Source organism: Corynebacterium hylobatis (assembly GCF_003955685.1).
Taxonomy (GTDB): Bacteria; Actinomycetota; Actinomycetes; order Mycobacteriales; family Mycobacteriaceae; genus Corynebacterium; species Corynebacterium hylobatis.
Window position 1 is genome coordinate 1 of the sequence record NZ_RXHJ01000017.1, and the last position, 56,125, is coordinate 56,125.

The following is a 56,125-nucleotide window of genomic DNA, read 5'->3' on the forward strand; positions in this document are numbered from 1 at the left end:
CATCGCTTTCCTGTTCGATGATGACGCTAGACCATGGCCGGGACATGGGGGTGAACTCCGGGGTCAACCGTGACTAAAGGTCCAGTTCAGGGGATATTTATTTAATGAAAATGGGCACCATTTCCATTTACCAGGAAACGGTACCCACGAGGCAGGAGCGAGATTCTAGAGGGTCTCTACGACCTCTTCGAAGCCGAGGCGCGGCAGGCGGTCGAACCAGGCGCCCTCCTCGGCAGGCTTGCCCATGTTGATGGCGACGAGCACTCGGTGGCGACCGTCCGGGAAGAACTCCTTGGACAGGGCCGCAGCGTCCATGCCGGTCATCGGGCCGGCGGCGAGACCTGCGGCGCGGATGCCGATGATGGCGTAGCCGATCTGCAGGCCGGCGTTGAGTTCGGCAGTACTGACACGACCGGCCTCGTCCTCAGCGAAGATGTCGCGGGCACCCTCGAAGTGCGGGAAGACCTTCGGCAGCTCGTCGTGGAAGTCGATGTCCGCGGCGAGCAGGGCGACGGCCGGGGCCTGCTCGGCCTTCTTGCGGTTACCCTCTGCCAGGTGGGGAAGCAGGCGGGCCTTGGCCTCATCGGAACGCACTACGACGACGCGCAGCGGCTGGATGTTCATCGAGGTCGGCGCCCACTTGACCAGGTCGAAGATCGCGTTGATCTGCTCGTCCGTGACCGGCTCGTCAGTGAAGGCGTTGGCGGTGCGGGCCTCCCGGAACAGAATGTTCTGGGCTTCCTCGTTGATGACGAGGGGGTTCTTGTTGTCAGTGTCAGTCATACCCAGTAGAACTCCCTGGCCAGCTGTTTCATTCCCCAGCTTAGGGTGACCTTGGTCACGGGTTGTAATCCAGTCGTTCCCGCTCCGCGGCGATGATGGCCTCGGCCAGCTGCCCTTCGGTGATGTCGACGGCGTCATGGACCTGAGCGGATTCGCTGGGGCGGGCGAAGGCGTCGAAAAGCTGGGCCTTGCCGACGAGCATCTCCAGCATGCGTTCATCGACGGTGTCGTCGCCGATGAGGCGGTGGACCAGAACTGTGGAGGTCTGTCCCATGCGGTGGGCGCGGGCGATAGCCTGGGCCTCAACGGAGGGCTTGACCTGGGGCTCCACGATGATGACCACGCTGGCGGACTGGATGTTCAGCCCGGTGCCTCCGGCGGTGATCTGTGCGAGCAGGACGGAACCGGCGGGGGCGGTGGAGAGGGCGTCGATAAGCTCCTGGCGCGCGGCCGGGTTCACGGCGCCGGAGAGACAACCGACGACGCGCTCACCCAGGTCGGCGGCAAGCACGTCGAGGACGTCGAGGAAATAGGTGAAGATGAGCACCTTGCGGCCGGACTCCTCCGCCTCCGCCACGATCTCCCGGATGCGTTCGAGTTTGGCGGGCACGACGTCCGGGGTGGTCATGGCGGCGCGGCGCATGGCCATGAAACTGCCCTGCCGCACCGCCCCGGCGTAGTGCCGCTCATCGGCCGGGCTGAGGTCGATCCAGTCGAGCTGCTCGAGCTTCTCCGGTAGTTCATCGAGCACATCGACCTGATTGCGCCGCAGGTAGGCGGGGGCGATGCGAACCCGGAAATCCACGGCGGCCATGCCCGACATACCGGCGCTGATCAGGTCGGGGGTGACGAAGCTGATCAAGGTGGCGAAGTCCTCCACCCGGTTCTCCAGCGGGGTGCCGGTGAGCAGGACAGCGTGGGAGGCAGTGTCGATGAGCGCGCGGACAGCGATGGTGCGGCCGGCGGCAGGGTTCTTGATCATGTGCGCCTCGTCCACAACGACCAGGTCCGGAATGGGGATCTGCATCGTGCGGGCCCCGTCGTAGGTGAGTACGCAGATCCCACCGGTGTCGGACCAGGCGGCGACCGCCTCCTCCTTCTCCGGACCGTGGGCCCGGTAGACGGGCAGGTCGGTGAAGCGGCGGGACTCACGTACCCAGTTGGTGATCACGGAGGCCGGGCACACCACGAGAGCGTGTCGACGCCCCTCCGCCGCCAGGTGGGCGGCGACCGCCAGCGCCTGGACCGTCTTGCCCAGGCCCATCTCATCACCGAGGACCACCTTCTCCTGCACCAGGGAGAAACGGGCCCCGAAGGACTGGTAACCGCGCAGGTGGAGCTCGGTGAGGTGGGTGCGGTCGAGACGCAGTGAACGGATGCGCTCGAGGGTGTCGGCCGCGAGGTCCTCACCGCCCTCAACCTCCAGGTCCAGCAGGGTGGCCAGTAACCCCTGGTAGTGGGCGGGCCGGGAGAGGTAGTCCGCCCAGGTCTGCTCGCCGACGCTGACGGGGCGGGCGGGTTCGAGGATCTCCCGGTGCGCATCCGCCCAGGCGATGTCGTCGGTGAACTGCCGCCAGTCGGCTGTCTCCGCGGTGAGCGCCACGTCCCAGATCCCACCGCCCGCGGGGACCTCGGCGGAATACTGCAGGATCCGTCGTCGACGGGCCCGCTGGAGCTCGTCGAGGGTGTTGATCCGGTCGAACTGGGCCAGCACCCGGACCAGTGCCGTCGCGGCAGCGGTGGCGGTGTCGCCGATGCCGGTGGAGTGGGTGGCCACGGCCTCGCGACGCAACGTCTCCGCCGCGGCCCTGAGCCGCCGGGCGGTCTGCACCCCGATGCCGCGCACCTGGGTGAGACGCCCCACGGGGAGATCGAGCACATCGGCGACGGTGGCCACCCCGATGGTCTCCAGGCCGGCGAATCGCAGGCGTTGACTTGTGGCGGTGCGCAGGGCGTCGACGGGCAGCTGGCGCAGCAGGATGCGGGCGCGCTCATCGGTCAGGGCGGTGAGCAGGCGCTCGGCCCCGGCACGCAGCGCGGGTTCCGAGTGCGGGTCGTGCTGCAACACCCGGGCACGGCTCAGGACCCGGGACTGCTGGTCGGCGTCGTGGCGGGTGAAGTGCAGTCCCCGGTGCCCCACAGCCTGTTCGAAGCCGGCGCGGGCGGCGGCGATGAAGTGGTCGGGTGTTCCGTGGACCCCGGGCTGCAGGTACACTCCCCTGGCCTGTGTCTGCTGCGCAGCCTGCACCACGTCGACGACCTCCGGCTCAGACAGCCGGCCCTGCAGCTGCCCCGCAGCCTGCCTGGCCTGAGCCAGCCCCGTCCCACCGAAGATGCGGCGCAGCAGACCCGGCGCGGCGTGACGGGCCTTCTCCCGCAACGCGGGGAGCTCAGCCGTGGCAGCCACCCAGCGGCGCAGCTGCTCCCTGGCGCCCGGCAACCGCTCGAGTTCAGCGTAGGCGTAGAGGTCGGCCGGCCAGTCGACGGCACCGGGTGGGATAAGCCAACCGATACCTTCGGGGAGCTCGACGGTGCCGCGGGTGGAGGGGGTAAGTGCGGGGGCGTCGATAAGCGGGGTGAGGGAACGGGCGCGGTCAATCACACCGTCTGCCCGGCTGAGCAGAGCGGCGAGCTCCGCCCGGGTGAACTCGGCCATGTCGGCCATTGTCTCACCAGGAGGAAACTACCGGTCGTCGGCACCCAGTTCGCGCAGTCGACGAGGCCAGATGCCCTGCTTACCCGGTGAGAGGATTCCCTTGGGATCCAGGGCGTCCTTGATGCGCTCATTGAAGTCCAGCTGGATGTGGTTGTTGTAGCCGAACAGGGAGGCGACCAGATCCATATAGTCAACGTGCGCACGGTATTCCGCGTAACCGAGTTCACCCAGTTCGGCGATGAGTTGCCGGCAGGTCTCGTAGGCCTGGGGGGCAGATTCATCCTCGAGGTTGAAGATGATCACGGCGACATGGATGGCATGACGCTGGTGGATCAGGAAGGTCGAGGTGTAGTCCAGCCCGATGCCTTCGACACGTTGCTTGACCAGGTCGCGAATGCGGGCTCCGTCCCGCCCTGTCAGGGGCACGAGGGAGGAGAAGGTCATGTGCCCACCGCGCTCTGCACCGATGAAGTCGGTGGCCTTGAGCATACTCATGTCCGGGACGCAGGCCTGGACCTTCATGTTCTGGTCGAACTCCTCCACCGGCAGATCATTTCCCGGGTGCTTCTGCCCGACGATACGCACCCCCTCCACGGCCTCGAGGGTCTGTTTGACGATCTTGAACTGCTCATCCACCACGGATTCCGCCCCGTAGAGGGCGAAGCGCATGCTCCAGGCGCCGACACCCAGCCGGTCGCGGGCGTAGGCCTCCGCCGCCTCCTGTGGGACGGGACCCTCACCATCGTAGATCTCGTTGCGGTCGTGACCGCCGGAGAAACTGAGCGCCCCCAACGCATTGAACATGGACGGGATATTCATGATCGTACGGTTGAGCATGAGGGGACGGAGGGCCTCCAGGAACGGCTCCACCAGATCATCGCTGTCCAGCATGGCGAAGCACGGCATGTAGATCTCCGGCTCCGGGAAGCAGTGGTAACCCATCCGGGTCACGATCCCGTAGTTGGACTGCATGAAGATGCCGTCGGCGGTCGGGCCGTAGCCGCGGGGTGAGAGGTGCCAGGTCCGGTTGTTCTCCATGGCGCCCATACCGGTGCGCATGATCTCGCCGTCCGCCAGGACGACCTCCATGCCACAGACAGCACCGGCGTGGTCGCCGTAGACCGAGTAGCCGATACCGTGGTCCATAGCGTTGCCCACCACGCTGCCCCAGCCGATGTCGGGCACATCCGCCCAGAGACGGGAACGGCGTGCACGCAACTCTTCGTAGAGCTGGTTGTAGGAGACACCGGGCTCCACCACCACGTAACCGAGTTCATCGTTGACCTCGACGACCTTGTTCATCCGGCGCAGGTTGACCACCACGGAGCCGGGTAGGCGGGGAGCAGAACCACCGTAACCGAGGTTGCGGCCCTGGGAAGTGGTCCACAGGGGGACCTCGTACTCGTTGGCGATTCGGACGATGTCCTGCACCTGCTCGGTGTTGGTCGGCTGGAGAACCACCGGCGGAATGAGCTCGACCCACTCATCGGGTGAGAAAGGATCGCCGAACTCTCGGGCAGCGTCTCCGGTGAGCACGCCTTCCTCTCCGAGGACCTTCCGGAACTTCACTACGGCAGCATCAAGCCTCTCTGGGGTGAGGCCGAAATCCTCGGCGGTGTAGGAGCGCTTGGAAGCAGCCGATGAACCTGCAGTTACCATGATCGGGCACCTTTCTGTGATCATTTCCCGCCTGACCCGGCGGCCGTGCCGCCCGGACGGGGAGTGAACGTGTCCACCCAAACTAGGTGGAGAAGGTGGGTGCGGGCGATCCAATTTCGGCCGAATATATTGCAGTTCAGGCCATCCCGGGGTGAGATGGGAGACGTCGCCGGGACCGGTAGCTCGACGGTGATTGCCCGGTGTGCCGGGAGAATACCCGTGAGAAATTTGCCGGAGTGCCGAAACCGGATTCCACCGCGATCTGGCTCAGCGACAGCTCCGTCCCGGCGAGCAGTTGACGGGCGCAACTGACACGGGCGGCACTGATGCATGCCCCCACAGAGGCATCGTGGCGCTGGAACAGCCTGGAGAGGTGCCGGGTGGACAGGTTCACGGCCTCAGCGACGTCCTTGACCATCAACCCGTCCTCCGCGAAGTGTTCGGAGATGAAGCTCATCGCAGCACTGAATATGGCGGTGTCCGACTGCCCCCGGAGCAGCGAATCGATCCGCAGCCGCAACCCGTGGAGCGCTGTCTCAGCACTAGGGACTCCCTCGGCGACCATGCGGAACAGCTCCCGGTGCGGGAGGCCACCCGGCGTGCGCAGCTCTCTGCCGAACTTCATCACCGACTGATCGGTCGGGAAAAAGTCCTGGTGGACACAGGAACGGGGCAGTTCCAGCATCAGGATGGCGGTGTCGCGGGGAAACGAGAAGACATACTGCTCATCTGGAGCAAAGAGCACAGTCTCCCCGGGGCCTGCCAGGTGGATCACCGACGATGAGTAGTAGGACGCCTGCCCTTCGATCACGAGGGAAGCATAGTAATGGGAGTGGCTCGCCCCGGGCATGGTCAAGCTGCGGTCGAGCACGTGGTCATGAACCTGAAAACCGTGGACCCGGAACTCATCATGCTCCAGCTCGGTATGGGTGGCCACCAGGCCGGCCTTGTTGAAGACACGGTAGTCGGATTCTCCCAGGGCGCCGCCGAGATGCTCCTGCCAGGCCCTGGCCCGGTCCCGGGGCGCAAAGTGCTCGGTGGAGAAATGACGGTGTCTGGTCATGGCGGTCCTGCTCCCTCTCCAGAATGTCTTCGGGCCATGTCGGCCATTGTCTCACTAGGCTGGGCTGTGTGAATGAGCAGACCTCCCCCAACCGGGCGATTCCTTTCCTGGCGGCATTCAACGACATCGAGGATTTCCTCCGCGATCTGTTGAACGCGAAGAAGTCGGATAATTTCCGCTGGATGGTTGATCTGGCGGCGCGCAAGCATCTGCTCTCGGATGAGCATGCGGATGATCTCAAGGAGTTCGCGGAGCTGCGCAACGCGATCAGCCACGGTCTGTACACGGAGGACATGCGGCCGATTGCGGAACCGCTTCCGGAGACGGTCGCGGAGATTGAGCGGATCCGGGATCTGCTGCGTAACCCTCCCACGGCACTTGGCGTGCTGGGGCACCATGACGTGCACACCTTCTCGCCCGGGGATGACATCCGGGAGGCGCTGCAGATCATCCGCCGGACGCGGATCTCCCAGTTCCCCATCTACGAGGGTGGCCGGTTTGTGGCGTTGCTGACCACGAACACGATTGCGCGGTGGGTGGCGGCGGACCTGGACGACAACGACCATCTCGATGCCCGCTCCGTCGCCGAGGTCCTCGACTGGGCGGAGGAGAACGACCGGGCGGTGTTCCTGGCCAAGGATGTGCTGGCGCAGGAGGCGATCGACGCGCTGACCACGCCGCGGAAGGACGGTTCGCTGCCGCGGGCGGTGGTCCTCACGGAGGAGGGGCGCAAGGATCAGCGCCCCATCCGCGTGATCGGCGGTTCGGACCTCGCGGAGCTTCTCGACGCCGTGGACAACTGACCCGCTTGACCTGATGTTGACATGTCACATATGGTGGGTTCAACAACTTCCAGTCAGGAGATAACACACCATGCAGTTCGGCATCTTCACCATCGGCGACGTCACCACGGACCCGACCAACGGCACCACCCCCACCGAAGGTGAGCGCATCCACGCCATGACGCAGATGGCGCTCAAGGCCGAGGAGGTGGGCCTGGATGTCTTCGCCACCGGCGAGCACCACAACCCCCCTTTCGTCCCCTCCTCCCCCACCACGCACCTGGCCTACATCGCCGCGAAGACTGAGAAGCTGCAGCTGTCCACCGCCACGACGCTGATCACCACCAATGATCCACTCAAGATCGCCGAGGACTACGCCTTCCTCCAGCACCTGTCCGGCGGCCGCGTCGACCTGATGATGGGCCGCGGCAACACCGGGCCGGTCTACCCCTGGTTCGGCAAGGACATCCGCCAGGGCATCCCTCTGGCCATCGAGAACTATCACCTCCTGCGCCGCCTGTGGCGCGAGCCGGTGGTCAACTGGCAGGGCCAGTTCCGCACCCCGCTGCAGGGATACACCTCCACCCCGGCCCCGCTCGATGACGTCCCGCCGTTCGTCTGGCACGGCTCCATCCGCTCCGTGCAGATCGCCGAGCAGGCCGCCTTCTACGGTGACGGCTTCTTCCACAACAACATCTTCTGGAACAAGGAGCACACCGCGAAGATGGTGGACATCTACCGCCGCCGCTTCGAGTCATACGGACACGGCCGTGCCGACCAGGCCATCGTCGGCCTCGGCGGGCAGGTCTTCATCGGTGAGACCGAGCAGGCCGCCAAGGATTTCTTCCGCCCCTACTTTGACAATGCCCCGGTCTACGGCCACGGCCCCTCCCTGGAGGAGTTCACGGACATGACCCCGCTGACGGTGGGTACCGTCGAGCAGGTCATCGAGCGCACCATGGAGTTCGCCGACTGGGTCGGTGACTACCAGCGCCAGCTCTTCCTCATGGACCACGCCGGCCTGCCCCTGGAGGTCGTCCTCGAGCAGATCGAGATCCTGGGTACCCAGGTCGTGCCCGAGGTCCGCCGCCGCATGGAGGCCCGTCGCCCGGAGCACGTGCCCTCCAACCCGCCGACCCACGCCACACTCAAGGACAACCCGGAAGCCCCGCACTTCCAGGTCCGCCCGGGTGAGGAGAAGTAGATGCGCACCCTGACCGTCATCACCGCCGGACTGTCCAACCCGTCGAGCACCCGGCAGGTCGCGGACCAGATCGCCGCCGCCGCGAACGCCGCCGTCACCGCCCGTGGTGAGTCACTGACCATCGAGGTCATCGAACTGCGCGAGCTGGTCAACGACCTCGGCCGCGCCCTGACCACCGGCATGTCCTCGGAAGCACTCGATGAGGCGAAGGAGCAGGTCTCCGGCTCCGACGGGCTCATCGTGGTCACCCCGGTGTTCAAGGCCAGCTACTCGGGCCTGTTCAAGACCTTCTTCGACGTCCTCGACCAGGATGCCCTCAACGGTATGCCCACGATCATCGCGGCCACCGCCGGTACCGCCCGCCATTCCCTCGTCCTCGACCACGCGCTGCGCCCCCTCCTGAGCTTCATGCGTGCCTTTGTGGTGCCCACCGGAGTCTTCGCCGCGACCGACGACTTCGGTTCCGAGGAAGGTGCGGCCCTGGCGGACCGCATCGCCCGCGCCACAGGTGAGCTCGCCGATCAGATGGTCGCCTCCGCCAGCGTCGGCGGCCTCGGCGGGGTTACCTCCGCCGGTCAGGGCAGCCGCCGCCGCACGGGCGTGGACCCGGTGGAGAACCTCGTGCCCTTCACGGATCTGCTGCGCGGCCACGACGGGGACTGACCATGATGCATCTCGACGCCGAGTTCCTCGCCCCCACAACGCTCATCGACTCCGATGACCGCGACATCATCGCGCTGGCCGCGGCGTTGGCCGGGGATAACCCGGCGGAGACGGTGCGCAACATCTTCGTCTACGTCCGCGACCGCATCACCCATCCCGCCGACACCGGGGGCACGCACCTGGCGGTCTCCGCCTCGGACACGCTGCACTCGCGGGAGGGTGTCTGCTACGCCCAGGCCCATCTGCTCGTCGCCCTGTACCGGGCCGCGGGCATCCCGGCGGCCCTGCGCTATCAGCGGCTGGAGGACGGGGTGCTCCACGGGGTGGCCACGGTGTGGGCGCCGGACATCTCCGAGGTCGGGGGTTTCCTGCTCGTCGACCCCCGCTACCGCGAGAATGACCCCCGCCACAGCGGTGACTTCTGGCGCACCCGCGCCCTGCAGGCCCCCTTCGAACGCAATCTGCCCACCATCCACACGGACGTGGCGCCTGGGGTGGCCGCCGCGATGCGGAAAGCGACCGACGCGCAGGAGTTCCTGCGCTCCGGTCTGCCCCGCGGCTGATCAGCCGCGGAAGGCCTCGTCCAGCACCTCGACGCGGCCGCGCTGCGCGGCCAGGTAGGCGTCGACCTCTGCTTGTCGACGCTCCTCCGACCAGCCCAGCAATGGAGCGATGAGCGTGGCGACCTGCTCGACAACCGGGGCATCGACAAGCCCGAGGGTACCCACCGTCAGGCGGCGGTCCAGCACATCTGCCAGGGTGCGGGCGGATTCCTCGGTGACGGCGTAGACGGCCTGGGCGGCGATGTCAGCCGAACCGCCCAGCCGGGCCGTGAGAGTGCGGTCCCCTGCGACGAGCGCGAGGACCTTCTCGTGGGCAGTGCCGTAGAGGCGCGCCAGATGCACTCGGGTGTCGCGCGGCAGGCCGGCCTCCGGGACCCTGGCCGCGGCCGCGCTGAAAGCGGCGGCGACGGTGTCGTAATCACCGAAGGAGGTCGACAGGTCGAGATGACGGGAATCGAAGACACGGGTCGGCGGCAGATGCTGCGCACTGGCCTCGATGACCGTGTCCATGACCTTCTCCCCCATCTTGCGGCCCGTCGTCCACTTGCCGCCGGAGACGGTGAACAGGCCGGGCAGGCCGTTGGGGCCGTGATCGCGGATGTCGAAACGCCGGGAGGAGGTGTAGGTGTCGTTGCCGTCGTCGATGAGCGGACGCACACCGACGATGGTGTCCTGCACGTCCGCACGCACCAGCGGACGGACCGAGACGGAATCAAGGGTCTCGCGTAGCAGGTTGATGTCCGCCACCGTCGTCTCCGTCGACTCAGCCGGGGTATCCGTCGGCCCGACCAGGGTGCGGCCCTCCCAGGGGTTGACCACGATGTGGCGGCCGTTGCGGCCCCGGACATAGACCGCGTCCCGGTTGCCCAGGTCCCGGGTGAACAGGTGCACACCCTTGGCCTGCTTGACCCGCACGCCGGCGTCCTCGGCGAGATCACCCAGCACTTCAGCAACCCAGGGGCCGGCGGCGTTGACGGTGACCGTCGCCTCGATCTTCTCGGTCATCCCGGTGATACCGTCGCGCACCTGTATGCCGCGGATCCGCTCGCCCGGGCGACCCAGCAGACCGGTGACCTCGGCGTGGTTGACGGCCGTGCCGCCGTCGGCGACGAAGGTGTTGAGGATGGCCAGCAGGAGCCGCTCCGGGTGGATGTTGAGGGTGTCGTCGTGCCGCCACGCCCCCACCAGCCCCTCCGGGTCAAGCCAGGGGACCTGATTCAGCAGTTTCTTCTTCCCGATCCACCGGAAACGGGGCGAGCGGACATCCTTGGGCATGCCGATGTTGCGCCCCAGCGCCATCGCCTCGTAGAGGGCCACGCCGGCACCGAGGACCGGGGCCGGCGGGCTGGACCAGTCATAGGCGGTGAGCAGGAAACTACGCGGCTGCACCAGGTGCGGGGCCGCCAGACCCAGGTAGTGGCGCTCCGAGACGGATTCCGCCACCACCCCGAAGTCGTACTGCTCCAGGTAGCGCAGGCCACCGTGGATCGCCTTCGTGGTGGCGGCGGAGGTGCCGGAGCCGTAGTCCTCGCGCTCCACCAGGAGGGTGCGCAGACCGCGGCCGGCCGCATGGCGGGCAACCTGGACGCCGGTGATGCCGCCCCCGATGACGGCGACATCATATTTCCTGCGCAGCGGGGCACCGAGGACCCGCTCGTCGAAAACACTCACCCCCAGACCACCTGGTCGAAGGACGAGATCTCCGGGTGCTCCCCCACACCGCGGTCGTAGTGCTGGTCGCCTTCGCGGCGCACACCGACCGTGGCCCAGCCGTCCTCGCGGGCTCCGTCGAGCTCCTCGACGAGGTCGGAGAAGAACAGCAGTTTGTCGGCCGGCACGCCGATGGCCTCGCGAATGGTCGCGTAGGAGGAGGCCAGCTTCTTCGGTCCGGCGTTCTCGGTGTCGAAGTGCCCGGTGAACATCGGCAGCAGGTCGCCCTCCGGGGAGTTGCCGAACCAGGCGGTCTGGGCGTTGACGGAACCGGAGGAGAAGATCTTCAGGTCGATGCCCTCCTCATGCCAGCGGCGGATCGCCGGGATGGAGTCGTCGAAGAAATGCGAGGTCAGATCCCCACGGTTGAATCCGTCGGCCCAGATCAGTCCCTGCAGGGTCTTCAGCGGGGTGCGCTTCTCATCGTTGTCCAGCCACTCCTCGAGCTGGTCGACGAGCGTGTCCACGTTCACGTGCGCCCCCATCTCACCTTCCTGCATGATCTGGGCACTTGCGCGGGCGACGTCCGGATGGTCGCTGTGCTCACGCAGCCAGCTGCCGAAACGCTCACGGGAATAGGGGTAGAGGGTGTCGTGGACGAACCAGGTCGAGGAGGTGGTGCCCTCGATATCCAGGACGATGACGTCGGGGCGGGGCAGGATGACGGTGGGGAGATTATTCACGGGCGTGTCTACTTTCCGCCGCGGCTGGCGGCCAGGTCATCGTGGGTGGGGAAGGACGCGGAGATGGGGTCGCCGGTGAAGTCACCGACCCAGCCCTCCCCGTCGTGGAAGAAGCGGATGGCACAGAACTGCGGGTCAGAGATGCCCATGTCGAACCAGTGGGTCGCGCCCTCCGGCACGGACACCAGGTCCCCGCGCTCGCAGAAGATGGCGGAGACGGTGTCACCGATGCGGAGGTAGAAGGTACCCGTGCCCTCGACGAAGAAGCGGACCTCGTCGTCGTCGTGGGTGTGCTCGTCGAGGAATTTCTCCCGGGCGCCGCGCGCCATCCCGGCGAAGTCCGGCTGGCCGGTGTTCTTCAGGCGGGCGACGTCGACGGTGGTGAAGTTCTCCTCCGCGCTGATGCGGGCGACTTCTTCGGCGTAGGCGGCCAGCACGGCCTCCTGGTCGGCGTCGTCGGGCAGCTCACGGGTGGGCCACTGGTCGTAGCGGACATCGACTTCCGCGAGACGGGCGCGGATGGCCTCCGGATCCTCGCTGCGGAAGGTCTCGGTGGACGGGTCGTCGGTGTTCCACGTGACGAGCAGGGTCATGGTTTCTCTCCTAGTTGTCGTTGAGTTCGCGCAGGGATCGCACGGCGGCGAAGACCTCCTGCATGGGACGTGCCAGCAGGTCACGGCGGATGGCGGCGGCCTTCCGGTAGATCCCGTGGATGGCCGGGTCCGGGTGGTGGGACACTCCCCCGGCGTTCCACTCCGCCAGCTGTGCGGCCAGGCCCGGGGAGGTGCCCAGACCCTGATTGACCAGGGCGGCGTTGGCGAGCACGGGGCCGTCGACGCGGTGGGGTCGCCGCCATGGGATACCGGTGACGTCTGCCTTGATCTGGTTCCAGATGCCACTGGCCGCGCCACCGCCGGTGACCAGCACTTCGCGCAGTTCCACCCCGGCGCGCTGGGCGACGCCGAGGGTGGCTGCGTATTCGTAGGCGACGGCCTCCAGTGCGGAGCGCCACAGCCGGGCGGTGTCGGTGCCGGAGTCCATGCCCAGCCAGGAGCCGGAGGCGTCAGGGCTGTCCGGGTTGCCGCCGGCCAGGTACGGCAGGAAGAGCACGCCGTCGGAGCCGGGGGCGACACCGGCGGCGAGTTCGTCGAATTCGCGGTAGACGGAGTCGTCGCCGTCGAGACGCGCGATCTGGTCGCGGAACCAGCGCAGGGACAGTCCGCCGGCACGGATATAACCCCAGTAGAAGGACTGGCCCGGGATGGTGCCCAGGCTGTAGAGCATGCCCGGCATGGCGGTGACCTCCGGGACGATGCCGTCGACGCCGACGGTGAGGATGCTGGTGGTGCCTGCGGAGTCGGTGGACTGGCCGACCTCCACCATGCCGGAGGCGAGGTTGGACTGCATGACGTCACCGGCACCGGCGATGACCGGTGTGCCCGCGGGCAGGCCCGTGACTGCCGACGCCGCCGCGGTCACCTCCCCTACGACCGCGTCGGAGGGCACGATGCGCGGCAGGATGTCCATGGGCAGGCCGAAGGCGGCGAACTGCCCGGGTGAGAAGGCGCGGGTGTTCTCGTCCCAGCCGACCATCCAGCCGGAGGCGTGGGTCGGGTCGGTGAACATCTCCTCCTGGCGCAGGCCGGCCAGGCGGGCGGCGACGTAGGGGGCGACGGAGACGGAACGGGCGACGCGTGCCCAGATGTCGGGCTGGTTGTCGCGGATCCACTGCAGCTGGAAGGGCGCGGCGTAGGCGTCGAGGGTGGAGGTGCCGGACTCGGTGAGCCACAGCGGCTCCAGTTCCTCGGTTGCCCGGATGGCATGCCCCTGGGCGCGGGTGTCCAGGCTGGTGATCAGCGGGTGGAGGATGGTGCCCTCGGTGTCGAGAAGCACCTGGCCGACGAGGATGCCGGACAGGGCGATGCCGGCGACGTCCGAGCGGCTGATGCCGGCGGCGACGGCCTCGTCGAGGGCCGTGGCGATGGCGGTGAAGGCCGCGTCGACGAGGTGCTCAGGGTCCATCTCCGCGAGGCCGGGCCCGCGGTAGTTGATGGTGTGGGGGATGTAGGCGCGCCCCACCTGAACTCCGTCGGTGGTGTATACCCCGGCCTTGGTGCCCTGGGTGCCCACGTCGACTCCGATGGTGACGGCCATTCCGCACTCCTGAAATCACTTGGTCTATCGAGGATAGACCGGCTGGTCCATCCGCGTGGGGAGTACCTTAACAAAGCGACCTGGCGGCCCGATAATCAGGAGAGCCGCGCCACGACGTCGGCCAGCGCCACGTCCTCCTGGGTGTGGGCGGCCAGATCCTTGACCGCCACGGTACCGGCGGCCAGCTCGTTATCGCCGAGGACCAGGGCGTAACGGGCGTTGGCCCGGTCCGCACCCTTCATCGCGCCCTTGAGACCCCGGTCGCCGTAGGCCATGTCCGCGGACACACCGGCGGCACGCAGGTCGTTGATGAGCACGGCCATGGCCTTCTTCGCCTCCGCACCCAGGGCGACGCCGTAGACATCGACGCGGCGGCCGACGTCCTCGAGCGTGATGCCCTCGGCCTCCAGGGCGAGGACAGTGCGGTCGACACCGAGGCCGTAGCCGATACCCGAGAGATCCTGGCCACCGAGCTGGGCCATGAGCCCGTCGTAGCGGCCGCCGCCGCCGATGCCGGACTGGGCGCCCAGACCGTCATGGACGAACTCGAAGCAGGTCTTGGTGTAGTAGTCCAGGCCGCGGACCATGCGCGGGTTGATCACGTACGGCACGGACATGTCGTCGAGCAGGCCGGTGACCGTCTCGAAGTGCTCGCGCGCCGGGGTGGACAGGTGGTCGAGCATGAGGGGCGCGTCGGCGGTCATCTCCTGGACCTCCGGGCGCTTGTCGTCGAGCACGCGCAGCGGGTTGATCTCCGCGCGGTGGCGGGTCTCCTCGTCCAGCGGCAGTTGGAACAGGAACTCCTGCAGCTTCTCCCGGTAGGCGGGGCGGCAGGTGTCATCGCCCAGGCTCGTCAGCTCAAGGCGGAAACCGCTCAGGCCGAGGGCCCGGAAGGAGCGGTCGGCCAGGGCGACGATCTCGGCGTCGAGTGCCGGGTCGTCGACACCGATGGCCTCCACGCCGACCTGCTGGAGCTGGCGGTAGCGGCCGGCCTGGGGGCGTTCATAGCGGAAGAAGGGGCCGGCGTAGTTGAGCTTGACCGGCAGCTGGCCGCGGTCGAGGTTGTGCTCGATGACCGCGCGCATGACGCCGGCGGTGCCCTCGGGGCGCAGGGTGACGGAGCGGTCACCGCGGTCGGCGAAGGTGTACATCTCCTTGCTCACCACATCGGTGGACTCCCCCACGCCGCGGGCGAAGAGGGTGGTGTCCTCGAAGATGGGCAGCTCGATGTGCTGGAAACCGGCCAGGTGGGCCTGGTGGATGAAGGTGTCGCGGACCTTCAGGAAAACCGGGGAGACCGGCGGGATGTAGTCCGGGACCCCCTTGGGTGCGGACAGGGCGGCAAACTTGGCTGGTTTCTTCTCACTCACGGCTATCTACAGTACTCACATACCCAGCTGGAGCAGGAACGGGTTGCCCGCGCGCTCCGCCCGCATGGAGGTGGTGGCCCCGTGGCCGGGGAACAGCTGCAGCGAATCATCAAGCTCCCAGACCGGCCCCCGCAGGGTGGTGTCCATGAGGGCGGGGTCGGAACCCTCGAAGTCGGTGCGCCCGATCGACCCCTGAAAGAGCACGTCCCCGGTGAAGCAGAACTGCTCATGGACCAGCAGACAGCTGCCCGGGGAATGCCCCGGGGCGTGTCTGACCTGGAACGTCACACCGGCGAGCACCAGCTCCTGCCCGTCGACCAGGTCGCGGCGGTCGGTGACGGGGGTGATGTTCGCGGCGTCGAAAAGCACCTGGGACTGCCGGGACACGCCGTCCTTCCCCGCGAGCATGAAGGCGTCGTCCGGGTGGATGTGGACGGGCACGTTGTACTGACGGGCCAGGGTGCCGGCGTCGCGGGTGTGGTCGATGTGGCCGTGGGTGAGCACGACGGCGACCAGTTCGGAACCGGTCGCCCCGAGTGTCTGCTCGACCTGTTTGTGCGCGTGCATACCGGGATCCACGACGAAGGCCTCCCCCTCGTGGGAGAGGACGTAGGTGTTCGTGTTGTAGGGGCCGGCGGCGAATCCGTGGAGCTGCATGCCGGGCAGTCTAGCGCCCGGCCGGCTGGTACTCGTGCACGGTGTAGCTGACCTGGGCACTCCCGGCCTCATCGGCAAGCTGGACATAGGGCAGATGACAGTCATCGGCGAGCATCCAGCCGGTGGCGTGGTTCCCGGTGCGGACGGGGGTGCCGAGGGCGTCCGCGAGCTGCGCGGTGAGCGGCTCCCCTTCCGCCGCGGTGAAGGTGATCAGATGGGCGCCGTCGCCGCAGCCGGGCTGGCCGGCGGGGAACCAGTTGCCCCCGGGCCCCAGGATCAGCTGCGCCGGGCTGCCCTGCCAGACGGTGAGCTCGCCTTCCCAGCTGCGGATGTGCTCGAACCCGCCCCAGGTGTCGGAGGCCGCCGGGACTTCGGTGCCGTTGATGCTGTTCATCGCGGCCCGCTCAAGGGGCTGCGTGACCGGTTCCGGAGTCGGAGCGACCACAGCCGTCTCCTCGGCCGCCACGACAGCACCGGCATCATCCCGGGCACCGAGGCTCACCGCGGCGACCAGGCCGGCGATGGCTGTCGCGATGATGGTCAGCAGCGCGATAAGGGTGGTCCCCTCCGAGCGGGTCATGAACTCTCCTGGTGGTCCGGCGCAACGGTGAACCCGTCCATCATGGCAGAGAGACAGGTGGGCGTCGAAAAGCCCCGGACATCAGTCCGGGGCTGGTGGCGGGAATGTTACTGCAGGGCGTTGACGGCGGCGTCGTAATCCGGCTCGGTGGTGATCTCGTCGACGAGCTGGGTGTAGATGACCTTGCCGTTCTCATCCGCCACGATGACGGCGCGGGCCAGCAGACCCTGGAGCGGGGAGCCCTGGAGGGTCAGGCCGAAATCCTCACCGAAGGTGGAGCGGAAGGCGGAACCGGCGGTCAGGTTCTCGATGCCCTCGGAGGAGCAGAAACGGCCGTGGGCGAAGGGCAGATCCTTGGAGATACCCAGGACGACGGTGTTGTCCAGGGAGGTCGCCCGCTTGTTGAACTCACGGACGGAGGCCGCGCAGACACCGGTGTCCAGCGAGGGGAAGATGTTGAGCACGACGCGCCTGCCGGCGAAATCCGCCGGGGTGACCTCCGCGAGATCAGTGCCGACGAGGGTGAAGTCCGGGAGCTGGTCGCCGACGGCGGGGAGCTCACCTGCGGTGGTGGTGGGTTCGTTCTGGAAAGTTACGTTTGCCATGCCCCCACACTAGAGATGATCACCACACCGTGCCACGCGCACACACCGGGCACTACACTGACTGTCCGACATGCCCACCGACCACAGGAAGAGCCCGCTGTGACCGACAACAGGAAACGTGGCGAGGAAGCCCTCGTCAAGCTTGACCGCGAAATCAAGTCCCGCGACCGCGCCGAGAAGTCCCGTCCCGCGAAGGTCGGTGCGGCCGCAGCCGCGGCCATCCTGGTGATCGTCGGTGGCATCTGGTTCCTCACCACCCGCGACTCCGACGAGGAGATCACCGCCTCCGAGGAGACCACCACCAGCACCGAGGCCCCGAGCATGGAACCGCTGTCCATGACCCGTGCAATGGCCCTCCCGGAGACCGTCACCTGCGAGTACAGCGAGACCGGTGAGGCCTCCCGCGAGATCTCCACCCCTGCCACCGAGGACATCCCCACCACCGGCACCGTCAACATCACCCTGAACACCAACCAGGGCCCGGTCGGCATGGAGCTCGACCGCACCGTCGCACCCTGCACCGTCAACGCCGTCGAACACTTCGCCGACGAGGGCTTCTACGACGACACAGTCTGCCACCGCCTGACCACCTCCGGCATCTTCGTCCTGCAGTGCGGTGACCCCTCCGGCACCGGCGCCGGCGGCCCGGGCTTCCAGTTCGCCAACGAGTACCCCACCGACGAGCTTGACGAGCCCGCCACCTCCCCGGTGATCTACCCCCGCGGCTCCATCGCCATGGCCAACGCTGGCCCGGACACCAACGGCTCACAGTTCTTCCTCAACTACGCGGACTCCCCGCTGGCCCCGGACTACACCTACTTCGGTCAGATCTCTGAGGAGGGCCTGAGCACGCTCGATGAGATCGCTGAGACCGGTGTGGAGGGTGGGGCCGCCGACGGTGCCCCTGCCGAAGAGGTTCGCATCGAAACCGTTTCGGTCGACTAACAACAGGTCGGACAGTGTTCTTCCTGTTATAAAACGGTTGCATACTTGATATGGACGTTATATAGTGTGTCCAGTTCACAATCGCTCCCACCCACAAGAACAGGTAACTTCATGAAGCTCTTCTCCCGTAAGGCTCTTGCTGCAGTTGCAACCACCGTCGCCCTGACCACCGCCGGTGTCTCTGCTCCCGCCAACGCTGTCTCCAGCGCTCCGACGATCACCATCCTCGCTGAGGACAGCGCCCCCGCGGACAGCACCCCCGCCCCCTCCCTGGGCGGTTCCTCCGGAGCTGACGCAGCGGGCGGCGAGGAGAAGAAGGGCTCCAGCAGCGAGGATGCAGCGAAGGGCGAGGACAAGGGCTCCAGCGAGAATCCGAAGGACATCAAGGACTGGCTCGGAGTGGCCGGCACTGTCATCAGCCTGCTGGCAACCGTCTTCAGCTTCGTCCAGAAGCTGAACGCCTAAACCTTACCTGTTCAGGCAGTTCGCCGGGCCGTCTCCCCTACGGGGAGGCGGCCCGTATTTTATTGGCACTGACCGTGAGGACGCGGTCTCAGGGCCAGAGTGTGTGCCAAGTGCAACAGACCACCCCCGCAAGGATGAGCGGCTGCGGAGGTTGCGTCGGCAGTGAATCAGGCGGTCACGCGGTAGACGTCGAAGACCCCCTCGGTGTTGCGCAGCGTGGTGAGCAACTGCCCCAGCTGCTTGGTGTCGGAGACCGAGAAGGTCATCCGGATCATGGCGATGTGGTCGTCGGAGGAGTTCGAGTTCAACGACATCACCGACAGCTTCTGCTCGCTGAACACACGGGTGATCTCAAAGAGCAGCCCCTGCCGGTCCAGCGCCTCCACCTGGAGCGTCGCGGCGAAGGCCCCGCCGGTGACCCCGTCCTGGGCCCACGCGACGTGGATGAGCCGCTCCGGCTCCTGGCGCAGCTTCCCGGCGTTGGTGCAGTCGGTGCGGTGTACCGACACTCCCCCGCCGCGGGTGACGAAGCCGAAGATCTCATCACCCGGCACCGGCTGACAGCACTTGGCCATCTTCGCCATGACGTCGGGACTGCCCTCGACGAGCACCCCGGTCCCGGCCTCCGAATCCGAGGCGCGTGCCTTGGAGTTGATGATCTCGGAGAAGGGGGTGCGCGCGGCCAGGGCGTCGACGGCGTCGTCCTGGTCGCCGAAGATCGCCATGAGCTGGTTGGCCACGTGCTGGGCGGAGACGCTGCCCGCACCGATCGCGGTGTAGAGGGCATCGACGTCCGGGTAGTGCAGCTGCGTGGCCACCGTCTTCATCGACTGGGCGGTGAAGAGCCGGTGCATGGGCAGGCCGCCCCGCTGGACCTCCGCAGCGAGCGCGTCGCGGCCGGCCTCGAGGTGCTCCTCGCGGCGTTCCTTGGCGAACCACTGGCGGATCTTCGCCTTGGCCCGCGGGGAGACGACGAAGTCCTGCCAGTCCCGCGAGGGCCCGGCGTTCTGATCCTTGGAGGTGAAGACCTCCACCCGGTCACCGGACTTCAGGGAGGATTCCAGGGCGACGAGCTTGCCGTTGACCTTCGCCCCGATGCAGCGGTGGCCGACCTCCGTGTGCACGGCGTAGGCGAAGTCCACCGGGGTGGACTCAGCCGGCAGGTTGACCACGTCCCCCTTGGGGGTGAACACGAAGATCTGCTTGGCGGTGAGGTCGTAGCGCAGGGAGTCGAGGAACTCGTTGGGGTCCGCGGCCTCCTTCTGCCAGTCGAGCAGCTGTCGCATCCACGCCATCTGGTCGACTTCCTCACGGTCGCCCTTGTGGGAGCCCTTCGTCTCCTTGTAGCGCCAGTGCGCGGCCACACCGAACTCGGCGTTGAAGTGCATCTCGTGGGTGCGTACCTGCACCTCCAGCGGTCGGCCCTGGAGCGCCATCACGGTGGTGTGCAGTGACTGGTAGACGCCGAAGCGCGGGGACGAGATGTAGTCCTTGAACCGGCCCGGCAGCGCCGAATAGAGGGAGTGGACGACGCCGATGGCGGCATAGCAGTTGTTGACGTTGTCGACCAGGATGCGGATGCCCACGAGGTCGAAGATCTCGTCGAAATCCCGGCCGCGGACGATCATCTTCTGATAGATCGACCAGTAGTGCTTCGGCCGGCCCATCACCTCGGCCTCGATGTGGTTCTCCCGCAGCGCGGAGGTGACCTGCTCGCTGATCTCCTTCAGCGCCCGGTCACGCGACGGTGCCCGGTCAGCGACGAGGCGGACTATCTCATCGTATTTCTTCGGGTAGAGGATGGCGAAGGAGAGGTCCTCCAGCTCCCATTTGACGCTGGCCATGCCGAGGCGGTGGGCCAGCGGGGCGATGACCTCCAGGGTCTGCCGCGCCTTCTTGGCCTGTTTCTCCGGCGGCAGGAAACGCATCGTGCGCATGTTGTGCAGGCGGTCGGCGACCTTGATCACCAGGACGCGGGGGTCCTGGGCCATGGCGACGATCATCTTGCGGATCGTCTCCGCCTCTGCGGCGGCACCGAGGGCCACCTTGTCCAGCTTGGTCACCCCGTCGACGAGGCGGGCGACCTCGGCCCCGAAGTCCTCGGTGAGATCCTCGAGGGAGTAGTCGGTGTCCTCCACCGTGTCGTGCAGCAGCGCCGCGACGAGGGTGGTGGTGTCCATGCCGATCTCCGCGGCAATGGTGGCCACGGCCAGGGGGTGGGTGATGTAGGGATCGCCGGATTTCCGGAAGACCCCCTCGTGGAGCCGCTCGGCGGTCTCATAGGCGCGGGAGAGTACCTCGGCGTCGGCACGCGGGTGGATCTGCCGGTGGATGGACAGCAGCGGGTCGAGCACCGGGTTCGTCTTCGCACGGGCGCCGGTCAGGCTCCGGGCCAGACGGGCGGACATGCTCCGCACGCCGACATTGGAGCGGGGACGGGAACGGTCGGTCATTCGTTGATCACCACCAGCGGGAGGTCTGAGAGCCGGTCCCGGCCGCCGAGTTCCGGCACCTCCAGGACGACGACGTTGCCGACGACCTGGCCGCCGGCATGTTCAATGAGTCTGCGGGCGGCGACCAGGGTGCCGCCGGTGGCGAGCACGTCGTCGACAAGCACCACCTTCACTCCGTGCACATCCTGCCCGTCAGCGGGGATCTCCAGCGCGGCGGCACCGTACTCCAGGGAGTACTCCTCCGTGACCACCGGGGGCGGCAGCTTGCCCTTCTTGCGGATCGCCAGGATCCCCAGGCCGAGGTTGTAGGCCACCGCCGAACCGAGGAGGAAACCGCGGGCATCCAGTCCGCCGATCATCTCCGCGCCAAGGCGGCGGCAGGCATCGGAGAGCTCGTCGACGACGACCTGGAACGCATCCGCATCGGCCAGCACCGGCGTGAGATCCTCGAAGAGAACCCCCTCCTCCGGCCAGTCCCGCACGTAGCGGATCTTGTCGGCGAGCGCCTCCCTGGCGCTGCCGTACCTGGTGATGCGCTTCTGCGTCTCGTTAAGCACCGTTGTCCTCGCTTAGCCATCGGTCCATGTTCCAGCCGATCCCGGCCAGTCCCGTGTACACCACCACGTTACCCACTGTGCGGTCGATCACGAACCACCGGGGCTGGGCCGACAGGGGAATGGCAGGCACCTCCTCCCACAGCTGATTCTCCGCCTCCCGGAGGTAGCCGACATCCACCGCCCGGGCCGAGGCCGCACCGTACTCCGCCAGCGGATCCACCGCCATGAGCACGGCATCAAGACCGCCCTCGCGCACCACCGTCCCACCCCACCGGCCGGTGGTCGTCCGCGACAGATCCGCCAGGGTGGACGACTCCGCGGAAACATCCACCACCGTGATGCCGGCCTCCCCGCAGGACTGGGCGACCGCCTCAACCATCGCCGCCTTCCGCTCGTCGGGACCCAGGTAACCGATACGCACAGTGGCGCCAGCCAGAGCCCGGGCCCGCCCGATGTCGGCCGGCAGCTGTGGGTCCCCCACCTCCGCGAGCTGGGGCGCCATCGGGTCGTTGTGCGGCAGGGTGTGCAGCACCACCGGCGGGACCTCCACCCCGCTGATGCGCGAGGACACCGCCGCCACCGCCTGCTGGTCCACACAACCCGCGAAGGCACGCCTGGCCTCCGGGGTGGCGAAGAGCCCTGCGTCGGCGAGCACGAGAGTGTCGGTGAGGCTGCCCACCCGGCTCTCCACATCCAGGGTATTGGTCGGCTCATCCCGGTTGACCCAGGTGGGATTGGTGCTGTGGATGTCCGCGACCCGCACGGCATCCGTATCGACCAGGTGATGTGCGTCGGTCCCCCGCGGCCACACCACAATGGTGTCCAGATGCGGGGCGTCACCGTAGTAGTGCTCATTGGGCACGAGCACGACCTCGCCGTCCTCCCCCACCCGGTCGATGACGAAGGGGCCGGACGTGACCTGCAGCTCCGGGTCGAAGGTGGCCAGGTCAAAACCGCCACGCCAGACGGGCGCGACCTCCGCGAGGGTCTCCAGATCATCGGCCTGCAGAGCTGTGTGGAGTTCCTCCGTGCTCAGGCCGACCCGCGCCGCAATCGCATGCGCCGGCAGCGTCGAACCGGGCCCGAAGAGCTGGCGCCACCGTCCCCCGCCGTCCTCGTCGAAGACGACCGTGAAACGCTTCTGCCCCGGCTCACACTCCAACCGCAGGACGGACCGGGTCTGCGGCAGGTGGGAGCCGAAGAGCCCCTCATGCACCCCGGCCTTGTAGCTGAGCAGGAAATCCGTGCAGGTGACGGGCACTCCGTCCGAGTATTTCGCCCCATCGGCGATGGTGTAGATGACCTGCCGGTTCGCGCCGGGCAGCACCTGGGTGCTCATCAGGTCGGTGTTGGGGATCATCTGGCCGGCAGGCCCCGGCACGAAGACCGCCGGGTAGAGCCGGCCTGACAACGCCTCAGTGTTGGAGGAGGCCCCCACCTCACTCCCGGCGTTCGTGGTCAGCAGAGCGGTGTCCACGAGATAGCCGAAATGGTCCGTGGTGGCCAGTTCCGCGCCGCTGTCCCCGCCTCCCCCACCGGAGCCCGGGGAGCAGGCCACCAGCATCACCGAGGTGAGTGCGGCGACTGCCGCCGCCCTGGCGCGGCGCCTGCCCCTGAACCATTGTCCCGCCACGTCAAACCTACTTTCCGGCCCCCACATCCACCACAGGATGTGCTGCGACCAGTATAGGGGGCGGACAGTTCAGGAGAGAATCACCGGCGGTCGGGGCGCCAGCTGGCGCCGGTGGCAGGTGCCTCCGCCGGGCCGGTGACGGTGCGCGGGGTCTCGGCGGGGGTGGTGGCGGCGTCGACAAGCTCTTCCCCGTTGTCCTCGCCGGCGCGGTAGGCGGCGACCTCCGCGTTGTGCTTCTTCGTGTCCTTGCGGCGGTTGACCAGGGTGACCAGCAGCGGGGTGGCCAGGAACAGCGAGGAGAAGATGCCCTCGATGACGCCGATGAGCTGGATCAGCGCCAGGTCCTTGAGGGTGCCCACGCCCATCAGCCACACGGCGACGATCATGAGCGCGATGATCGGCAGCGCAGCGATCACCGACGTGGAGATGGAACGCATGACCGTCTGGTTGACCGCCAGGTTCGCCTCCTCTGCGTAGGTGGCACGCCTGGAACCGAGATATCCCTCGGTGTTCTCGCGGACCTTGTCGAAGACGATGACGGTGTCGTAGATGGAGAAGGACAGCACCGTCAGCAGACCGATCACCGAAGCCGGGGAGACCTCCAGGCCGAAGAGTGCGTAGATGCCGGCGATGAGGACACCGTCGACGACGATCGAGAGCATCGCCGCGGCAGCCATCTCCCGCTCCAGGCGGAAGGCGATGTAGAGGAAGACCAGGGCGAGGAATACTCCCAGGGCGATGAGCATGCGCTGGGTGATCGTCGAGCCCCAGGACTCGGAGACCGTGGAGTCACCGATCGCATCCGGCGAGGGGGTGCCCGAGGCGTCCAGCGGCTGGAACTCCTCGTAGATGGCCTCACGGGCGGAGTCGACCTGCGCGGTGGTCAGACGCTCCGAGTTGATCTCCAGGGTGCGGGAATCGCCGGCACCGACGATCTGGGTGATCTCCGGGGTGATGCCGGTGGCCTCGATGAAGGTCTCCTCGACCTCCTCGACGACCAGCTCAGCGGCCGGCATGTTCAGCTTGGTGCCGCCCTCGAAATCGATGCTGAGGTCGAAACCACGGATGCCGATGGCAGCAATGGAGATCACCATCAGGGCCGCGGTGATCCAGTACCACAGGCGGGAACGGCCGATGAAGTCGACGCCGCCCTCACCGGTGTACAGGCGTTGGAACACACTGTTCGAGCTCATCTACTTCTCCTCCGTGCTTGCGGTGGTTGCTTCTCGACGTTCCGCTGCCCCGGCCGCCGCGGCCTGTGCGATACGTCGTTCCTCTGCCCGGTTGGCCTCCGCCAACTCGAAGACCTTGCCCATGCCGTTGACCGCGGGCCTGGCGAAGAACGGCCTGCGCGCGGCCAGCAGCATCAGCGGGGCGGTGACCAGGAAGGTGACCAGCAGGTCGAAGACGGTGGTCAGACCCAGGGTGAACGCGAAGCCCTTGACCTCACCCACGGCGAGGAAGTAGATCACCACCGCACCGATGAGGGTGACCATGTTGCCGGTGACGATGGTGCGCTTCGCCCGGTCCCAACCGTGCTGGGCCGCCGAGCGGAAGGTCCGGCCCTCACGTACCTCATCCTTGACGCGCTCGTAGAAGACGACGAAGGAGTCCGCGGTGGTGCCGATACCGATGATCAGACCCGCCACGCCCGACAGGTCCAGCGAGTAACCGATCCAGCGGCCCAGCAGGATCAGCGAGCCGTAGACCAGTATGCCGGCGGTGGCCAGGGTGATCAGGGAGATGAAGCCGAAGAGGCGGTAGTAGGCGAACACGAAGATCGCCACCAGGATGATGCCCACGACACCGGCGATGAGACCCGCCTGCAGCGAGGCGACACCGAGGGAGGCGGGGACGGACTGGGCGGTGCCGCCCGGCTCGCCGTCCTCGCCGGCGAAGGACAGCGGCAGTGCACCGTAGCGCAGGTTGTTGGCCAGGTCCTGGGCCTCCTGCTGGGTGAAGTCACCCGTGATGGAGGTCGCCGAACCGAAGGGGGTCGCTGACTGGATCACCGGTGCGGAGATGACCTGCGAGTCCAGGGTGATGGCGATCTGACGCTGCAGGTACTCGGTGGTCAGGTTCGTCCAGGTCTGGGAACCGGAGTTCTGGCCGTCCGTCTTGAAGGCGAAGCTGATCTCCATCTGGCTGGTCTGCGGGTTGAGACCACCGGTGATCGCCCGGTCGGTGTCGATCTCGTTGCCTGTCAGGCGGGGTCCGTCCTCCTCGGTGACACCAGCCAGCAGCGGTGCCGGATCAAGGAGGTAGACCTGACCGGTGCCCGGTTCGCAGGCCACCAGTGGCAGGGCCGGGTCATCCGTGCCTGAGAGCGGGTCAACCGCTTCAGGCTCGCAGCGCATGAGGGAGCTGGCCGCCGCCTGGACCGTCGGGTCGGTGGACTGACGGTCCACGAGCAGCATCTCGGTGACCTGCTGGCGGCGTTCAGTCGCCTCCAGCGAGTTCGCCGGCTCCGGCAGCGGCTGCGCCGTGAGCTCCGGGGCCTCGACCGGCTCCGTGCCCTCCGGCAGGTTGGTGTTGATCGCGTTGACGACCGTGGACACCGCACCCTCGGCCTGCTCCGGGGTGATCACCCCGAACTCGACCCAGCGGTCCGCCATGGCACCGAGCTCACCGGGCAGGGCGGCGACGTCGGGGCCGGCGGGCACGGCCACGGGGCGGAACAGCAGCTGGGAGGTCTGGCCGACGGCGCGGGCCTGCGAGGTGTCCTCGCCCGGCACCGTGATGACCAGGGTGTTGCCGTCAGTGACCACGCTGGCGCCGCTGACCCCCATGCCGTTGACACGGTTCTCCAGGATGACGCGTGCCTGGGCCAGCTGATCCGCGGTGGGTTCCTCGCCCTGCGGGACCAGCGTCACGCGGGTGCCGCCCTGGAGGTCAATACCCAGCTTGGGGGTCGCCTGACGGTCGCCGGTGAAGAACACCAGTGCGTAGACCACCGCGAGAATCAGGACGAATAACGCCAGTGCACGCTTCGGCCAGGCCCGCTGGGACCCTGACCGTTCGCGTCGGGATGTGACGGACAATGAGGTGACTCCTCTGGATAAAAAAGCGCCACCGGTCACCCGGTGACGACTGCCGTCCGTGTCCCCCTGAGGGAAGCTTCACGACGGCCAACGGTCTGAATGACGCACTTCTCCGCCCCTGTTCCGGCGGAGACTGCACGAACGACCATGCTACGGCATGGTTTGCGCTGATTCAGCACAGGGCATGTGAGTTCGGCCATGCCCGGACCATCGGACTACCGGTTCTCCGGGCGGCCCTCATCATTGTCCGGGAAGTTCTCCGGGTGCTCGGTCGGGTACTCCGGGTGCTGGTAGCCCTGGGTCCCGGCCGTACCGGTGGAGGCATCGTAGGTGGACTGGTAGCCGGAGGCGCCGAGAGCACCGGGAGCTGCGGAGGGCTCGGCCTGGCGCAGCACGGCGATGCGGTCCATCACCACGACCATGCCCGGGGCCAGCTCGATGTCCAGCTCAGTGTCGCGGACACCCACGATGGTGCCGTGGATACCGGAGACGGTGACCACGCGGTCGCCCATCTTGAGGGCGGCCTGCATGCCCTGCACCTCAGCCTGGCGCTTGCGCTGGGAGCGCATCATGAATACGGAGGGCAGGATGAATACCGCGAGAATGAGGAGAAGGAGAAGAAGGTCCATGGTGGGCCAGTCTGCCAGATTACGGCACCGGCCCACCAGCGGGCAGGCTCACAGCTGCCCGAGAGCACCTTCCGGTGGTTCCAGGCCGAGGTGGCGCCAGGCGGCGGCGGTGGCCACCCGGCCCCGGCCGGTGCGGGCCACCAGTCCGGCACGGACCAGGTAGGGCTCGCAGACCTCCTCGACGGTGGCGGGCTCCTCGCCCACCGCGACAGCCAGGGTGTTCACCCCTACGGGCCCACCGCCGTGGCCGCGCACGAGGGCGGAGAGCACGGCGCGGTCGAGCCGGTCAAGGCCGAGCTCGTCAACGTCGAAGACCTGCAGGGCACCCTGCGCGGCGGCGAGGTCGATGTGGCCGTCGGCGTTGACCTCCGCGAAGTCCCGGACCCGGCGCAGCAGCCGGTTGGCGATACGCGGTGTCCCCCGCGAACGGGAGGCGATCTCCACGCCGGCATCCGGGTCCATCGTCACGTCGAGGATCCGGGCGGCACGGGTGACCACACGGGTGAGGTCCTCGACGTCATAGAACTCCATCTGGGCGGTGAAACCGAAACGGTCACGCAGCGGCCCGGTGAGCATGCCGGAGCGGGTGGTCGCCCCCACCAGGGTGAACGGCGGAAGTTCCAGCGGGATGGAGGTGGCTCCGGGGCCCTTGCCCACGATGACGTCGATCCGGAAGTCCTCCATGGCCATGTAGAGCATCTCCTCCGCGGGGCGGGCGATGCGGTGGATCTCGTCGATGAACAGGACGTCTCCCTCCGTGAGGTTGGAGAGCATGGCCGCCAGATCCCCTGCCCGTTCCAGCGCCGGACCGGAGGTCATGCGCAGGTTGGTGTTGAGCTCCTGCGCGATGATCATCGCCATCGTTGTCTTGCCCAACCCGGGCGGGCCCGAGAGCAGGACGTGGTCCGGGGTCACACCGCGGTTCTTCGCGCCGGTGAGCACGAGCGAGAGCTGGTCGCGGACCTTGGGCTGGCCGATGAACTCGTCCAGGCTGCGGGGGCGCAGCGTGGTCTCGGTGTCCTGCTCACCGGCCAGCACCTGCGTGTCGACGTCGCGTTCCTCCGGCAGCGCAAATTCCGTGCGTTCCATGTCACCCATGACCCACCTACTTCCGGCCGAGCTGGGTCAGGGCCGCGCGCAGGGCGGCGGCGGTGTCCAGGGCGGGGTTCTCCGCCAGCACGCCCTCCACGACCGGCTGGGCGACCCGGTCGGTGAAACCCAGTCCCAGGAGGGCCTCGGTCACCTGCTCGACGACGGCCTCAGCGGCGGTGGGCAGCTGGGGCGCGGGGGCATTCTCGTCCTCCGGCGCCGCGAAAGCGGCGACCTTGTCCTTGAGTTCGAGGATGAGCCTCTCGGCCATCCGTTTGCCCACGCCCGGGATGCGCTGCAGGGCCTTGGCATCCTCCCCGGCGATGGCCTGGGACAGCTCCCCGGCGTTGAAGACGGACAGGCAGGCCACCGCCAGGCGCGGCCCCAGACCGGTGACCGTCTGCAGCAGGTGGAACATGCCGCGGTCCTCATCAGAGCTGAAACCATGGAGGATGTGGGCGTCCTCCCGCACGATGAGGCTGGTCAGGATCAGTGTCTCCTCGCCGCGCCGTAGCGTGGCCAGTGTGGCGGGGGTGGCCTCGACGCGGTAGCCCACGCCGGCGCACTCGATGACGGCATGGTCCAGTCCGATGCCGATGACTGTGCCACGCAGGGAGGCGATCATGATGTGGCTCCTTCGGAGTTGAGCAGGGCGGCGGTACGTGCCAGCAGCGGAGCACGCCAGCAGTGGCACACCGCCAGCGCCAGGGCATCGGCGGCGTCCGCCGGTTTCGGTGGTTCGGCCAGTCCCAGGATCCGGGTGATCATGGTGGTCATCTGTTTCTTGTCGGCCCGACCATTGCCGGAGATGGCCTTCTTGACCTCAGAGGGTGTGTACATGTGCACCGGGATCCCCCGTTCCGCGGCCGCCAGGACAAGCACCCCGGAGGCGTGGGCGGTGTGGATGACCGTGGACACGTTGCCACGCTCGAAGACCCGCTCGACAGCGACAACATCGGGACGGTAATCGTCCATCCACTGGTTGACCCCGGCGGACAGGCGTTTGAGCCGTTCGGGCAGCTCCGCGGTCGCCGGGGTACGTACGATGCCGACGGCGACCGGCAGCACCGACCGCCCCCGACCGGCCTGCACCACGGAGAGACCACACCGGGTCAGTCCCGGGTCAATGCCCATCACGCGCAGTCCTGCAAGACTCAAACCGCCGCCCGTACCTTTCTGTGTGACTTCACCCCCAACTTATAGCACACATGTCCGAAAAGTGGACTCAGGCGTCCAGCGCGGCGATGACCTCATCGGACAGGTCCATGTTGGTGTACACGTCCTGAACATCATCGGAGTCCTCGAGGGCGTCGATGAGCTTGATCATCTTCTTCGCGCCCTCAAGGTCCAGCGGGACCTCGACGGAGGCACGGAAGTCCTGGTCGGAGTCGTCGACCTCGATGCCGGCCTCCTCCAGCGCGGTCTTGACGGCCGGGATGTCGGTGGGTGCACAGACGATCTCGAATTTCTCACCCAGGTCGTTGACTTCCTCGGCGCCGGCGTCAAGCACTGCCATGAGGACGTCATCCTCGGTGAGCTCACCCTTGTCCACCAGGACGATGCCGGTGCGGGTGAACAGGTAGGCGACGGAACCGGACTCGCCCAGGTTGCCGCCGTTCTTGGTCATGGCGGTGCGCACCTCGGTGGCGGCACGGTTGCGGTTGTCCGTCAGGCACTCGATGAGGACAGCCACACCGTTGGGGCCGTAACCCTCGTAGGTGATGTTCTCCCAGTTCGCGCCGCCGCCCTCTTCACCGGCACCGCGCTTGCGGGCACGCTCGATGTTGTCGTTGGGGACGGAGGCCTTCTTGGCCTTGCGGATCATGTCGTCCAGCGTCGGGTTGCCGGCCGGGTCACCGCCGCCGATGCGCGCAGCGACCTCGATCGCCTTGATCGCCTTCGCCCATTCCTTGCTGCGCTTCGCGTCGTTCGCAGCCTTCTTGTGCTTCGTGGTCGCCCACTTTGAGTGGCCTGCCATCAGATCCCTTTCTTTCTGCCCCGTCTGATTCCCGTTGCACTCTCAACCCCGACGGGCGAGGGAGCGGGCAGTACGGAATCGGCGGGGACGTCGGCTGACTTGACCTGCCTGATTATACGCAGGTCACCAAATTGCCCGGCTATTTCGACGTGGCCTTCCGTGTCGGGATCACCTCGCCGCCCTCCCGCAGGGTGCGGGTGAGGCCTTCCTGGGTGACCACGGCAACCAGATTTCCCGCCCGGTCGAAGATACGCCCGTGGGTCAGGGCGCGCCCCCCGTGGGCGGACGGCGAGACCTGGTCGTAGAGCAGCCACTCGTCAGCGCGGAAGGGGCGCAGGAACCACATTGCGTGGTCCAGGCTGGCCATCTGTGCCTTGTGGTCCGGGTGCGGCACCATCGCGGAGTGCAGCAGCGTCATGTCCGACATGTAGGCCAGGGTGCAGATGTGGAAGGTCTCGTCGTCAGGGAGCGGGCGTCGGGACCGGAACCACACCACCTGCTGGCCCGGGGAGTATTTATCGTGCTCGTAGTCCGTGGCGGGCACGACGTGGATGTCCCAGTCGCCCCACTCCTCCAGCAGCGCGCGGGAGGAGACCGGCAGGGTCGAGCCGTCCTGCGCCAGTTCCTCGGGGCCCGGCACGTCCCGCATGATGGCGGAGTGCTCCGGGCCTGCGTCGTCCCGCCGGTGGAAGCTGGCCTGCATGGAGAAGATGGTCTCCCCGTCCTGGACGGCCCGGACCTGGCGGGAAGCGAAGCTGCCACCGTCGCGGATCCGGTCGACGAGGAAGATGGTGGGGTCCGCCGCCTTGCCGGGGGCCACGAAATAACCGTGCAGGGAGTGGACCGTCAGGTCCCTCTCAATCGTCTCTGTGGCGGCAACCAGAGCCTGCGCCGCCACCTGCCCGCCGAAGGTGCGCGGAAGCTTCGATTCCGCCGCAGGGCCGCGGAAGATGTCGCGGTCGATCCGCTCCAGCCCGAGGATGTGCTCGATCTGACTCAATGTGTCCCTTTCCCAGCCGGTCGTTGCCCCTGAAACTCTACCCAGGTGGCCGACTGTCCCGTTTTCCCGCCCACCGGTAGCATCAGCCCTCATGAGCACGATCTCCCCGACCGAGACCACCACCCGCCTGACCCCCAAGACGTTCCACCGCTTCGCCGCTCTCACGGAGATGGTGACCTGGTCGCTGCTGATCATCGGCATGGCCCTGAAGTACTCCGGCACCACCGACGCCGTCATGCCCTTCGCGGGCGGCATCCACGGCTTCGGTTTCCTCACCTTCGCGGCCATCACCACCCTGCTGTGGATCAACAACCGCTGGTCCCCGGCCCAGGGCATCGTCGGGCTGGGTGTGTCGATCATCCCGTTCGCAGCCTGGCCCTTCACCATGTGGGCTGACCGGAAGGGCCTGCTGGATGGTGGCTGGCGTTTCGCCGACACCACCGGGGAGCCCCGTAACCTGCCGGAGAAGGTCCTGGCCCAGTTCGTACGCCGTCCGGCACGCTCCATCATCATCCTGCTGATCGTCATCGCCGTTGTCTTCACGGCGCTGCTGCTCATCGGGCAGCCCTATGATCCGGACGCCATCGCGGACCGCGTCAACTGATCCGGGCAGAAAAAAATCCACGTACCGTTCCCGGTACGTGGATTTTTTTGTCGGTGCTGCGCCGGAGCTACCAGCCGCGCTCGGAGAGGCGGTGCGGGACCGGGATGTCGTCGACGTTGATGCCGACCATGGCCTCACCCAGGCCACGGGAGACGTCGGCGACGATGGCCGGGTCCAGGTAGTTCTGGGTGGCCCTGACGATGGCCCGGGCGCGCTGTTCCGGGTTGCCGGACTTGAAGATGCCGGAGCCGACGAACACACCGTCGGCGCCCAGCTGCATCATCATGGCGGCATCGGCCGGGGTGGCGATACCGCCGGCGGTGAACAGCGGCACCGGCAGCCTGCCCTCGCGGGCGACCTCGACGACCAGGTCGTAGGGGGCCTGCAGCTCCTTGGCGGCGACGTAGAGCTCGTCCTCGGCCATGGAGGTCAGGCGGTTGATCTCCGCGCGGATGGTGCGGATGTGGGTGACGGCGTTGGAGACGTCACCGGTGCCGGCCTCACCCTTGGAACGGATCATGGCGGCACCCTCGTTGATGCGGCGCAGGGCCTCACCGAGGTTGGTGGCACCGCACACGAAGGGGGTCTCGAAGGCGAATTTGTCGATGTGGTTGGCATAGTCGGCCGGGGTGAGCACCTCGGATTCGTCGATGAAGTCGACGCCGAGGGACTGCAGCACCTGGGCCTCCACGAAGTGCCCGATGCGGGCCTTGGCCATGACCGGGACGGTGGCGGCGGCGATGATGCCGTCGATCATGTCGGGGTCGGACATGCGGGAGACGCCGCCCTGGGCGCGGATGTCCGCGGGGACCCGCTCCAGCGCCATGACGGCGATGGCACCGGCCTCCTGGGCGATCTCCGCCTGCTCGGGGGTGACGACATCCATGATGACGCCGCCCTTGAACTGCTCCGCGAAGCCGCGCCTGGCGCGGCCGGTGGTGTTGATGGTCACAGTGGGTCTGCTCCTGTTCGCGATTTAACCTCTTGCACCGAAAACCTTAGGCTCTCACCGGGGGCGCGGGTTAATTGCCCTGTGTTTACATTCGGGGCGGGTTAGGATCACCGGGTGCGCAGATTCTCCTCGGTCCCCCTGGTGTGGTTCGGTTGGGTGGCGGCCCGCCTGATTCTCGCCGGCATGATCCTGGTGGAATCTCATCCGCTCGGCGACGTGCGCTACTACCATTCGGGCCTGTTCGGCACCGATCCCACAGCCATGACGGAGTACCCGGACGCCGGGGTGTGGCCGCTGCGTCTGCTCGGCGCCCTCACCGGCCCGGAGATGACCGGTTTCCTCATCGGTTTCGGCGTGATGATGATGCTTGTCGACGCCGCCTTCCTCACCCTCCTCCTGTCAGTCGGCGGCACGCGCCGCTTCGCGGCCGCGTGGTTCTGGGTCTGTTTCGGACTGGCGGCCGGGCATGTGTTCTGGCTGCGGCTGGACCTGTTCCCGGCGATCCTGGTGGGGCTGTTCGCGGCGCTGCTGTTCACCCGCCCTGCGGTGGGTGCCGCGGTGCTCGCGCTGGCCACGGCCGTGAAGCTGTGGCCCGGGGTGCTCGCCGCCGGTCTGGTCGGGGGTCTGCGCCGGGGTGCGACCTGGCTGCGGGTGTTCACCTTCACCTTCACACTGGTGGCCCTGGCGGGGATCACCTGGTGGACCTCAGGGCTGCCCCGGCTGCTCAACCCCCTGGACTACCAGGGCGGGCGCGGCATCCAGATCGAGTCGCTCGCGGCCACACCCTTCCTCATCAACGCCCACAACCGGCCGGGTGAATACTGGATCGGGTTCGCGGCGTCGAAGAGTTTCGAGATCTCCGGCCCGGGCACCGACGTGGCCGTCCTGGTCACCGACTGGGCGATGGTCGCGGTACTGCTGGCCGCGGTAGCCTGGGCCGGCTGGAACCTGGTGGCCGACCGCTGGCGGCCCCTGCGGACCGTGGCCTTCTCCCTGCTGCTCGTGCTGCTGCTGCTCGTGACCAACAAGGTCTTCTCCCCGCAGTACATCGTGTGGCTGGGACCGCTGCTGGCGGTGTGCCTGTACGTCACCCGGTCCCGGCTGGTGCAGGTGATGGCGGTGCTCACGGTCATCGCCGCGGCGCTCGGCACGTGGGTGTACCCCTTCCACTACGACGCGCTGTGGGCCGACCCCGCGACGGCGGGCACGGAGATCACAGTCCTGGCGGTGCGCAACGGCATCATCGTCGTGCTCACCCTGCTGGCCGCGACGTGGCTGGTGCTGCAGTCCCGGCGCGGTCGGGGGTTCAGGAGCGGTACTCGAAGAATTCCGGCAGCGGCGCAGTCCCCCCGAGACGAAACACCCTGACCAGGGGCCGCAGCCGCAGGGCCCGGGTATCGGCCACCGCGTCGTTGTAGAAGCGGTGGGCCAGCTGGACGCGGACCTCGGCGTCGATGAGTCGGCCGGGCAGGTCGGGGCCCAATGGAACCAGCGCCTCGGAGAGCTGCCGTTCCCGGGTGGCGCGTTCCTCGAAGCTGCCGTGCACCAGGGGTTCGGTCTCCGCGGCCAGGGCCAGGGGCTGGGCCTCCGGCAGCAGGGCGGCGATGACGGCCGCACGGCGGTCCAGGGCCGCCTGCAGGGCTGCCAGGGCGGCATCGGTGCGGATGTGCAGCCGGTTGAGGCGCTGCGCGGTCTGGAAGGCCCACAGGGCCACGGCGGTGAGGATGACCGCCAGCAGAATCCACCAGATCATCACTCCACCCCCACCGCGGTGCCGTCGGCGACGGTCTCGTAGACGGTGAGCACGTCCTGGGCGACGGTCTCCCAGTCGAAACGCCGGGCACGCTGCTCCCCCGCCGCGATGAGGCGGGCGCGGGTGGCGGGGTCGTCGACAAGCAGGCGCAGGGTGTCGGCCAGGGCCCGGGCACTGCCCATCTCGAAGAGGACACCCGCCTCCCCCATCACGGCGGCGAAGGCCTCGATGTCACTGGCCACGACCGCGCAGCCGGCGGCCATCGCCTCGACGAGCACGATGCCGAAGCTCTCGCCGCCGGTGTTGGGGGCGACGTAGATGTCGGCCCGGCCGAGGATGGCGGCCTTCTCCTCGTCGCTGACCCGGCCCACGAAATCCACGCCGGGGACCTGGCGTGCCTTCCCGGCACCGATGACGGTGACACGGACCTCACGTTCCAGTAGTTCCAGGGCGCGCAGCAGGATGTCCAGCCCCTTGCGGGGTTCATCCAGGCGGCCGAGGAAGACGATCTCCACCGGCCCCTCCGACACAGCCGGCTGTTTGCGGGCGGCGGCGAAACGGGCGGTGTCCACCCCGTTGGGGATGAGCACCGGATCCCCGCCCAGCTGCTCGACCTGCCAGCGGCGCGCCATCTCGGAGACGGCGATCCCGCCGCGGACCTTCTCCAGCGCGGGCCGCAGCAGGGGGCGGACGAGCTGGAGGATGAAGGAGCCGGAGGAGGAGGCGTGGTAGGTGGCCACGATCGGTCCCCGCGCCATCCACAGGGCGGCCATGGAATAGCTCGGGGAATTCGGTTCGTGGATGTGCAGGACGTCGAAACGACCCCGGGTGATGAACTCCCGGATCCGTGCCCGCACGGCCGGTCCGAAGGAGAGCCGGGCGACGGAGCCGTTGTAGCGGATGGGGATGCTGCGCCCGCCGCGGGTGACGTAGTCGGGGACCTCGGTCTTCGCGGCTGCCGGCCCGAGGACCTCGACGTGGTGGCCCAGACCGATGAGCACCTCAGCCAGGTCGAGGATGTGCGCCTGCACCCCGCCCGGGGCGTCGAAGGAGTACGGGCAGATGATGCCGATGCGCACTAGCGGCCACCCCGCCCGGGGTCCACGTCCGCCGGCCACAGCGGCTGCAGCATGTGCCAGTCCGCCGGGTGGGCGGCGATGTTCGCGGCGAAGCCGTCGGCGATGCGCTGGACCGTGTCCCCGAGGGTGTCCACCTCGATCTCCTCCGAGACCGACAGTCCCCAACCGTCACCAGGGAACCAGCAGTGCGCGACATGCAGCGCGGCACCGGTGTCCAGGGCCAGCTGCGCGGGGCCGGCGGGCATGGTGGTCTCCTCGCCGAAGAACTCGACCGGCACGCCGCGGCGTTTCAGGTCACGCTCCCCCAGTAGCGCGACGGTCCCACCGTCCTCCAGCACCCGGCGCAGACGCGGGTACGGCGGGGTCCCGCCGGCATGCGCGAGCACCTCGAAACCGAGTGATTCGCGGAAGTCCACGAAGGCGTCGTAGAGCACCTCCGGCTTCAGCCGCTCGGCAACGGTGGTGAAAGGACCGTAGTGGCGTACCACGAACAGTCCGGCCATGTCCCAGTTGCCGGAGTGCGGCAGCGCGAGCACCACCCCCCGGCCGGAGCTGAGGGAGGCCTCGAGGTGCTCACGTCCCTCCATCCCGGCCATCAGACGGGCGCCGAGATCCGGGTCATCCTTGATGGCGGGCAGACGGAAGGCCTCCCGCCAGTAGCGCGCGTAGGACCGTACGGAATCCCGCACCAGCTCTGCGGTGACGTTCTCCGCACCCACGACCCGGCTCAGGTTGCGCCGCAGCATCTCCATCCCGCGGCCGTGGTCGGAGGCCAGGTCCGCGCCGGCGGTGAACACAGCGTCCGCGAACCGGTCCGGCATGTGGCGGACCAGCCGCCACCCCGCCAGGTATCCCAGTGCCGCCGGATCCAGGTCCCGGATGCTCATCGCGCGTTGGCCTCCTGCGGGTCGGAATCCCGGGTGCCGGGCGGCGGGGCGATGTGCTCGAGGGCCTCCGGGTTACGCGAGGCCATGAACAGTCGCTGGACCACCGTGTACACGGAGCCGGCGGCCAGGACCCAGAGCGCTACGTCGATGGCGTAGGGCACACCAAGTCCCTGCAGACCGATGCCCACCAGTCCGATGATCAGCCGCTCGGGACGTTCGATCAGCCCGCCGACGATGCGGAAGCCGCTGGCCTCGCCGCGGGCCTTGACGTAGCTGATCACCTGGGAACCGATGAGCACCACGAAGGAGGCCACGATGAGCGAGGGGTGCGGCTGGTAGGTGAAGATCAGCCACCAGGTGATCGCGGCGAACAGCGCTCCGTCGGTGATGCGGTCACACGTGGCGTCGAGTGTCGCCCCGAATTTCGTGCCGCCGCCGCGCAGTCGGGCCATCGTGCCGTCGACCAGGTCGAAGGCGGCGAAGAGGCCGGAGACCACCGCGGCCCAGAACAGGTGTCCGCCCGGGATGAGCAGCACCGCGATGACGGCGGTCACCACCGCGCCGATGACCGTCACCATGTTGGGGGTCAGGCCCACACGCAGCAGACCGCGGGCCACCGGTTCGACGATGACGGAGACGGGTCGGCGACCACGGGAACTAAGCACCGGCAACCTCCACCCAGGCCTCGGCGAGCATGGAGCGGGTGTCGCGGAGCAGCTGCGGCAGCACCTTCGTCCCACCCAGGACGGTGAGGAAATTCGAGTCACCGGACCAGCGGGGCACAACATGCATGTGCAGGTGGTTGCCCACCGAGCCACCCGAGGCCTTGCCCAGGTTGAAGCCGACGTTGATGCCCTCCGGCCGGGAGACCTTCTTGAGCACCTTCACCGCGGTGGTGACGAAGCCCATGAGCTCCGTCATCTCCTCCGGGGTGAGGTCCTCCAGGTCCGCGACCTTGCGGTACGGGATGACCATGAGGTGGCCCGCGTTATACGGGTAGAGGTTGAGGATCGCGTAGACCAGCTCCCCACGGGCGACGATCAGCCCGTCCTCATCCGACATCTTCGGGGCATCGACGAAGGGATCACCCTGCGTCGCCGAACCGGCCGGCGGGCGCTCCTTGATGTAGCTCATCCGGTAGGGCGCCCACAGGCGCGTCAGCCGATCCGGCTCACCGACGCCGGTGTCTGTCCAGGTGTCCTCAACGGCGGGCTGCAAGTGCGTCCTCACTCGGCTGGTCGTTGATCCGGTCCTTGATCCAGGCGTCGATGAGCTCGATGGCCTCGGCCACCGGCACGCCGTTGATCTGGGAGCCGTCGAGGAAGCGGAAACTCACGGCGTTGGCCTCCACGTCGCGGGCGCCGGCCAGCAGCATGAAGGGGATCTTGCCGGTGGTGTGGTTGCGGATCTTCTTCTGCATCCGGTCATCCGAGGTGTCCACATCCGCGCGGATACCGCGCTTACGCAGCTCCGCGGTGATCTCCTCCAGGTGCGGAGCGAAGTCCTCGGCCACGGGGATGCCCATGACCTGCTGCGGGGCGAGCCACACCGGGAAAGCGCCGGCGTAGTGCTCGAGGAGCACGCCGAAGAACCGTTCGATGGAGCCGAAGAGCGCGCGGTGGATCATGATCGGCTGCTTCCTGCTGCCGTCCGGGGCGGTGTACTCCAGGTCGAAGCGCTCGGGCATGTTGAAATCCAGCTGGACGGTGGACATCTGCCAGGTACGGCCGATGGCGTCCTTGGCCTGCACGGAGATCTTCGGGCCGTAGAAGGCCGCGCCCTCCGGGTCCGGCACCAGGTCCAGGCCGGAGTTGGTGGCCACACGCTGCAGGATCTCGGTGGAGCGCTCCCAGATGTCATCGTCGCCGACATACTTCTTCGGGTCCTTGGTGGACAGCTCCAGGTAGAAGTCGTCCAGGCCGTAGTCCTTGAGCAGGGAGATGATGAACTCCAGCACGGTGGTCAGCTCGGCCTCGAGCTGGTCCTCGGTGCAGTAGATGTGGGCGTCGTCCTGGGTGAAGCCACGGGCGCGGGTCAGGCCGTGGACCACGCCGGACTTCTCGTAGCGGTAGACGGTGCCGAACTCGAAGAGACGCAGCGGCAGCTCCCGGTAGGAACGGCCCCGGGAGTCGAAGATGAGGTTGTGCATGGGGCAGTTCATCGGCTTCAGGTAGTAGTCCTGACCCGGCTTGGTCTGGTTGCCCTCCTCGTCGTACTCCGCGTCGAGCTGCAGCGGCGGGAACATGCCCTCCTTGTAGAAGCCCAGGTGGCCCGACTTCTCGAAGAGGTCGCCCTTGGTCACGTGCGGGGAGGTGACGAAGGAGTAACCGGCCTCCACGTGGCGGCGGCGGGAGTGCTCCTCCATCTCCATGCGCACGGTCGCGCCGTTGGGGTGGAAGACCGGCAGGCCGGAACCGATCTCGTCCGGGAAGGAGAACAGGTCCAGCTCTGTGCCCAGGCGGCGGTGGTCGCGCTTCTCCGCCTCCGCGAGCATGGTCTGGTAGGCGTCGAGGGACCCCTTGTCCTCCCAGGCGGTGCCGTAGATGCGCTGCAGACCGGCGTTGGCCTGGTCGCCGCGCCAGTAGGCGGCCGACGAACGGGTCAGGGCGAATGCCGGGATGTAGCGGGTGGTCGGGATGTGCGGGCCACGGCACAAATCCGACCACTCGACCTCGCTGGTACGCGGGTTGATGTTGTCGTAGGCGGTGAGCTCGCCGGCACCGACCTCGGTGGCCTCATCGGAATCCGGGTCGACGTTGCCCTTGTCCTGGATGAGCTCGAGCTTATAGGGCTCATCCCTGAGTTCCTCGGCGGCGGCCTCGGTGGACTCGTAGACACGACGTTCGAAACGCTGGCCGGTCTTGATGATCTTCTTCATCCGCTTCTCAATTGCCTTGAGATCCTCCGGGGTGAAGGGCTCGGCGACGTCGAAATCGTAGTAGAAGCCGTTCTCGATGGCCGGGCCGATGCCCAGCTTCGTGCCGGGGAACTCCAGCTGCACGGCCTGCGCCAGCACGTGGGCGCAGGAGTGGCGGATGATGGCGCGCCCGTCCTCGGTGTTCGCCGCAACCGGGGTGAACTCAGCGTCGACCTCCGGGGTGTGGGAGAGATCGCGCAGCTCGCCGTCGGTGTCCTTGACGGCGACGATGGCCTCCGGGCCCTTGTTCGGAAGGTCCAGCTCCCGCATCGCGGCACCGACTGTGGTGCCGGCCGGGACCTGGAACGAAGGGAGGTCGGTAGCGGTGGTGGTGTTCACCATGGGTGTTGCGCTCCTTAAACTTGCGCTCACGCAGACGGCGGCATACCTGGCCGCTGCCTGCTCAACAGGACGGGCACGGCTGCGCAGCGCGCAGTCGCTGCGCAACATCCTACCCCGCAGCCGCGCGCCCTCCGGAAGCCGTGTCGGGCTCAGGCGTCGTCAAGAAGCGACTGCGCCCAGAAGGCATCGCTGCCGCGGCCGTCGGCCCGGGTTCCCGGCGGGATCCAGTAGACGGCGGAACCGATGTGGGAGATCCACTCGTTGAGGCGGTCACCCTCGTCCAGGCGCTGCTGAACCGGGTGGTACTGGCGGACCGGGTCCTTCTGGAAGGTGAGGAAGACCAGACCGGAGTTGGACAGCTGCTCCGAGCCGGGCTCCGGCGCGATGTCGTAGTTGTAGGGACGGCGGAGGAACTTCTGCTCCGGGTGCCCCTCCGGGGCCTTGGCGCGGAACATGTGGCTCTGCCGGTCGATGACGGGCAGCCCGTATTTATCGGTGGCGTTGTAGTCCGGCTCGTCGAATTCCGCCGCCCCGGTCAAGGGTGCACCGTTGTCCAGGCGGCGGCCCAGGGACTCCTCACGGGATTTCCGGTCGAGCATCTCCCAGGTGTCCATGTTCATGTTGATACGCCGCAGCACCATCGACGTCGAACCCTGCATCCAGGCGGGACCGTCCTGGATCCACACCTGCTCATCGAAGCTCTCCCCCGTCCGCGGGTTGACGGTGCCGTCGACCTGGCCGAAGAGGTTGCGCGGTGTCTCATCCTTCGTCCGCGCCCCGTCCGCGTTGAGGAAGCCCTGCTGCATCCACTGCACGCGGGCGTAGTCCACACCTGAGCGCACCAGGTGGCGCGTGGCATGCGAGAGCATCAGCGGGTCGTCGCAGCAGACCTGGATGACCAGATCGCTCTGGCCCCACTTCGGATCCAGCTGGTCCAGGCTGTACTCCGGCAGGGGTTTCAGCCAGTCCGGGCGCTGGTCGGCGGCGTCGATGACCTCGAAGATGCGGGGGCCGAAGCCGCAGGTGACGGTCAGGTTCGCCGGAGTGACCGCGAGTTCCGGTTCGAGGCTGCCCAACGGGGTTTCGCCGGTGCACAGGCGCCGGGAGTCCTCGGTCCAGGAGCGCATCAGCCGGGTCAGGCCCGCCCGGTCAACACCGTCGGCCAGTTGGAAGCCGATGAGGTTGAGCTGGGCCTGCGCCGGAGTGGCGACACCCGCCTGATGCACGCCGTCAAAGGGCACGATCGCATCCCGCAGCCGCGCATCCGCGCCCGCCGTTCCCCCGTCCGCCGGCGGTGGCCCTGACTCCGCTGCCGCGCAGGCGGCCAGGGCGGCTCCGCCGGCGGTGACGGACAGGCCCGTGAGAAATCCACGGCGGGACAACGAGAACATGACTGTCAACTACTTCCTGGGAAATATGCTCGTGCTGGTGCGGACTAGTGCTCGTGGCCCATCAGGGAGCCGTCGGAGCCGTAGTCCTCATCACCAGGGTTCATGGTGCGGACGGGGATCTCCGCGACGTCGAAGGTCGAGCCGTCGGCGAGCTCGACGGTGATGTCGACGACGTCACCGGCCGGGATCTCGCCCATGTAGTCCATGATCATCATGTGGTCCCCGCCCGGCACGAGCTCATGCGATTCACCGGCCGGGATGACGAAACCACCCGGCTTCTCCTGCATGACGCCGTCCATGACCTCGTGCAGCTCGAAGCTGGCGTCCTCGAAGTCAGCGCTGAAACCGGTGACGTTGATCTCTTCGTCGGTGTGGTTGGTGAAGGTGCCGAAGATACCCGTCATGCCCTTGTCGGCCTCCATCGCCCGGACGACACCCTCGGTGAAGGTGACATCGGTGGCGGCCTGGGCGGCAGCGCTGGTGGCGGTGGCGGTTGTGGTGGTGTCCGCGCCGTTGTCACCGGTGGCGCAACCTGCCAGGGTGAGGGCGGAAACGGCGAGAACGGACAGTGCGGCACGGCCTCGGTTGAACATCATCTACTCCTGTGTGTTGTGTCGGCCCCGGGCGATCATCATGATGACGACGCCGAGGACAGCAAGTACACCCACACCGGCGAGCACCCAGGCCATGGGGCCCTCCGGCAGTCCCGACTCCCCCGCACCCGGATCGTTGGACACCTCGGTGGTGTCCGCCGTCGTGGCGGGGGCCGCGGTGCCGGTGGTCTCCCCAGCCGCAGCTTCCCCACCGGTCACGGTGAAGGTGGTCATGCCGCGGGTGGAGTGGCCGTCAGAGGAGGTGATCTGGAAGCCGATCCGGTATTCGCCGGCCCCCGGTTCGATGTCCGCCGGCACATCCAGGCTCACCCAGCGGCCGTCGATGGCCGGCTCGCCGGAGAAGAGGACGTCACCGGATTCCGCTTCGGAGATGGCCAAGGTGTTGAAGTCCTCCTTCACGTAGCCGGAGAACTCGAGGGAGATCGTGTCGGGGAATTCCTGCAGGACCGCATTGTCAGCGGGGTCGCCGCCGATGACCACATCATGCGCCAGCGCAGCGGGGGCAGACAGGGCCAGGCCGGCCGCCACGACTGTCGCGGCGGTCAGGGTCCGGAACGGACGGAAACGGGGCACGGTCACTGAGGGCATCCACCTTCACAGATAAGGGTGTACGACACCCGCGCCTTGCGGGGGTCACTGGAGCTGTCGGAGAGCCACGGACTTTAGTTCCCGGCGGAAACGTCCTCACCTGGGGTTTCGCCTTCCCGCAGGCCTGCAGATCGCGCCATCAACCCTTGGGGACCTGCGGAAATGCCGGGGATAGGCGCCGGGCGTGATATGGGACACCCGAAGCGCCCCAAATTGACAGCCATACCCCGCCAGGGTAACACCCGGGGGTCTGGACTGCCGCAGCTGACGCACAATAAAGTGGGTCCACGGAGAGATCCTCCCGCTGGCCGAGGATGGATGTGAAGCAGCATGGGGCACAGTGAGGCAGCTGACCAGCCCGCGCGGGTCATGCTCGTCGGCTGTGGCCGGGTGGGCACCCGGCTGGGGAGGCGCCTGCTCGCCGCCGGCCGGGAGGTGGTCGCGCTGCGCCGGGACACCTCCAGCCTGCCCGCGGAATTCACCGGCATCGCCGTCGATCTGACGGAACCGCCTGGCAGGGAGCTGCCGGCCGCGGACGCGATGGTGATCACCCTGACGCCGTCCATGGGCGGGGACCCCGACGGCTACCTGGTGGCGCTGCGGAATCTCGCGGCAGCCCTGCCGTCCGTGCCGCCGCGGGTGATCTTCGTGTCCTCCACGGGTGTATTCGAGGGCAGATACGCTGGCCGCCCGCTGACCGAGGCTGATGTACCCGCGCCCACCACCCCGCGGGGCATCCTGTTGCGCGGTGGTGAGCTGCTCGCCACCGAGCTTTTCGACGCCCTCATCATCCGCCCCGCCGGCATCTACGGTCCGGGGCGGGAGATGATCCTGCGGAAGGTCCTCGAGCGCTCCCCCATCCGGCACGCACAGCGGACCAACCGCATCCACGAAGTTGACCTGGTCCGCACCCTGGAGTGGCTGCTCACCGCCGGGGATCCTCCCCGCGTGCTGCACGCCGTGGATCGGGCGCCCGCCCCGCTCGGCGAGGTGGCGGGCTTCGTCGCGCAGCACCTGGGACTGCCGGCACCTCCGGAGGCCACGTCCGGCGAAGCCGGGGGCACGGTCCTGGACGGGTCACTGCTGCATGGTCTCCTGGGCGGCCTGCGCTACCCGACCTTCCGGGAGGGTTATGCGGAGATCATTGCGGACCGCTAACCCCGGACTGTCCTGAACTGGCGGACACATGAAAATGCCCCGTTCATCGTGATGGTGAACGGGGCTGTTGTGGTCCTAGCTGGGTTCGAACCAGCGACCTTTCCGGTGTGAACGGAACGCTCTTCCACTGAGCCATAGGACCTTGTGCGCTTAAGAACTCTACCCACAGGAGAGCGAAAGGGCCTAATCCGCAGGTCAGCACGAATATCCGCTGAGCGCGGCCCCATAGGCCATCCCGGGAATGACATCGGTGTAATTCAAACCGGCCCAGTGACCGGGTTCCGACCTGCACTTCCTTGCCACGACCTGGCGATTTGTCATCCGAGGGTGGTTGAGGATAATGTTTTGAACCGCACCACAGCAACGGCCATAAGCCGTCAGCCAGGTGCATGCGGATGTAGCGCAGTTGGTAGCGCATCACCTTGCCAAGGTGAGGGTCGCGAGTTCGAGTCTCGTCATCCGCTCTCATTTCACCGGGCCAATCGGTAAGAAATGAACCCGCGCGTTTAGCTCAGCGGGAGAGCGCTTCCCTGACACGGAAGAGGTCACTGGTTCAATCCCAGTATCGCGCACTGAGGGTCAAGCACCCTCACATTGCGGATGTAGCGCAGTTGGTAGCGCATCACCTTGCCAAGGTGAGGGTCGCGAGTTCGAGTCTCGTCATCCGCTCTGGTACTTTATGTCTTAGGGTACCTTGAGGCGGTAACGCCACGGTGGAATGGCCGAGTGGTGAGGCAACGGTCTGCAAAACCGTGCACACGGGTTCGATTCCCGTTTCCACCTCTGTTAGTCCTGCGCGATTAGCTCAGCGGGAGAGCGCTTCCCTGACACGGAAGAGGTCACTGGTTCAATCCCAGTATCGCGCACTGAGGGTAACACCCTTTGCGGATGTAGCGCAGTTGGTAGCGCATCACCTTGCCAAGGTGAGGGTCGCGAGTTCGAGTCTCGTCATCCGCTCCACCCCACGGGGGCCGGTCTTTGACCGGCCCCCGTTTTCGTTACCCTTGGGGCATGCTGACTGACATCATCGGCCCCACTCTCCCACCGGGCGAGCCGGAACTGAGGGCCGTCGCGATCTGCTCCCTCACGGGTTCCCTCACCCTCGACGGGCTCTCGGGCGGGATGGGCAACGACCTCGACCGGGAGCTGTTCCTGGCCATGCGCGACTGGGCGGATGTCGTGCTGGTGGGGGCACGTACCGTCATCGCGGAGAACTACACCGGCCAGCGGGCCTCATGCATGGCCATCGTCTCCCGCACCCTGCACCTCGGTGATCGTTCCCTCGCCAACACCCTCATCCTCACCCCGCGCAGTTCGCTGACGACCGCCCCCACCCATCTCGCCCCGGCCGAACTCATCCCGGCTGATTCCCCCGAGGAGATGGTCGCGGCGCTGCACGACCGCGGACTCATGCGGATCGCCTGCGAGGGCGGGTCAGGTGTATTCAACATGATGTTCGGGGCGGATCTGGTGGATGTGCTTCACCTGACGGTGGCACCGCTGATCTCCGCGCCCGTGGGAAAGCATCTGGTCAACGACGTGAACAGGTGGATGTCGCTGGACCACATGAGTGCCACGGACGACGGCACGCTGTTCCTGCGCTACCGCAGGGGCGAAAAGGGGCTGCGGTAGGGTAAACCGCGTGACTTCGCCGACGACCCGAATTGAGAACCTGTGGGTTGCCCGTACCCCCCTGACTGATCCGCCGGCGGAGCTGCGCCGGACCCGCTTCGACCGGATCGGCCGGGCGGTCGCCTGGCCACTGGCCGTGGCGCTGGTCCTGCACCGGGTGTTCGTGCTGGCGTTGAACGGTTCAGTGACCGACGACTTCACCACCGTCTACGCCGCGGTGCGCCGCGCACTCGACGGCGTGCCAGTCTACAACGAGATCTACCACCACGTGGACCCGCACTACCTGTACAACCCGGGGGCCACGCTGCTGCTGATGCCCCTGGGCTGGTTGAGCGACATCGATGCCGCCCGGACCGCCTTCATCATCGCCAACGCGGCGGCCGTCATCGCCGCGCTTGCGCTGCTCACCCGGATGTTCGGCTGGTCCCTGCGAAGCTTCGTGTGGCCCGCGGCGGTCGCGTTCGCCTTCCTCACCGAATCAGTGCGCAACACGCTGATCTTCTCCAACATCAACGGGATGCTGCTGCTGGCCCTCGCCGGCTTCCTCGCGCTGCTGCTGTCGGGTCGGCGCTGGCGGGCCGGGCTGCTCATCGGGGTGGCGATCCTGATCAAACCGCAGTTCGCACCCCTGTTGTTCCTCCCGGCGGTGAAACTCGACTGGCGGACCGTCCTCGGGGGCCTCGCCGTCCCGGTCGTGTTCAACCTGGCGGCCTGGCCGGTGGTGCCCGGGGCAGGTGACTACCTCACCCGCCTGGTCCCCTACCTCGGTGAGGTACGCGACTACGCCAACTCCTCGCTGGCCGGTGCGGCCGTCTACTTCGGCATGCCCGCCGCGCTGGAGACGGCCCTGTGGCTGCTGTTCGCCGTCATCGTCGCCGTGGGCGTCATCGTCCTGCTGCGCTGGCGCTACACCGACCCCCTGCTGTGGGCCACCACCACCACCGGGCTGCTGCTCGCCGGGGTGTTCTTCCTGTCCTCGCTGGGGCAGATGTACTACTCGATGATGCTCTTCCCGATGATGTTCACCGTCCTGCAGCGCACCAGCGTCTTCCACACCTGGCCGGCCTGGCTGGCGGCCTATCTCTTCCTCACCCCGGATTCCTTCCACTCGACCGCCGCCGTCGACCTGTCGCGGTGGATGGCCTTCTTCCACCCGACCATCGGCTGGGCGTTGCTGCTCGTGGCGGTCACCACGAGCGCTCTGGTGTGGTGGCGGGAGGAATCGTTAGACTTAGGACATGACCGACTTCAAACTGATCAGCGACACCGAGTGGCGCCAGCGCCTGACGCCTGAGGAATTCCACGTCCTGCGTCAGGCCGGCACCGAGCCGCCCCACGTCGGTGAGTACACCGACACCACCACCGAGGGTGTCTACTCCTGCCGGGCCTGCGGTGCGGAACTGTTCCGCTCCGACGAGAAATTCGACGCCCGCTGCGGCTGGCCCTCCTTCTTCTCCCCCCTGGCCGGGGACCGCATCATCGAGCGCCGCGACATCTCCCACGGCATGGTCCGCGTGGAGGTGCTGTGCGCGAACTGCGAATCCCACCTGGGACACGTCTTCGAGGGTGAGGGCTACGACACCCCCACCGACCTGCGTTACTGCATCAACTCCATCTCCCTGACGCTGGAGCCGCAGGAGAAGTAGGACAGCAACGCAAAGACGCCCGCCTGGGTTCAGGCGGGCGTCGACAAGCATTCTGCTAAGGCAGGATCCGGATGATCTCCCCGACGTCGGCGACGCGGCGGCCGGTGAAGAAGGGGGTCTCCTCACGCACGTGGAGGCGGGCCTCCGTGTAGCGCATCTTGTACATCAGGTCCACGATGCGGTCCAGGCTCGGCCCCTCGAAGGCGAGCATCCACTCGTAGTCACCCAGGGCAAAGGCCGGCACCGTGTTGGCGCGGACATCCGGGTAATCGCGGGCAGCCTGGCCGTGCTCGGCGAGGATGCGACGACGCTCCTTGTCATCGAGCAGGTACCACTCGTAGGAACGGACGAAGGGGTAGACCGTGATCCAGGCCTCCGCTTCCTCACCCATGATGAAGGACGGCAGGTGCGAGCGGTTGAACTCGGCCGGACGGTGCAGGGAGGAACCGATCCAGGTGGACTCCAGCAGCTGGCCCAGCACCGTGGTGCGGCGGAAGCCCTGGTAGGCGGCCTGCAGATCCTCGAACTCCTCGGCGTGCCACCAGATCATCAGATCGGCCTCGGCGTTGATGCCGGAGACGTCGTAGATACCGCGGACCACGACCTTGCCCTCCCCCGCCAGCTTCTCGAAGAAGGCCGTGGCCTCGGAGATGATCTCATCACGCTCGGTGCCGAGCGCCCCCGGGATGGCGCGGAAGGTGACGAACTGGGAGTAGCGCTGAATGCTGTTGAGCTCGTCAAAATTCAGTTTGCTCACGAAAACCTCTTTCCTGGTCGGGCCGTCGGAAACAGCGGCCTCATCCATCATAAGTTGTATCCGCCCGCGGGAGGCAACCTCCCCGGCGGCGCGCCTCCACCGGCCTGCAGACACGCGTGGTTAATTGGAGTCGTGTTCACCCCAGACGCCTCCTCCACCCCGACGCCTCTGAACCGCGCGAGTGACACCGGAAACGGAAACAGCACTCCGCCGGCATTCACGCAGGCCGTCGAGTCGATGCACGCGGCCCGGTTACGTCCCGAGATCACCCTGGGCACCATCCGTCCGCCGCAGCGTCTGGCACCGTTCAGCCACGCGATCGGCCTCGAGGTGGAACGTTCCATGGAGGAGGCCGCCGCCGAGGGGGATGCCTTCGGACGGCTCATCCTCCTGCACGACCCGGGTGCCGAGGAGACCTGGGAGGGGGCCATGCGTCTGGTGGCCTACATCCAGGCCGACATGGAGCATGAGGTCGCATCCGATCCCCTGCTGCCCGATGTCGCCTGGCAGTGGCTGACCGAGGCCCTGGCCGGCACTGACGCCGACCACACCAACCTCGGCGGCACCGTCACCGCGACCGCCTCGGTCCGCTTCGGTGAGATCGGTGGCCCGCCGCGGGCCCACCAACTGGAGATGCGCGCCTCCTGGACCGCCTCCGACCTGGATCTCGCCCCGCACGTCCTCGCCTTCTCCCGCGTCCTGGCGCATGTCGCCGGCCTTCCCCCGGAGGGCATCACCCGCCTGGGCTGAAGAGTGGTTTAGGCTGGATGATCATGGCGCACGTTCTCAGCACCCCCAACGACGGGATCCCCCGGGTCCTGGCCACCCCTGACGCTTTCCGCGAGGCCGCCGAGGCCCTCGCCGCGGGACAGGGCCCCCTGGCCATCGACACCGAACGCGCCTCCGGTTTCCGTTACGACGACCGCGCCTTCCTCGTCCAGGTCCGCCGCCGCGGCGTGGGCACCTTCCTCATCGACCCGGAGGGTAACCGGCCGGAATTCACCGCCGCCCTGGCGCCTGTCCTCAACCGGCAGGACTGGATCCTCCACGCCGCCGCCTCCGACCTGCCCTCCCTGGCCTGGCTCGGCCTCTACCCCGGCACCCTCTTCGACACCGAGCTCGCCGGGCGTCTGGCCGGTTTCGACCACGTCAACCTCGCCGCCATGACCGAGCTGCTTTTCGACGTCCGCCTCGCCAAAGGCCACGGTGCCGAGGACTGGTCCCAGCGCCCCCTGCCCGAGGACTGGCTCTCCTACGCCGCCCTCGACGTCGAACTGCTCCTCGAACTGGGCGACACCATGGCGGAGATCCTGGACAACCAGGGCAAACTCGACTGGGCGAGCCAGGAGTTCGAGTACATCCGCACCACCCACTCGGAGATCACCGGACCGGCGGACGCCACCTGGCGTTCCGTGCGCGGCATCTCCTCCCTCCACCGGCCGGAGCAGCTCGCGATCGCCAGGGAACTGTGGATGAGCCGGGAAGCCATCGCCGTAGAGGAGGACCGGGCCGTCTCCCGGATCCTGCCGAACAAGGTGCTCGTCGAGATCGCCCGCACCGTCCCCCGCACCAACCGCGAACTCACCCAGGTCAAGGGCTTCCGCCGCTCTGCCAGCCGCTTCTGGATGGAGATCATCCAGCGCGCCCTGGACTCCGACCCGCGCACCTGGCCGAAACGCGAACGCCCCACCCGCGGTCTGCCTTCCCGCCAGGCCTGGGCCAGCGAATACCCCGAATCCTTCGAACGCTACTCCACCGCCAGGGAGCTTCTCGACGACCTCTCCGCCGACCTGGCCATCCCCACCGAGAACATCCTTAAACCTTCGGTCCTGCGCACGGTGGTGTGGTCCGCCACCGCCGGCCGGGAGATCCGCTCTCCCCTGGAAGTGCCGGATGCGCTGCGCGCGCATCAGGCACGTTCGTGGCAGGTGGAGCTCACCTCCCCCATCCTCACGGAGACCCTATTCTAATTGTCCCGCCAGTAGTTGTTCGCCGCGGCGATGGTCGCGAACTCAATCGCGACGACATGGCCGGCCGCCACCAGCGAATCAGCGTCCGTGGCATAGCCTGCCCGCAGGACCTGCCGGACCGAGGCGTCAGGCTGGATTGCGCCGATTGTCTTCCGGGCGATGGCCAGCGCCAGCTCGCGGCCCTGCTCAGGTGTCTCGGTGATGAGGGAGTTATTCGGGACAAGCGTCATGGTGACCTCCGGAAATCAACGGTGTGGATGGCGGTGGCCGTCACCGACCACCGCCGGACTGTAACCCGGATCATAGTCTGGGAGGTTGTGGTGTGTCCGGGATTCCGGTCTTGCTTGACCAGTTCGAGATCAGGGTTTCGAGAGGAAGGCCCCCAGGTCCCGTTTACGCCTCTTCCGTATCCTCCACGAGGCTCTCCAGCCAGCCGGTGACCGACCCCACCACGCCTTCGGCATCGAGGCCGACCTCAGCGAGCAGCTCGGAGCGGGAGGAGTGCATCGGGAAAGTGGAGGGGAAGCCGAGTCGGCGCACGGGGGTGTCCACCTCGGCCGCGGAGAAGGCCTCGGCGATCAGCGAGCCCACGCCGCCGCGGATCACTCCGTCCTCGAGGACGACGACCAGGTCGTGGTCAGCCGCCAGACCGATGAGCGAGGCGGCGACAGGAGCGATCCAGCGGGGGTCTACGACGGTGATGTTGAGGCCGAGGGCCTCGAGGCGGGGCGCCGCCTCCAGGGCGAGGTCGGCGAAGGAGCCGACGGCGATGAGGAGGACGTCGAGAAGCGAGGAGTCGGCGTCGGAGTAGTGGAGGATGTCCACGCCATCCTCCAGGCGCATGAGTTCCACATGCTCGGTGGGCAGGGCACCCTTGGGGTAGCGGACGACGGTGGGGCCGTCCGTGATGTCGAGGGCCTCGTTGAACAGTTCGTGCAGCTGGGCGCCGTCACGCGGGGCGGCGATACGGATGCCGGGGACGATGCTGGTCAGAGCCATGTCCCAGACGCCGTTGTGGCTGGCGCCGTCCGGCCCGGTGACGCCGGAGCGGTCGAGGACGAAGGTGACGGGCAGATCCAGCAGCGCCACGTCCATGAGCAGCTGGTCGAAGGCCCGGTTGAGGAAGGTGGAGTAGATCGCCACGACCGGGTGCATGCCCGCCAGGGCGAGACCGGCCGCCGAGGTGACCGCATGCTGCTCGGCGATGCCCACGTCGAAGAAACGCCCGGGGAACTGCTCCGCGAAGGAGGCCAGTCCGGTGGGGCCTGCCATGGCGGCGGTGATGGCGACGATGTCATCGCGTTCCTCGGCCGCAGACAGGATCGAGGAGGTGAACACGCTGGTCCAGTCAGGCTGGGACTTGGACAGAGCGGCACCGGTGAGGGGGTCGATGACACCGGTGGCGTGCATCTGGTCGGCGACGTCGTTGACCGCCGGGGCATAGCCGTGCCCCTTCTCGGTGACGGCGTGGACGATGATCGGGCCCTCGTAGTTCTTCGCGTAGGTCAGCGCGTGGAGCAGGGACTTCAGGTCGTGGCCCTCGACGGGGCCGACGTATTTCATGCCGAGCTCGGGGAACATCTCCGTGGGGATGACCTGCGACTTCACGCCTTCCTTGAAGGCGGCCAGCGCGTCGAAGGTGCGCTCCCCCACCCAGCCCATGGCCTTGAGCGTCTTCTTGCCGTGCTCCATGATCTCGTCGTAGGAGCGTTCCATGCGCAGGCGGGCGAGGTTGTCGGCGAAACCCCCGATGGTCGGCGAATAGGAGCGGCCGTTGTCGTTGACCACGATGACCACGTTGCGGTCCTGGCCGGAGGCGATGTTGTTCAGGGCCTCCCAGCACATGCCACCGGTGAGCGCACCGTCACCGACCACGGCGACGACGGTGTTGTCTCTGCGGCCGGAGAGCTGCAGTCCCTTGGCCAGGCCGTCGGCGTAGGACAGGGCGGCGGAGGCGTGGGAGGATTCGGTCCAGTCGTGCTCGGATTCGCCGCGGGCGGTGTATCCGGAGATGCCGCCCTTCTGGCGCAGGGTGTCGAACTTGTCGGCGCGCCCGGTGAGGATCTTGTGCACGTAGCTCTGGTGCGAGGTGTCGAAGATGATCGGATCGTCGGGTGAGTCGAAGATCTGGTGCAGGGCGATGGTCAGTTCCACGACACCGAGGTTGGGGCCGAGGTGGCCGCCGGTGGCGGAGACCTTCTGCACGAGCAGCTGGCGGATCTCCTCGGCGAGTTCCTCGAGCTGTTCCACCTCGAGGGCCCTGAGGTCGGCGGGTGACGACAGTCCACTGAGAATTCCCATTGTTGTCTGCGCGTCTCCTTCAACCTCGGTTCGAACGGTCCCGCTCATCTTACCTGCCTGCCCCCGTGCCTCTGATTCGACCGTGTCACCCGCGGCTGAGTTCGCCGATAACCTCGAAATGGTGGGTGCCGGGGAAGGCGTTGACCACGGCCAGACGCTCAAGGCGGTAGCCGTTCTCCTCCCAGGCGGCGGCGTCGCGGGAGAAGGTCGCAGGGTCGCAGCCGACATGGACGACCCGTTCCGGCTGCTGCTTCGCGATGCCCGCGACCACCTCATCGCCCGCACCCGTGCGCGGCGGGTCCAGGACGACGACGCGCGGGGCGGGCAGCTGGTCCAGGGCCTTCTCGACGCGGTCGTTGTGCACCTCGAGGCCGTAAGGGGCCAGGGTGTCCTGGCTCAGGGCGGCGGCTGCCGGGGAGTAGTCCACCGAGTGGACCGTGGCGCCCTCGCCCAGGGAATCGGCCAGCGCGGGAACGAACAGCCCCACCCCGCCGTAGAGGTCCCAGCCGGTCCGGTTCTCCGCCGGTGCCAGGTCAGCCAGCCAACGGCGGATCAGGCCGGTGTAGGCGTCGGGGGCCTGGACGTGGGCCTGCCAGAAGGCGGTGGCCGGGAAGTGGAAGGTGTGTCCGTCGGCCTGTTCGGTGACGGTGCCCGTGCCCTCGAGGACGTCGGTGACCTTCTCCACGCGGCGCCCGCGCGGGGCCCGGCGGGTCTCCACGACGTGGCGTGCACCGGTCGAGTCGAGGACGGCGACGACCTCCGCGCCCGGGGTGAAGGTGCGGGCGCCGGGGCCGACGAGGCCGTCAAGAAGCTCGGGTGCGACCTGGGTGCAGGGGATCAGGACCAGGTCGCGGGAGGCGTGCGCGCGGAAACCGGCGCGGCCCTGCTTATCGACACCCAGCCGCACCCGCGTGCGCCAACCGCGCACCGGCTGCAGTTCGATCAGTTCAGGCGTGGGGGCGTCCGCGACGCGGCCGAGACGGCTGAGCTGGCCCAGCAGGATCTCCGCCTTGATCCCCGTCTCCTGCGCCGGATCGAGGTCGCCGAAATCGCAGCAGCCGGCCCCCGCGGCGGCCGCCGGGCAGGTCTGCTCCACGCGCAGCGGACCGGCGGTGCTCACCTGCGTGAGCTCGGCACGGGCGAAACGCTTCTTCACCTGGGTGACGGTGGCCTCCACGACATCCCCCGGATAGGCGCCGCGGACGAAGACGACACGGCCGTCGAGCTCCCCGATGCCCTCCCCGCCATGGGCCATCCGGGTGATGGTCAGTTCCCGGGTCTGGTCCCGCTCGAGTTCGGTCACGGTGGAGGCTCCTTGTGTTCTGGGATGTGAGGAAGTGACGATACCCGCCTGCGGCTGTCCAGCGGGAATCCGGGACCTATTTCTCGGTGGTCTCCGGGCCCGAACCGTCCGCGAGATCACGCAGGGCCTGCGAGGTGTCGTCGATCGCCTGCGCCTCCTCAGGGCTGGCGGCCTCCGCCCGGCTGATGTTCTGCGCCCGCTGCTCCATGGCCTGCTGCACCTGGGACACCAGCTCCTTCGGCAGGACGACAGGCAGGGAATTGCCGGCGAGCACGGGGTTGTCGCCGCGGTAGACGAAGGTGCGGGCGGTGATCTCCCGGGCGATGTCACGCATGTCCCCGGCCTTGTCGTGCGGGGCGGTGGTGGTCATCCGCAGCATCCAGCGCGGACCCTCCACGCCGATGACCCGGATGATGCCGTTCTCACCCTGGCCGATGATCTCCGGACCCCAGGGACCCTGCTCGATATCGGTCTCCAGCCCGTCGCCGATCATGCCCTGGGTGATCTGCTCGGTCGACTCGGCCCACTGGCCGGCGGAGGTGGGGGCAGCGAAGGCCACCGGGGTGAGCCGGCCGAACTCGGTGACGATGTGGATCATGCGGGGGCCGGTCTCCCCCATCTCCACCTGCACCTGGGAGTTTCGCGGCAGGGCGATGCGCATGGAACCCAGGTCGAGCACGCCCTGGGCAAAATCGGAGAAGTCGAAACCGGCGATGTCCACGGAATCGCCGTCGAAGGGACCGGTGTCACCGTTGACGGCATCGTGGCGGGACACCTCGACCGCCGCGGGCACCTCCGGGGGCGCGTCATTGTAGGTGGAGACCGGCTCGCCGTCCGGGGTCTCCGTCGGCTGGTCGTCCTTCTTCTTCCCGAATGGCCACAGTGCCATGCCCTCATCGTCTCCTTCAGTCGTGTTTGGGCCCACTGTACCGGCGGTCAGGAGACGCCGGTGGAACCGTGGCCCCCTGCCCCACGGACGGTTTCATCGAGTTCCTCGACCTCCTCGAAATCGACGAGCTCGACCCGCTGGATGACCAGCTGGGCGATGCGCATGCCACGGGTGATCTCGATCGGGCTGTGGGGGTCGAGGTTGATCAGGCAGACCTTGATCTCACCCCGGTAGTCGGCGTCGACGGTGCCGGGGGCGTTGACGATGCTCAGGCCCTGTTTCGCCGCCAGGCCGGAACGCGGATGGATGAGACCGACGGTCCCCAGCGGTAGGGCCAGGGCCACGCCGGTGCCGACGAGGCGACGCTCCCCCGGCGTGAGGGTGAGGTCCTCGGCGGAGCAGAGGTCGGCACCGGCGTCCCCGCGGTGGGCACGGTTGGGCAGGGGCAGGTCCTTGTCGAGGCGTTTGACGCGGACAGGGCTGAATTCACTCAAGTAGGTCACGCCGTACAAATCTACCCATGCGATAGAGTGTTCAATCGTGAGTGACACCGGTTCTGCTGATTCTGCCTCTTCCCCCCGCACGCTCTACCGCGAGCGGCAGTGGGTGCCGCTCTACTGGTGGTTCCTGGCGGCTTTCCTCGTTCTGCTGACCTCCATGCAGCTCTACCTCAACCGCGACATCGTGTGGCTCATCGTTCCGCTGGTCGTGCTCTCCACGGCGGCGGTATGGGTGCTGCTGAGCTGGTCGTCGACGGTGCTGACCGTCGAGGAGGATCCGGACGGGACGCGCTGGCTGTCGGTGAAGTCGGCCAACCTGCCGCACACCGTGGTCTCCCGCTCCCTGGCGGTGCCCTCCACCGCGAAGCGGAACGCGATGGGCCGGCAGCTGGACCCGGCGGCCTTCGTCGTCTCGCACGGCTGGGTGCCGGAGATGGTGATGCTGGTGCTCGACGACCCGGCGGACCCCACCCCCTACTGGCTGGTGAGCACGCGCAACCCGGAGGCCCTCCTCGAGGCCTACCTCCCGGAGCAGGCGGAGACCGCCCTGTCGCGCTACCGGTAGCACGAGGAGCCAGAAAAAGAACAGACCGCCCCCAGGAAATTCCTGAAGGGGCGGTTCTTCCTCTGTCGGCACCGGCCGTGGCCGGCTGAGTCCTAGGCGTCCTAGGCGCAGTCCAGGCAGATCTCGGAGCCGTCTGATTCGGTGTGGGACATGCGGTTGCGACGCTGCACCAGGAAGCACTCGGCGCAGGTGAACTCGTCCTCCCGCTTGGGTACGACGGTGACGTTGAGCTCCTCCCCCGACAGGTCGACTGCCGGGAGGTCGAAGGGTTCGACGATCTCGCCGTCGTCATCAAGACCCGGGTTCTGCCCCTCGGCGGCCTTGAGGCCCTCCAGGGAATCGGTTTCCAGCTCGTCCTCAGCCCGGCGGCGCGGGGCGTCGTAATCGGTGGCCATTGCTCATACATCCTTAACCTGTAGATCGGCCCTGCGGAAAGGGACGATGTGCGTAGTGTCGAGGCGCATATTAAGCCACAATTGTGTCCCTGTCATCCTCCCTGTTCACACGGGGGTTCCCGGCAGATTCAGCGGGCTGGACGCACCGACGGAATCCAGCAGTTCCGCCCACGCCCCCGCCAGGTTGCCCGCGGCAGCGGAGACCGGCTGTCCGGCGGCACCGGGCGTCGACAGGGCCGGGGTGTGCACCACGGCGCCGGCCTCCGCGGCGATGAGCGCACCTGCGGCGAAGTCCCAGCAGTGCAGGCCGTGCTCGTAGAAGGCGTCGACGGTACCCTCCGCCACGCGGCAGAAGTCGAGCGCGGCGGCTCCCATGCGGCGGATGTCACGTACCCGGGGCAGCAGGCGGACGAGCAGCTCGGCCTGCTGGGCGCGCCATTCCGAATCGTAGGCGAAGCCGGTGGCCACCAGCGCGAGGGCGGGGTTGGCGGCTTTCGTGCAGCGCAAGGGGCGGGTCGAACCGTCCCGGATCACGGTCGCGCCGTGGCCGAGGGCCGCGGAGTAGACGTCCCCGCGAGGTACGTTGACCACCGCCCCGGCGATGACGTGGCCGTCGACGGTTGCGGCGATCGACACCGCGTACTCGGGTACCCCGTAGAGGAAGTTCACGGTGCCGTCGATGGGGTCGACCACCCAGGACACCCCGCTTGCCGACGCCCGCTCGCTCCCTTCCTCGCCGATGACCCCGTCCTCCGGGCGCAGGGTGTGCAACCGGTCGACGATGAAGTCCTCGGCGAGGGTGTCCACCACCGTCACCGGATCCACCGCCGAGGATTTGGTGCTGGCGAACTGACGGATGTCCCCGTGTCCGGACAGCTCCGCGCGCTTTTCCAGGATGCGTTCGGCCGCGGCGGTGGCAACGTCGACCGCGATGGAACGGAGCTCGAGAAGGTCATGTGA

56 protein-coding genes and 7 tRNA genes (1 of these 63 cut by a window edge) are annotated in these 56,125 nt (G+C 67.5%); 21 read left to right on the forward strand and 42 right to left on the reverse strand.

The genetic code is table 11. The features are described 5' to 3' along the window. Positions 1-165: 165 nt before the first annotated feature. The 4 genes from EAH68_RS11890 to EAH68_RS11905 all read right to left on the reverse strand — a co-directional run bounded on the left by EAH68_RS11890 (position 166) and on the right by EAH68_RS11905 (position 6,161). On the reverse strand, positions 166-783 hold the full coding sequence (locus EAH68_RS11890) for a malonic semialdehyde reductase (RefSeq protein WP_126121566.1): 618 nt from the start codon (positions 781-783) through the stop codon (positions 166-168). A gap of 55 nt (positions 784-838) precedes the next feature. Then, positions 839-3,448 (reverse strand): DEAD/DEAH box helicase, encoded by a 2,610-nt coding sequence (locus EAH68_RS11895; protein WP_126121567.1) that lies wholly within the window; start codon positions 3,446-3,448, stop codon positions 839-841. An 18-nt stretch (positions 3,449-3,466) separates the two neighbouring features. Continuing rightward, positions 3,467-5,098, reverse strand: a complete 1,632-nt coding sequence (locus tag EAH68_RS11900) for an FAD-binding oxidoreductase (RefSeq protein ID WP_164546483.1) — start codon at positions 5,096-5,098, stop codon at positions 3,467-3,469. Between the two features lie 136 nt (positions 5,099-5,234). Beyond that, positions 5,235-6,161, reverse strand: coding sequence for an AraC family transcriptional regulator (locus tag EAH68_RS11905; RefSeq protein WP_126121569.1), 927 nt, complete (start codon positions 6,159-6,161; stop codon positions 5,235-5,237). Between the two features lie 68 nt (positions 6,162-6,229). On the opposite strand from EAH68_RS11905, the gene EAH68_RS11910 reads away from it, so the two are divergent. From EAH68_RS11910 to EAH68_RS11925, 4 genes are all read left to right on the forward strand, one after another. Continuing rightward, positions 6,230-6,964 carry a CBS domain-containing protein gene (locus EAH68_RS11910; RefSeq protein WP_241228440.1) on the forward strand — a complete coding sequence of 245 codons (735 nt, stop codon included), beginning with the start codon at positions 6,230-6,232 and terminating at the stop codon, positions 6,962-6,964. A gap of 70 nt (positions 6,965-7,034) precedes the next feature. Next, the gene (locus tag EAH68_RS11915; protein WP_126121571.1) at positions 7,035-8,147 is read left to right on the forward strand and encodes an LLM class flavin-dependent oxidoreductase; all 1,113 of its coding nucleotides are present in this window, start codon (positions 7,035-7,037) and stop codon (positions 8,145-8,147) included. Continuing rightward, a complete protein-coding gene (locus tag EAH68_RS11920) occupies positions 8,148-8,810 on the forward strand; it encodes an FMN reductase (RefSeq protein ID WP_126121572.1) in 663 nt (220 codons plus the stop codon). A 2-nt stretch (positions 8,811-8,812) separates the two neighbouring features. Next, positions 8,813-9,373 carry a transglutaminase-like domain-containing protein gene (locus EAH68_RS11925; protein ID WP_126121573.1) on the forward strand — a complete coding sequence of 187 codons (561 nt, stop codon included), beginning with the start codon at positions 8,813-8,815 and terminating at the stop codon, positions 9,371-9,373. On the opposite strand, the gene EAH68_RS11930 is transcribed toward EAH68_RS11925, so the two are convergent. From EAH68_RS11930 to tpx, 8 genes are all read right to left on the reverse strand, one after another. Beyond that, positions 9,374-11,044 (reverse strand): glycerol-3-phosphate dehydrogenase/oxidase, encoded by a 1,671-nt coding sequence (locus EAH68_RS11930; protein ID WP_126121574.1) that lies wholly within the window; start codon positions 11,042-11,044, stop codon positions 9,374-9,376. It lies immediately after the preceding gene. Further along, entirely contained in the window at positions 11,041-11,766 is a 726-nt protein-coding gene (mtnC, locus tag EAH68_RS11935) for an acireductone synthase (RefSeq protein ID WP_126121575.1), read from the reverse strand. Before mtnC ends, EAH68_RS11930 begins: the two co-directional genes overlap by 4 nt. Before the next feature lie 8 nt (positions 11,767-11,774). Continuing rightward, positions 11,775-12,359, reverse strand: a complete 585-nt coding sequence (locus tag EAH68_RS11940; RefSeq protein WP_126121576.1) for a 1,2-dihydroxy-3-keto-5-methylthiopentene dioxygenase — start codon at positions 12,357-12,359, stop codon at positions 11,775-11,777. A 10-nt stretch (positions 12,360-12,369) separates the two neighbouring features. Next, positions 12,370-13,920: a xylulokinase gene (locus EAH68_RS11945; RefSeq protein WP_126121577.1), complete on the reverse strand. Its 1,551-nt coding sequence runs from the start codon at positions 13,918-13,920 to the stop codon at positions 12,370-12,372. A 95-nt stretch (positions 13,921-14,015) separates the two neighbouring features. Beyond that, on the reverse strand, positions 14,016-15,290 hold the full coding sequence (gene hisS / locus EAH68_RS11950; RefSeq protein ID WP_164546484.1) for a histidine--tRNA ligase: 1,275 nt from the start codon (positions 15,288-15,290) through the stop codon (positions 14,016-14,018). A gap of 15 nt (positions 15,291-15,305) precedes the next feature. Next, complete coding sequence (locus EAH68_RS11955; protein WP_206436409.1) at positions 15,306-15,947, reverse strand: MBL fold metallo-hydrolase; 642 nt, start codon at positions 15,945-15,947, stop codon at positions 15,306-15,308. Between the two features lie 10 nt (positions 15,948-15,957). Continuing rightward, positions 15,958-16,527: a hypothetical protein gene (locus tag EAH68_RS11960; protein WP_126121579.1), complete on the reverse strand. Its 570-nt coding sequence runs from the start codon at positions 16,525-16,527 to the stop codon at positions 15,958-15,960. A gap of 107 nt (positions 16,528-16,634) precedes the next feature. Then, complete coding sequence (gene tpx, locus EAH68_RS11965) at positions 16,635-17,132, reverse strand: thiol peroxidase (RefSeq protein WP_126121580.1); 498 nt, start codon at positions 17,130-17,132, stop codon at positions 16,635-16,637. Positions 17,133-17,231: 99 nt separating this feature from the next. On the opposite strand from tpx, the gene EAH68_RS11970 reads away from it, so the two are divergent. Beyond that, positions 17,232-18,077, forward strand: coding sequence for a peptidylprolyl isomerase (locus EAH68_RS11970; RefSeq protein ID WP_126121581.1), 846 nt, complete (start codon positions 17,232-17,234; stop codon positions 18,075-18,077). 111 nt (positions 18,078-18,188) lie between these two features. Beyond that, on the forward strand, positions 18,189-18,542 hold the full coding sequence (locus EAH68_RS11975; protein WP_126121582.1) for a hypothetical protein: 354 nt from the start codon (positions 18,189-18,191) through the stop codon (positions 18,540-18,542). Positions 18,543-18,709: 167 nt separating this feature from the next. Here the strand turns inward: EAH68_RS11975 and EAH68_RS11980 are convergent, their stop codons facing one another. The 11 genes from EAH68_RS11980 to EAH68_RS12030 all read right to left on the reverse strand — a co-directional run bounded on the left by EAH68_RS11980 (position 18,710) and on the right by EAH68_RS12030 (position 30,922). Beyond that, a complete protein-coding gene (locus tag EAH68_RS11980) occupies positions 18,710-20,995 on the reverse strand; it encodes a RelA/SpoT family protein (RefSeq protein ID WP_126121583.1) in 2,286 nt (761 codons plus the stop codon). Next, positions 20,992-21,552, reverse strand: a complete 561-nt coding sequence (locus tag EAH68_RS11985; RefSeq protein ID WP_126121584.1) for an adenine phosphoribosyltransferase — start codon at positions 21,550-21,552, stop codon at positions 20,992-20,994. The genes EAH68_RS11980 and EAH68_RS11985 overlap by 4 nt, the downstream gene beginning before the upstream one ends. Next, a complete protein-coding gene (locus EAH68_RS11990; RefSeq protein ID WP_241228447.1) occupies positions 21,545-23,116 on the reverse strand; it encodes an ABC transporter substrate-binding protein in 1,572 nt (523 codons plus the stop codon). The genes EAH68_RS11985 and EAH68_RS11990 overlap by 8 nt, the downstream gene beginning before the upstream one ends. Positions 23,117-23,265: 149 nt before the next feature. Beyond that, complete coding sequence (gene secF / locus EAH68_RS11995) at positions 23,266-24,378, reverse strand: protein translocase subunit SecF (RefSeq protein WP_126121586.1); 1,113 nt, start codon at positions 24,376-24,378, stop codon at positions 23,266-23,268. Beyond that, complete coding sequence (gene secD / locus EAH68_RS12000) at positions 24,379-26,226, reverse strand: protein translocase subunit SecD (RefSeq protein WP_126121587.1); 1,848 nt, start codon at positions 26,224-26,226, stop codon at positions 24,379-24,381. A gap of 215 nt (positions 26,227-26,441) precedes the next feature. Further along, the gene (gene yajC, locus EAH68_RS12005; RefSeq protein WP_126121588.1) at positions 26,442-26,855 is read right to left on the reverse strand and encodes a preprotein translocase subunit YajC; all 414 of its coding nucleotides are present in this window, start codon (positions 26,853-26,855) and stop codon (positions 26,442-26,444) included. A gap of 48 nt (positions 26,856-26,903) precedes the next feature. After that, entirely contained in the window at positions 26,904-27,953 is a 1,050-nt protein-coding gene (gene ruvB / locus EAH68_RS12010; RefSeq protein ID WP_126121589.1) for a Holliday junction branch migration DNA helicase RuvB, read from the reverse strand. A 7-nt stretch (positions 27,954-27,960) separates the two neighbouring features. Further along, positions 27,961-28,569 carry a Holliday junction branch migration protein RuvA gene (ruvA, locus tag EAH68_RS12015; RefSeq protein ID WP_126121590.1) on the reverse strand — a complete coding sequence of 203 codons (609 nt, stop codon included), beginning with the start codon at positions 28,567-28,569 and terminating at the stop codon, positions 27,961-27,963. Then, positions 28,566-29,078, reverse strand: coding sequence for a crossover junction endodeoxyribonuclease RuvC (gene ruvC, locus EAH68_RS12020; protein WP_126121636.1), 513 nt, complete (start codon positions 29,076-29,078; stop codon positions 28,566-28,568). The genes ruvA and ruvC overlap by 4 nt, the downstream gene beginning before the upstream one ends. Positions 29,079-29,169: 91 nt before the next feature. Further along, positions 29,170-29,922: a YebC/PmpR family DNA-binding transcriptional regulator gene (locus EAH68_RS12025; protein WP_126121591.1), complete on the reverse strand. Its 753-nt coding sequence runs from the start codon at positions 29,920-29,922 to the stop codon at positions 29,170-29,172. A gap of 139 nt (positions 29,923-30,061) precedes the next feature. Continuing rightward, a complete protein-coding gene (locus EAH68_RS12030; protein WP_126121592.1) occupies positions 30,062-30,922 on the reverse strand; it encodes an acyl-CoA thioesterase in 861 nt (286 codons plus the stop codon). 127 nt (positions 30,923-31,049) lie between these two features. Here EAH68_RS12030 and EAH68_RS12035 point away from each other — a divergent pair, with 127 nt between their 5' ends. Next, positions 31,050-31,526 carry a DUF3817 domain-containing protein gene (locus tag EAH68_RS12035; RefSeq protein WP_126121637.1) on the forward strand — a complete coding sequence of 159 codons (477 nt, stop codon included), beginning with the start codon at positions 31,050-31,052 and terminating at the stop codon, positions 31,524-31,526. Positions 31,527-31,593: 67 nt separating this feature from the next. On the opposite strand, the gene pdxS is transcribed toward EAH68_RS12035, so the two are convergent. After that, the gene (gene pdxS, locus EAH68_RS12040; protein WP_126121593.1) at positions 31,594-32,478 is read right to left on the reverse strand and encodes a pyridoxal 5'-phosphate synthase lyase subunit PdxS; all 885 of its coding nucleotides are present in this window, start codon (positions 32,476-32,478) and stop codon (positions 31,594-31,596) included. Between the two features lie 114 nt (positions 32,479-32,592). Here pdxS and EAH68_RS12045 point away from each other — a divergent pair, with 114 nt between their 5' ends. Then, the gene (locus EAH68_RS12045) at positions 32,593-33,846 is read left to right on the forward strand and encodes a DUF2029 domain-containing protein (protein ID WP_206436411.1); all 1,254 of its coding nucleotides are present in this window, start codon (positions 32,593-32,595) and stop codon (positions 33,844-33,846) included. Here the strand turns inward: EAH68_RS12045 and EAH68_RS12050 are convergent. The 9 genes from EAH68_RS12050 to EAH68_RS12090 all read right to left on the reverse strand — a co-directional run bounded on the left by EAH68_RS12050 (position 33,785) and on the right by EAH68_RS12090 (position 42,040). Next, positions 33,785-34,234: a hypothetical protein gene (locus EAH68_RS12050; RefSeq protein ID WP_126121594.1), complete on the reverse strand. Its 450-nt coding sequence runs from the start codon at positions 34,232-34,234 to the stop codon at positions 33,785-33,787. The genes EAH68_RS12045 and EAH68_RS12050 overlap by 62 nt on opposite strands. Next, positions 34,231-35,310, reverse strand: a complete 1,080-nt coding sequence (locus EAH68_RS12055) for a glycosyltransferase family 4 protein (RefSeq protein WP_126121595.1) — start codon at positions 35,308-35,310, stop codon at positions 34,231-34,233. Before EAH68_RS12055 ends, EAH68_RS12050 begins: the two co-directional genes overlap by 4 nt. After that, on the reverse strand, positions 35,310-36,197 hold the full coding sequence (locus EAH68_RS12060) for a phosphatidylinositol mannoside acyltransferase (RefSeq protein WP_126121596.1): 888 nt from the start codon (positions 36,195-36,197) through the stop codon (positions 35,310-35,312). Before EAH68_RS12060 ends, EAH68_RS12055 begins: the two co-directional genes overlap by 1 nt. Further along, on the reverse strand, positions 36,194-36,862 hold the full coding sequence (gene pgsA / locus EAH68_RS12065; protein ID WP_126121597.1) for a phosphatidylinositol phosphate synthase: 669 nt from the start codon (positions 36,860-36,862) through the stop codon (positions 36,194-36,196). The genes EAH68_RS12060 and pgsA overlap by 4 nt, the downstream gene beginning before the upstream one ends. Next, a complete protein-coding gene (locus EAH68_RS12070; RefSeq protein WP_241228441.1) occupies positions 36,855-37,415 on the reverse strand; it encodes an ATP adenylyltransferase in 561 nt (186 codons plus the stop codon). Before EAH68_RS12070 ends, pgsA begins: the two co-directional genes overlap by 8 nt. Further along, positions 37,399-39,456, reverse strand: coding sequence for a threonine--tRNA ligase (gene thrS / locus EAH68_RS12075; RefSeq protein ID WP_126121598.1), 2,058 nt, complete (start codon positions 39,454-39,456; stop codon positions 37,399-37,401). The genes EAH68_RS12070 and thrS overlap by 17 nt, the downstream gene beginning before the upstream one ends. A gap of 149 nt (positions 39,457-39,605) precedes the next feature. Next, positions 39,606-40,847: a Dyp-type peroxidase gene (locus EAH68_RS12080; protein WP_126121599.1), complete on the reverse strand. Its 1,242-nt coding sequence runs from the start codon at positions 40,845-40,847 to the stop codon at positions 39,606-39,608. Between the two features lie 44 nt (positions 40,848-40,891). Next, a complete protein-coding gene (locus tag EAH68_RS12085) occupies positions 40,892-41,443 on the reverse strand; it encodes a copper chaperone PCu(A)C (RefSeq protein ID WP_241228442.1) in 552 nt (183 codons plus the stop codon). Next, positions 41,444-42,040, reverse strand: coding sequence for a copper resistance CopC family protein (locus tag EAH68_RS12090; protein WP_241228443.1), 597 nt, complete (start codon positions 42,038-42,040; stop codon positions 41,444-41,446). 339 nt (positions 42,041-42,379) lie between these two features. Between EAH68_RS12090 and EAH68_RS12095 the strand changes: the two genes are divergently transcribed. Beyond that, positions 42,380-43,207 carry a Rossmann-fold NAD(P)-binding domain-containing protein gene (locus tag EAH68_RS12095; protein ID WP_126121601.1) on the forward strand — a complete coding sequence of 276 codons (828 nt, stop codon included), beginning with the start codon at positions 42,380-42,382 and terminating at the stop codon, positions 43,205-43,207. Positions 43,208-43,277: 70 nt separating this feature from the next. Here the strand turns inward: EAH68_RS12095 and EAH68_RS12100 are convergent. After that, a tRNA-Val gene (locus tag EAH68_RS12100) sits at positions 43,278-43,349 on the reverse strand. Between the two features lie 249 nt (positions 43,350-43,598). On the opposite strand from EAH68_RS12100, the gene EAH68_RS12105 reads away from it, so the two are divergent. The 9 genes from EAH68_RS12105 to msrB all read left to right on the forward strand — a co-directional run bounded on the left by EAH68_RS12105 (position 43,599) and on the right by msrB (position 46,485). Continuing rightward, positions 43,599-43,671, forward strand: a tRNA-Gly gene (locus EAH68_RS12105). A gap of 36 nt (positions 43,672-43,707) precedes the next feature. Further along, positions 43,708-43,779: transfer RNA gene (locus EAH68_RS12110), tRNA-Val, on the forward strand. 24 nt (positions 43,780-43,803) lie between these two features. After that, positions 43,804-43,876: transfer RNA gene (locus EAH68_RS12115), tRNA-Gly, on the forward strand. Between the two features lie 43 nt (positions 43,877-43,919). Then, positions 43,920-43,990: transfer RNA gene (locus tag EAH68_RS12120), tRNA-Cys, on the forward strand. Positions 43,991-44,001: 11 nt separating this feature from the next. Continuing rightward, positions 44,002-44,073: transfer RNA gene (locus EAH68_RS12125), tRNA-Val, on the forward strand. A gap of 18 nt (positions 44,074-44,091) precedes the next feature. Then, a tRNA-Gly gene (locus tag EAH68_RS12130) sits at positions 44,092-44,167 on the forward strand. Positions 44,168-44,218: 51 nt separating this feature from the next. Continuing rightward, positions 44,219-44,839: a dihydrofolate reductase family protein gene (locus tag EAH68_RS12135; RefSeq protein WP_126121602.1), complete on the forward strand. Its 621-nt coding sequence runs from the start codon at positions 44,219-44,221 to the stop codon at positions 44,837-44,839. Positions 44,840-44,849: 10 nt separating this feature from the next. Next, positions 44,850-46,133 (forward strand): glycosyltransferase family 87 protein, encoded by a 1,284-nt coding sequence (locus EAH68_RS12140; RefSeq protein WP_206436412.1) that lies wholly within the window; start codon positions 44,850-44,852, stop codon positions 46,131-46,133. Continuing rightward, a complete protein-coding gene (gene msrB / locus EAH68_RS12145; protein ID WP_126121603.1) occupies positions 46,078-46,485 on the forward strand; it encodes a peptide-methionine (R)-S-oxide reductase MsrB in 408 nt (135 codons plus the stop codon). The genes EAH68_RS12140 and msrB overlap by 56 nt, the downstream gene beginning before the upstream one ends. Before the next feature lie 55 nt (positions 46,486-46,540). Here msrB and hemQ read toward each other — a convergent pair whose 3' ends face one another. Further along, positions 46,541-47,242 carry a hydrogen peroxide-dependent heme synthase gene (hemQ, locus tag EAH68_RS12150; RefSeq protein WP_369408411.1) on the reverse strand — a complete coding sequence of 234 codons (702 nt, stop codon included), beginning with the start codon at positions 47,240-47,242 and terminating at the stop codon, positions 46,541-46,543. A gap of 168 nt (positions 47,243-47,410) precedes the next feature. On the opposite strand from hemQ, the gene EAH68_RS12155 reads away from it, so the two are divergent. Continuing rightward, positions 47,411-47,992, forward strand: coding sequence for a DUF3000 domain-containing protein (locus EAH68_RS12155; RefSeq protein ID WP_241228450.1), 582 nt, complete (start codon positions 47,411-47,413; stop codon positions 47,990-47,992). A 23-nt stretch (positions 47,993-48,015) separates the two neighbouring features. Next, positions 48,016-49,212 (forward strand): HRDC domain-containing protein, encoded by a 1,197-nt coding sequence (locus EAH68_RS12160; protein ID WP_126121605.1) that lies wholly within the window; start codon positions 48,016-48,018, stop codon positions 49,210-49,212. On the opposite strand, the gene EAH68_RS12165 is transcribed toward EAH68_RS12160, so the two are convergent. The 5 genes from EAH68_RS12165 to dut all read right to left on the reverse strand — a co-directional run bounded on the left by EAH68_RS12165 (position 49,209) and on the right by dut (position 54,199). Then, on the reverse strand, positions 49,209-49,442 hold the full coding sequence (locus tag EAH68_RS12165) for a hexameric tyrosine-coordinated heme protein (RefSeq protein ID WP_126121606.1): 234 nt from the start codon (positions 49,440-49,442) through the stop codon (positions 49,209-49,211). The two genes, EAH68_RS12160 and EAH68_RS12165, sit on opposite strands and share 4 nt — an antisense overlap. A gap of 163 nt (positions 49,443-49,605) precedes the next feature. Further along, entirely contained in the window at positions 49,606-51,513 is a 1,908-nt protein-coding gene (gene dxs / locus EAH68_RS12170) for a 1-deoxy-D-xylulose-5-phosphate synthase (RefSeq protein WP_126121607.1), read from the reverse strand. Positions 51,514-51,598: 85 nt separating this feature from the next. After that, the gene (locus EAH68_RS12175) at positions 51,599-52,768 is read right to left on the reverse strand and encodes a class I SAM-dependent RNA methyltransferase (protein ID WP_241228451.1); all 1,170 of its coding nucleotides are present in this window, start codon (positions 52,766-52,768) and stop codon (positions 51,599-51,601) included. Between the two features lie 124 nt (positions 52,769-52,892). Continuing rightward, on the reverse strand, positions 52,893-53,705 hold the full coding sequence (locus EAH68_RS12180; protein WP_126121609.1) for a DUF3710 domain-containing protein: 813 nt from the start codon (positions 53,703-53,705) through the stop codon (positions 52,893-52,895). Positions 53,706-53,752: 47 nt separating this feature from the next. Further along, the gene (gene dut, locus EAH68_RS12185; protein ID WP_206436415.1) at positions 53,753-54,199 is read right to left on the reverse strand and encodes a dUTP diphosphatase; all 447 of its coding nucleotides are present in this window, start codon (positions 54,197-54,199) and stop codon (positions 53,753-53,755) included. Positions 54,200-54,245: 46 nt separating this feature from the next. Here dut and EAH68_RS12190 point away from each other — a divergent pair, with 46 nt between their 5' ends. After that, positions 54,246-54,770 carry a DUF3093 domain-containing protein gene (locus tag EAH68_RS12190; protein WP_126121611.1) on the forward strand — a complete coding sequence of 175 codons (525 nt, stop codon included), beginning with the start codon at positions 54,246-54,248 and terminating at the stop codon, positions 54,768-54,770. A gap of 101 nt (positions 54,771-54,871) precedes the next feature. Here EAH68_RS12190 and EAH68_RS12195 read toward each other — a convergent pair whose 3' ends face one another. Further along, complete coding sequence (locus EAH68_RS12195; RefSeq protein ID WP_126121612.1) at positions 54,872-55,165, reverse strand: DUF4193 domain-containing protein; 294 nt, start codon at positions 55,163-55,165, stop codon at positions 54,872-54,874. A 105-nt stretch (positions 55,166-55,270) separates the two neighbouring features. Then, positions 55,271-56,125: the 3' portion of an inositol monophosphatase family protein gene (locus tag EAH68_RS12200; RefSeq protein ID WP_126121613.1), read on the reverse strand. Its footprint extends 6 nt past the window's final position; the window shows 855 of its 861 coding nt (coding positions 7-861); its start codon lies off the right edge, out of view; the stop codon is at positions 55,271-55,273.

Bases quoted from the DNA above. Each gene is read 5' to 3' on its own strand.
- EAH68_RS11890 (WP_126121566.1), bottom strand. From the start codon at position 783: ATGACTGACACTGACAACAAGAACCCCCTCGTCATCAACGAGGAAGCC.
- EAH68_RS11895 (WP_126121567.1), bottom strand. From the start codon at position 3,448: ATGGCCGACATGGCCGAGTTCACCCGGGCGGAGCTCGCCGCTCTGCTC.
- EAH68_RS11900 (WP_164546483.1), bottom strand. From the start codon at position 5,098: ATGGTAACTGCAGGTTCATCGGCTGCTTCCAAGCGCTCCTACACCGCC.
- EAH68_RS11905 (WP_126121569.1), bottom strand. From the start codon at position 6,161: ATGACCAGACACCGTCATTTCTCCACCGAGCACTTTGCGCCCCGGGAC.
- EAH68_RS11915 (WP_126121571.1), top strand. From the start codon at position 7,035: ATGCAGTTCGGCATCTTCACCATCGGCGACGTCACCACGGACCCGACC.
- EAH68_RS11920 (WP_126121572.1), top strand. From the start codon at position 8,148: ATGCGCACCCTGACCGTCATCACCGCCGGACTGTCCAACCCGTCGAGC.
- EAH68_RS11925 (WP_126121573.1), top strand. From the start codon at position 8,813: ATGATGCATCTCGACGCCGAGTTCCTCGCCCCCACAACGCTCATCGAC.
- EAH68_RS11940 (WP_126121576.1), bottom strand. From the start codon at position 12,359: ATGACCCTGCTCGTCACGTGGAACACCGACGACCCGTCCACCGAGACC.
- EAH68_RS11945 (WP_126121577.1), bottom strand. From the start codon at position 13,920: ATGGCCGTCACCATCGGAGTCGACGTGGGCACCCAGGGCACCAAGGCC.
- EAH68_RS11955 (WP_206436409.1), bottom strand. From the start codon at position 15,947: ATGCAGCTCCACGGATTCGCCGCCGGCCCCTACAACACGAACACCTAC.
- EAH68_RS11960 (WP_126121579.1), bottom strand. From the start codon at position 16,527: ATGACCCGCTCGGAGGGGACCACCCTTATCGCGCTGCTGACCATCATC.
- tpx (WP_126121580.1), bottom strand. From the start codon at position 17,132: ATGGCAAACGTAACTTTCCAGAACGAACCCACCACCACCGCAGGTGAG.
- EAH68_RS11975 (WP_126121582.1), top strand. From the start codon at position 18,189: ATGAAGCTCTTCTCCCGTAAGGCTCTTGCTGCAGTTGCAACCACCGTC.
- EAH68_RS11980 (WP_126121583.1), bottom strand. From the start codon at position 20,995: ATGACCGACCGTTCCCGTCCCCGCTCCAATGTCGGCGTGCGGAGCATG.
- EAH68_RS11990 (WP_241228447.1), bottom strand. From the start codon at position 23,116: ATGCTGGTGGCCTGCTCCCCGGGCTCCGGTGGGGGAGGCGGGGACAGC.
- secF (WP_126121586.1), bottom strand. From the start codon at position 24,378: ATGAGCTCGAACAGTGTGTTCCAACGCCTGTACACCGGTGAGGGCGGC.
- yajC (WP_126121588.1), bottom strand. From the start codon at position 26,855: ATGGACCTTCTTCTCCTTCTCCTCATTCTCGCGGTATTCATCCTGCCC.
- ruvB (WP_126121589.1), bottom strand. From the start codon at position 27,953: ATGGGTGACATGGAACGCACGGAATTTGCGCTGCCGGAGGAACGCGAC.
- ruvA (WP_126121590.1), bottom strand. From the start codon at position 28,569: ATGATCGCCTCCCTGCGTGGCACAGTCATCGGCATCGGACTGGACCAT.
- ruvC (WP_126121636.1), bottom strand. From the start codon at position 29,078: ATGGGCATTGACCCGGGACTGACCCGGTGTGGTCTCTCCGTGGTGCAG.
- EAH68_RS12025 (WP_126121591.1), bottom strand. From the start codon at position 29,922: ATGGCAGGCCACTCAAAGTGGGCGACCACGAAGCACAAGAAGGCTGCG.
- EAH68_RS12060 (WP_126121596.1), bottom strand. From the start codon at position 36,197: ATGAGCATCCGGGACCTGGATCCGGCGGCACTGGGATACCTGGCGGGG.
- thrS (WP_126121598.1), bottom strand. From the start codon at position 39,456: ATGGTGAACACCACCACCGCTACCGACCTCCCTTCGTTCCAGGTCCCG.
- EAH68_RS12080 (WP_126121599.1), bottom strand. From the start codon at position 40,847: ATGTTCTCGTTGTCCCGCCGTGGATTTCTCACGGGCCTGTCCGTCACC.
- EAH68_RS12085 (WP_241228442.1), bottom strand. From the start codon at position 41,443: ATGATGTTCAACCGAGGCCGTGCCGCACTGTCCGTTCTCGCCGTTTCC.
- EAH68_RS12095 (WP_126121601.1), top strand. From the start codon at position 42,380: ATGGGGCACAGTGAGGCAGCTGACCAGCCCGCGCGGGTCATGCTCGTC.
- EAH68_RS12135 (WP_126121602.1), top strand. From the start codon at position 44,219: ATGCTGACTGACATCATCGGCCCCACTCTCCCACCGGGCGAGCCGGAA.
- msrB (WP_126121603.1), top strand. From the start codon at position 46,078: ATGACCGACTTCAAACTGATCAGCGACACCGAGTGGCGCCAGCGCCTG.
- EAH68_RS12160 (WP_126121605.1), top strand. From the start codon at position 48,016: ATGGCGCACGTTCTCAGCACCCCCAACGACGGGATCCCCCGGGTCCTG.
- EAH68_RS12165 (WP_126121606.1), bottom strand. From the start codon at position 49,442: ATGACGCTTGTCCCGAATAACTCCCTCATCACCGAGACACCTGAGCAG.
- dxs (WP_126121607.1), bottom strand. From the start codon at position 51,513: ATGGGAATTCTCAGTGGACTGTCGTCACCCGCCGACCTCAGGGCCCTC.
- EAH68_RS12175 (WP_241228451.1), bottom strand. From the start codon at position 52,768: ATGGCCCATGGCGGGGAGGGCATCGGGGAGCTCGACGGCCGTGTCGTC.
- EAH68_RS12180 (WP_126121609.1), bottom strand. From the start codon at position 53,705: ATGGCACTGTGGCCATTCGGGAAGAAGAAGGACGACCAGCCGACGGAG.
- EAH68_RS12195 (WP_126121612.1), bottom strand. From the start codon at position 55,165: ATGGCCACCGATTACGACGCCCCGCGCCGCCGGGCTGAGGACGAGCTG.